This window comes from Acidimicrobiales bacterium (assembly GCA_035540975.1).
Taxonomy (GTDB): Bacteria; Actinomycetota; Acidimicrobiia; order Acidimicrobiales.
Genome location: DATLFN010000012.1, coordinates 1 through 55,794, shown reverse-complemented (window position 1 = coordinate 55,794; position 55,794 = coordinate 1). Strand labels below are relative to the sequence as shown.

Below are 55,794 nucleotides of genomic sequence, written 5' to 3'. Positions count from 1 at the left end.
GACGACACCGGCGCCCACCAGCACGCCCAACCACAGTCCGAGGGGCCGGCGCCGGTCGAGGACCACGTCATCGACGACGACCTTCTGGGCCAGGGGGATCAGGGCGGCGACGGTGAGGCCGACGAAGGCGGCGCCGAAGCACAGGACGACGTCGCGGCGGTGCGCCCGCAGGTAGGGCCACAGCCGGCGGGCCCAGCCGCCGGCCGGTGGGGTGGCGTCCTCGGGTGGTGCGGTGGTGTGCTCCAAGCGGCCCTCGCCTCCCTCGGAAGGCTACGGGAGCACCGCGTCGAGCCGGCCGCTCGGGTCGGCCAGCATCGGTCGGACCCGCACCATGGCGGCCCGCCTCGGCGGCTCGCTGAACCCGAAGGCGGCCGCCTTCCACCTCGGGCGCAGCGGGCCCAGGTCGCGGCCCGCCACCGTCGCCCGGGCCGCCGCCACGGGGCGGTACTCGTCGGCCCGGTACCACTCCCGCACGCCCGTCGGGCTGGTGCCGTAGGTCTGCACCCGGACCAGGGCGTGCGCCACCGGTGCCTCCACCCAACGGGTCACCGCCGGCGTGCGCAGCGGGGCGAACGGGATGCGCCACCCCCGGCCACCGGTGACGTGGAGCCGGACGTCACCGGCCGTGACGTCGAGCTCGGCGCCCGCCAGCGCCGCCACCAAGGGCACCACGTCGACCCGGTCGAAGGTGTAGACGGCCGACACGAACGCCCCCGCCCCGCCGCTCGGCACGAGCAGCCGCCGCTGGCCGTCGGGCGTCGCCCACATGACGTCGGCGAAGGGGCCGATGGGCGAGCGCTCCCAGCACCCCACCACGAACCGGTCGCCACTGGCGAAGCCGGCACTCGTGATGGTCCCTACGAGCCGATGTCGACGCGGTCGCGCCTGCGGTTCCTGGTGACGATCGACCACGCCGCCACGGCGAAGGCCACGGACACGAGCGCCAGCGCGAGGTGGACGACCTTGAAGGCGGCGCCGTGCTCGCCGTCCCGGAGGATGTTCCATATCCGGTTGCCCCACACGAACACCGTCCAGCCAGCGAAGGCCCGCAGCACGAGGGCGTCACGACTCGACATGCCGCCAAGATAGCGGCACCCCCGGGCGTGTCCCAGTCGCGGACCGGCCGCACCGGGCGCCGGTCTCGTCAGAGGACCTTGGAGAGGAAGGCCCGGGTGCGGGCCTGCCGCGGGTTGCCGATGACCTCGACGGGTGGGCCCTGCTCCACGATCACGCCCTCGTCGACGAAGACGACCCGGTCGGCGACCGTGCGGGCGAAGCCCATCTCGTGGGTGACCACCACCATGGTCATCCCGCCCTCGGCCAGGTCCCGCATCACGCCCAGCACCTCGCCGACCAGCTCGGGGTCCAGGGCCGACGTGACCTCGTCGAACAGCATGACGGTGGGCTCCATGGCGAGGGCCCGGGCGATCGCCACCCGCTGCTGCTGGCCGCCCGAGAGCCGGGACGGGTAGGCGTCGGCCCGGGCCGCCAGGCCGACCCGCTCGAGCATCGCCCTCCCCCGCTCGTCGGCCGCCCGCCGGTCCAGCTTCAGCACCGTCCGCAGGGCCAGGGTGACGTTGCCGAGCGCCGTCTTGTGCGGGAACAGGTTGAACTGCTGGAACACCATGCCCATCGACGTCCGCACCCGGTCGAGGTCGACCCGGGGGTCGGTGACCTCCACGCCGTCGACCACGATCCGCCCGGCGGTGGGCTCCTCCAGCCGGTTGATGCAACGCAGCAGCGTGGACTTCCCCGAGCCGGACGGACCGATGACGCACACGACCTCGCGGTTGGCGACCTCCAGGTCGATGCCCTTCAGCACCTCGGTGTCGCCGAAGCGCTTCACGAGGCCCTCGACGACGATGGTGGGATCGCTCATCGCGACGCCCGGGCGCGCCCTTCGAGCACGGCGACGGCCCGCAGCAGCGGGAGGGTGATGACGAGGTAGGCGAGGCCGCCGGCGACGAGGGGCGACGTGTCGCCCGTGCGGTTCACGGCGTCGCGGACGTACTTGAGGATCTCCTTGCCGCCCGCCTCGGTGCCGAGCACGGCCAGCAGCGAGGTGTCCTTGAACAGCAGGGCCAGCTCGTTGGTGAGGGGCGGGATCACCAGCCGGAAGGCCTGGGGCAGCACCACCCGCCGCATGGCCGTCCGGTACCTCATGCCGAGCGAGCGGGCCGCCTCCATCTGGCCCCTGGGGACGCCCTCGATGCCGGCCCGCACCGTCTCGGCGATGTAGGCGCCGGCCACGAGGGCGAGCGCCATGCACCCGGGCGTGTACTTCCGGAACGGGTACTCCAGCCCGGGGAAGGCGATCGGGACGCCGAAGCCGATGAACACGATGACCAGCAGGGCGGGGAGCCCGCGGAACACGTCGACGACGGTGGCCGCCGGCCACCGCAGCCACCGGGTGCGGCTGATGCGCATGAGGGCGAGCACCAGGCCGAGCGCCAGCCCGCCCGAGAACCCCAGCACGGTGAACACGAGCGTGTTCTTCATGGCCTCGGTGACGAGTCCCGGGAACAGGTCGGCGATGACGTCGAGGTCGAAGAACTCGTCGAGCAGGCGGTCCACGACCGCGACCGGGGCTCAGCGGGGGGAGGGGCCGGAGCCCGCTCCCCCCGGCCCCCGTCGGCAAGGTCCGTGGCCGCACTCGCCGCCGCAGGCGGCCTCTGCGGCTGCCGACACCGACAAAGGACAGCGCGGAGGCGGCGCGAGCTCCGCTCGCCCGCCGCAGCACGATCCGACTCGACCGAATGGAGTGACCGAAGCGAACGGATGAGGTCGAAGCACTAGACGGCCCCGGCGGTGTCGCCCAGGAACCGGCGCAGGATCGTCGGGTACGTGTCGTCCGCCTTCACCTGCTCCAGGGCGTCGTCGATCGCCGCCTTCAGCTCGGCGCTGCCCTTCTTCATGGCGAAGCCGTACTGCTCCTTCTCGGCCTCGGTGAACACCTTGGCCACGACCGTCTCGCCCGTCGTCTTGGCGTTGTACGAGTTGACCGGGAGGTCCTGGAGGGCGGCGTCGACCTGCCTGGCCCTCAGCGCCGTGAACAGCTCATCGGCGCCGGTGAACTCGCGGATCGTCGCCCCCTCGGCGTTGGCCCGGGCGTAGGCGGCGCCCGTCGTCTCCGACTGCACGCCGATGGTCCGGCCGGCGAGCTTGTCGAGGTCGCCGAGCGTCGCCTCCTCGCCCTTGCGCACCAGCAGGGACTGGTTGATCTCGTAGTAGCCCTCCGAGAAGTCGAGCGTCTCCAGGCGCTCGGGGGTGATGCTCACCGAGGAGGCGACGATGTCGCACTCCCCGGCGTTCAGCGCGGCGAAGATCGACTCGAAGTCCACGTCCTTGAACTCGGCCGTGAGGCCCAGCCGCCCGGCCACGGCCCGGACCAGCTCGATGTCGATGCCGTCGAACTTCCCGTCCTGCTCGAACTCGAAGGGGGCGTACGGGATGTCCGTGCAGGCGGTGAGCCTGCCCTCCGACACCAGGTCGAGGTTCTCGCCCGGCGTGGCGCCCCCGGCCGCCGTGGTCGACGTGGCGCTGGTCTCCACGTCGTCGTCGTCGCCGCAGGCGGCGCCCAGCAGCGCCAGGGCGGCGACCAGCACGAGCAGGCGGGAGCGGACGGGACGGATGGTCATGGCGTCTCCTCCAGGATCTCCGGCTGGGTGGGCGGAGCCGGCCGCTGGGGCCCCCATGGGAGATGGTCCATGAAGACCCAGGTCCGGCGGTGGATGGCGGTCGGCCCCCATGCCTTGAGGGCGGCCTTGTGGCGGGGGCACGGGTACCCCTTGTTGAGGTCGAAGTCGTACCCCGGGAAGTGGGGCGCCTCGCCCCGCATGAGGCGGTCTCGGGTGACCTTGGCCAGCAGGGCGGCGGCCGAGATGGACAGGCACGTGGCGTCGCCCTTCACGATACGCGTCGTGGCCGACGGGCCCAGGCCGACGAAGTCCCAGCGGCCGTCGACGAGCACGTGCGTCGGTCGGACGCCGAGGCCGGCGAGGGCCCGGCGGGCCGCCAGCCGCTGCGCCTCCGACATGCCGAGCCGGTCGCACTCCTCCTGGGAGGCGTGGCCGACGGCCCACGCCCGGCACCACGACGCCACCCGGTCGTACAGGTGCTCACGCTCCGGCTCGGTGAGCATCTTGGAGTCCCGCACCTTGTAGACCCGCCGGTCGGTGGGCGCCACGGCGGCGCCGACGCTGATGGGGCCCGCCCAGGCGCCCCGCCCGACCTCGTCCACGCCGACCACCACGTCGTGCCCGTCCGCCCACAGCGCCCGCTCGCGGGCCAGCGTCGGCGCCGCGGGACGAAGGGAGGGGCGCAGCTGATGGCCGGCGGTCGCCACGGCCGCGGACGCTAGCGGGCGGTCAACTCAGCGTCACGGACGCTTCGCCGTCGGCGACCTCGCCGATGGCGACGAAGCCGGCGTCGGCCAGGCGCCCGGCGGCGGCCGCCGGCACCGCCGCCAGCAGGCCGCCCGACGTCTGGGGGTCGTACGCCAGCGCCTCGAGGGCCGGACCGGCGGTGGACGTGACGATGCGCTCGAGGTGCGACCGGTTGCGGGCGTCGCCGCCCGTGCGGACGCCCGCCTCGGCCGCCTGGAGGGCGCCCTCGTAGAGCGGCAGGGCGGCGGAGTCGATGCGGACGACGGCGCCCGACCGCTCCGCCATCTCCCACGAGTGGCCGAGGAGGCCGAACCCGGTGACGTCGGTGACGGCGTGCGGAGGCTCGTCGAGGACCAGGAGCGCCTCGGCGGCCGCCCGGTTCAGCACCCGCATGCGGGCGATGGCCGCCGTCTTGTCCTCGGGCGAGCCCCCCGCCAGCACGATGCCGGTGCCGAGGGGCTTGGAGAGCACCAGCACGTCGCCCGGCCGGGCCCCCGCCTTCGTCCAGACCCGGTCGGGGTGCACCAGGCCCTGCACGGCCAGGCCGAAGATCGGCTCCTCGGAGCGGATGGTGTGGCCGCCGGCGACCACGCCGCCGGCCTGGCCGACCACCTCGCCGGCGGCGCCGAGGATGGCGGCCACCGCCTCCACCGGCATGCGCTCGGGGAAGGCCGAGATGTTGAGGGCCAGGACGACCCGGGCCCCCATGGCGAACACGTCGCTGCACGCGTTGGCGGCGGCTACGGCGCCGAAGTCGGCCGGGTCGTCGACCAGCGGCGGGAAGAAGTCGGTGGTCGACACCAGGGCCAGGTCCTCGGTCAGCCGGTACACGGCGGCGTCGTCGAACGGCGCCAGGCCGACGAGCAGGTCCGACGACGCGCAGGCGAGCTGGCGCACGAGGGCGTTCAGGGGCGCCGCGCCCCACTTCGCCGCGCATCCCCCGCACGACGTCCACTCGGTCAGCTTCAGCTCGGTCACGGTCATGGAGCCCAGCGTACGGCCGGGGTGGCGCTACGGGGCCGTCGGGCCGGCGACCTCGGCGTCGATCCACCGCAGGTAGCCGGCGCTGCCCGCCACGATCGGCGTGGCGGTCACCTCGGGCGTCTCGTAGCTGTGGCGCCGCCCGATCTCGGCCATCGCCTCGCCGACGGCGGCAGCCGTGGTCTTGGCCAGCAGCAGCCACTCGTCGGCCGACTCGACCCGCCCCGCCCAACGGTACCGGCTGCGGACCGGCCCGAGGACCTGCACGCAGGCGGCCAGCCGGCGGTCGAGGAGGGCGTCGGCGATGGCCGCCGCCTCGTCCTCGCTCCCTGCCGCCGTCAGGACCTGGTAGTGCCTCGCGTCGTCCATGGAGCCATCCTGCTACGGGGTGAAGTGGGCGGGGCGGCCCAGGAGCGTCGCCACGTGGGCGCCGTCGCGGAACACCGTGATGTCGCCGTCGACGGACACCTTGAGCACCACCCTCGCCGTCTCCGACAGGGTCTTGGCGGCGGCCGTACGGGCACCTTCGTGCTCGCTGTCCGTGCTGGTGACGATGGCACCGTAGGCCAGCAGGCGCCCGTGCCGGTCCAGCACCGTGGCGCCGTCGAGGAGGGCGAGGCGGGCGAGGGTGTGCTCATCGAGTTCCTCGGCGTCGATGAGGTGGTGGAGCCGCGCCTCGGGCCGGATCTCCCTCGCCGTCCGGATCACCTCGTGGCGCAGGTCGTAGCGGTCCTTGGGCGGGACGACCCCGTCGAGGACGGCGGCGTCGTCGACGATGGCGAGGATGGCCCCGCCCGGTTGGGCCGAGATCATGAAGGCGGCCCGCGTCACCATCTCGGCGACCGACCCGCCACCGATCATCCGGGAGATGAGCGACGCCAGCTCGAGCGGGAAGGCCGTCCAGTGCTCGCCCCGGCGGACGAGCAGGGGCTGCCCGTCCACGAACGTCCAGATGCTGCGGTCGGCCCGGACGAAGAACCCCAGGCCGCCCAGCGCGCTGGTGGCGGCGGCGACCAGCGAGCCGCTCTCCACCGAGTCGTCCTCGTGGACGTGGGAGGGGTCGACGTGGGGCGCCAGCCGCTCGAAGCGGTGGCGCTGGAGCTCGGTCCGGGCCCGGCCCTCGGGATCGACGACCAGGACCGAGCGCTGGCCGTCGAACAGCAGTGGCGCCCGCTTGGCGGCCCGGACGTCCCGGGGGTACGCGAACTCCAGCCTCGGCCGGTCCCGCAGGACGTCGGCCACGATGACACCATGGGTCAGGTCGTGGGACTCCACCCGTGTGCCACCCAGCTCGACGAGGAACTCGAGCGTCTCGGCGACCAACTCCGAGCGGGGCGGACGGCCGAGGCGCGACGCCAGGTAGTCGGTCAGCACCTCGGTGGCGAGGGTGTCGCGCAGCGCCCGGCGCTGGGCGGGGGCGACGGCGGCGTCCCCCGTCGCATGGTGGTGGCGGAAGCGGCCGGCGGCCCGGATGGCGGCGGAGGGCAGGGTGTCGAGCAGCTCGACGATCGAGGTGCGCCGCCCGGACGCGACCAGCCGCGCCACCCGCTCGTCGAGGCGCAGGGTGACGGTGGCGTGCCAGCCCGACGGGCCGGGGCCGGTGGCCGTCGCCATGCCCGGCTCCGGCGGCGGCTCGGCGGGAGGCCCGTCGCTCGGGGCGTAGGTCAGGTCGACCGTCGACCCCTCCAGGACGTCGGTGACGGCGGCGGCCATCGCCTCGCCCAGGGGGTCAGCCGGGGGCGTCCCCCCCGTGGACGTCCGCAGGCAGGCCATGGACGACAGTGTCGCGTCACCCGCCGCCGGCGCGATGCGGGCGACCTCACGTTCCGGGGCCGCCGGACGTTGGCCCCGGTGTGAGCGTGCGCCCGTTCGAGGCCGTCGTCGCCGACCACGGGCCGGTGGTGCTCCGGGTCGTGCGCGCCCTGCTCGGCCCCGCCGACGCCGACGACGCCTGGTCCGAGACGTTCCTCGCGGCCCTGGAGGCCTATCCCAGGCTGCGCCCGGGGAGCGACGTGCGGGCGTGGCTCGTGACCATCGCCCACCGCAAGGCGGTCGACCGCCTGCGGGCGTCGTCGCGCGCCCCCGTCGCCAGCGCGGACGTTGCCACCCTGGCCGGGGGCGTCGAGGACGGTTTCGACGAGGCGGTGGCGGAGCGGGACCCGGCGCTGTGGGCGGCGCTGGCGGCGCTGCCGTTCAAGCAGCGGGCGGCCGTCGCCTACCACCACGTGGCCGGCCTGCCCTACGCCGAGGTCGGCGCCCTCATCGGCAGCAGCGAGGTGGCGGCCCGCCGGTCGGCGTCCGACGGCGTGGCCGCCCTGCGCAGGACGTGGGCACGGGAGGAGGCGTCGTGACGACCGACGGGCAGCTGGTGGCCCACCTCACCGGTCCGGTACCGGGCTGGGCCGACGGCGACGACGGCGAGGTCGTCGGGCGGCTCCACGCCCGCCTCGTCGACTCGGCCGCCGGCGCCGGCCTCCTCGACGTGGCCTACCGCACGGTCGCCACGCCCATCGGGACGCTGCTGGTGGCCGCGACGCCGGAAGGGCTGGTGCGGGTCGCGTTCGACGTGGAGGGCCACGACGCCGTCCTGGAGGCGATCGCCTCGAGGGTCAGCCGACGGGTCCTCCACGCCCCGGCCCGCCTCGACGACGCCGCCCGCCAGCTCGACGAGTACTTCGCCGGGCGCCGCCGGCGCTTCGACCTCGCCGTCGACCTCCGCCTCGCCTCGCCGTTCCGCCGCGTCGTACTCGAGCACCTGCGCACCATCGGCTACGGGCGCACGGAGAGCTACGCGACCGTCGCCGCCGCCTCGGGCAGCCCGGCCGCCGTGCGCGCCGTGGGCACGGCGTGCGCCACCAACCCCGTCCCGGTCGTCGTCCCCTGCCACCGCGTCGTCCGCAGCGACGGAACCCTCGGCGGCTACCTGGGCGGCCTCGACGTGAAGCGGGCGCTCCTGGCGCTGGAAGCGGCGTAGGCGGACCGCCGGCACCGGTTCCGGCGGCAAGAAGGGGCGCTATGCGCCCTTTTCGCCGACGGGAGCGACGGGTGGGGCGGACGGGCGGACGGCCGGGAGCAGCGGGCGCCACACGGCGGGCGGTCGAGGTGCGGGAGCGGCCCGGGGGAGCGTGACGGCTCCGGCCCGCGCTCCTACCGGGTGGGGACGAAGCCGGTGTGCTCGGGCTTGGCCTCCCGCAGCATGAGCGTGGGGATGACGTCGACGGCCCGCTTGCCCTCGTGGAGCACGGCCACGACCTGCTCGGCGATCGGCATCTCCACGCCGACGGTCGCCGCCAGCTCGAGCACGACCCGCGAGGTGTTCACGCCCTCGGCCACCATGCGCGTCCCCGCCAGCACCTCGGCGGGCGCCCGGCCCCGGCCCAGCTGCTCGCCCACGTGGCGGTTGCGGCTGTGGCGGGAGATGCACGTCGCCACCAGGTCGCCCATGCCGGCCAGGCCCGAGAAGGTCAGCGGGTGCCCGCCCAGCGCCGTGCCCAGGCGGGTGATCTCGGCCAGGCCGCGGGTCATGAGCGCCGCCTTGGTGTTGTCGCCGAAGCCCATCCCGTCGCCCATGCCGGCGGCGATGGCCGTCACGTTCTTGACGGCGCCGGCGACCTCGCAGCCCACCACGTCGGGGTTGGTGTAGAGCCGGAAGGTGGGCGTGCTGAGGAGCGCCTGGATCTCGGCGGCCAGGCCCTCGTCGTCGAGGGCGACGACGCTGGCCGCCGGCTGGCCGGCCAGGATCTCGCCGGCCAGGTTGGGCCCGGTCAGCACGCCGGCCGGGCAGCCGGGCGCCACCTCGGCGATGACCTCGGTCATCCGCTTGAGCGACCCCTGCTCCAGGCCCTTGGTGAGGCTGACGACCGGCGTCCCGGCGCCCAGGAACGGCGCCGCCTGCTCGAGGATGGCGCGGAACCCGTGCGACGGGACGGCCATGACGGCGACCGACGCCCCGTCCAGCGCCTCCTCCAGGTCGGCGGTGGCGACGAGGGCCGGGGGGAGCGCTCCGTCGCGGAGGTAGTCGGGGTTGCGGTGCTCGGTGTTGACGGCGCACGCCAGCTCCGGGCGGCGCGCCCACAGCGTCGTCGGCGCGTGCGACGTCGCCATCGCCGCCATCGTCGTCCCCCACGACCCGGCCCCGAGCACGGCCACCTTCGTCGCCACCCGCTCACCATAGGTACCGCGGCACCACCCCTACACTTCGCCCGTGGCGCGCGAGGAGTTCCTGATCGCCCAGCTGTCGGACCTCCACTGCGGATCGCCCTTCTTCGACGCCGCCCTGCTGGAGGCGGCCGTGGGCGAGATCATCGCCGTCCAGCCGGATCTCGTCGTGGTCGGCGGCGACCTCACCACCGACGGCTACGCCCACGAGTTCCGCGCCGCCCAGCAGCACCTCCAGCCGCTGTTCGACGCCGGGCTGCGCGCCATCGTCATCCCCGGGAACCACGACTCCAAGAACGTCGGCTACCTGCACTTCCGCGACACCTTCGGCATAGGCGAGGGCGTCGGGAAGGGCGACAGCATGCTGCACATCGCCGGCGACGCCCCGCTGTCCATGCGGGTGGTCGCCATCGACTCGTCCAAACCCGACCTGGCCGAGGGCGAGGTCGGGCGGGAGCGCTACGACTGGATCCGCCAGCAGTTCGCCGGCGACGCCGAGGTCCGCTGCTTCGTGCTCCACCACCACCTGGTGCCCGTGCCGGGGACGGGGAGGGAGCGCAACGAGGTGTGGGACTCGGGCGACGTGCTCACCCTGCTCGACGACCTCGACGTGCACCTGGTGCTCTCGGGGCACAAGCACGTGCCCCACGTGTGGCTGCTCAACGACATCCTGATCGTCAACTCGGGGACGGTGTCGTCGTACCGCCTGCGCGGCTACACCCGGCCGTCGTACAACATGATCGAGGTGACCGAGGGCGCCATCCGGGTGACCCTGCGCTACCCCGGCATCGGCGAGCGCTTCGGCGCCGAGCTCGATCGCCACGCCATGCGCCTGAAGACCAGCCCGGAGCTGGCCGGCATGTTCTCCAAGACGGGCTGGGCGCCGTGAGCACGGCGGTGATGCGGATGTTCCAGACGGCGGTCGACCCGGCCGACCTCGCCGATGTGCGGCGCCTGTTCGCCGACGACATCCTCCCCGTGTTCCGCGACATGCCCGGCTGCGTGAGCATGGAGCTGGTCCTGAGCGTGGACCACAACCCGGGCGGGCTCCTCGAGTGCGCCGCCGTGTCCCGGTGGGAGACGGCCGACGCCATGGACGCGGCGATGGCCTCGCGCCCGGCCAAGGAGGCCCAGGTCCGGCTCTTCGAGCTGCTGCGCCAGGAACCGGTGGTGCGGGTGTTCGAGGTCCTGGCGTAGGAGCGGCCATCCCCGCCGTCGCCGTCCTCGTGCCGCTCAAGGCGTTCGCCCGGGCCAAGGTCAGGCTGGCGGGCGCCCTGCTCCCGGCGCCCCGGGCCGAGCTGGCCCGGTCGATGGCCGCCTCCGTCCTGCGGGCGGCCGGGGAGCTCCCCCGGGCCGTCGTGTGCGACGACGCCGAGGTGGCCGACTGGGCGGTGTCCGAGGGTGCCCGGGTCGTGTGGGCGCCGGGGCGGGGGCTGGACGGCGCGGTGGCCGACGGCGTGAAGGCACTGGCGGTGGACGGTGCCACCCGGGTCATCGTGGCCCACGCCGACCTGCCCCTCGCCGTAAACCTGGCGTGGGTGGCGCGCTTCCCCGGCGTCACCATCGTGCCCGACCGCCGCGACGACGGGACCAACGTGATCTGCGTCCCGACCGCCGGCGACTTCCCTTTCTCGTACGGGCCCTCCTCCTTCCGCCGTCACGCCCGGGCCGCCCTGGACCTCGGGCTCCCGCTGCGCGTCGTGCGCGAGCCGCGCCTGGGAGCCGACGTCGACGTGCCCGACGACCTGGCCCCGGCCGGGCTGTGCGCCACCCCGCGATGAGCGCCGAGGTCACCACCGACCTGGACGTTCCCGCCCGCGCCCTGGCCGTCGGCGCCCACCCCGACGACGTCGAGTTCGGCTGCGGCGGCACCCTCGCCAAGTGGGCCGCCGCCGGCTGCGAGATCCACCACCTCGTCTGCACCGACGGGTCGAAGGGCTCGTGGGACCCGGACGAGGACGTGGCGGAGCTGGTGGCCCGGCGCCAGGAGGAGCAGCGGGCCGCGTCGCGGGCGCTGGGCGGCGCCGGCGACGTCGTCTTCCTCGGTTGGACCGACGGCGAGCTGCGGTCGGGGCTCGAGCAGCAGGCGCAGGTCGCCGAGTGGATCCGGCGCATCCGGCCCGACGTCGTGCTGGGCCACGACCCGTGGCGCCGCTACCGGCTGCACCCCGACCACCGCAACGCCGGCTTCCTCGTGACCGACGGCATCGTGGCCGCCCGCGACCCCCACTTCTTCCCCGACCAGGGGATCGAGCCGCACCGCCCGTCGGCGCTGCTGTTGTGGGAGGCCGACGAGGTCGACCACGTGGAGGACGTCGCCGGCCACCAGGGCACCAAGCTGGCCGCCCTGCTCGAGCACCGCAGCCAGTTCCGGTCGACGATGCGCATCGACGACCCCGACGCCGAGGACGAGGTCGACGCGTTCCGCCGGCGCATGCTCGAACGCCTCGCCGAGCAGGGCGCCGTGGCCGCCGTCGCCCTCGGCGAGGCGTTCAAGCTGATGACGAAGCTCTAGCGCGGGCGGCACGCCGGGGCGCCGCCCGCAGGTCGGACCGCTACTTCTTCTTTACGACCCGCTTGAGCGCGGCCTTCACGCCGCTCGCCGCCTTCTTGGGGGACGCCTTCTCGGCGACCTTCTTGGCCGTCGACTTGGCGCCGCCCTTCGACGCCGCCTTGGCCGGCGCCGCCTTCTTGGCGGCGGACTTCTTGGCCGCGCCACCCGTCTTGCCCGTGGCGCTGGCCTTCTCGGCCGAGGGCGACACGCCCCGGCCCCGGGCCGGCGGCTTGTTGGGGATCGTCGTCTTAGCCAGCGCGGGCGAGCCCGCCTGCTTCTTCTGGGCGCCGCCCGCCTTCCCGGTGGGTGGGTTCGGCTTGCTCGTCGCTTCCTTGTTGGCCTTCGCCGCCTTCCGCGGACTGGCCTTCTTGGCCGTCGCGTCGCCGGTCGCCTTCTTGGGTGCCGTGGGGCTCATGTGAGTTCTTACCCGCCTTTCGCTATCGCTTGGTGGACTTCGCGGCCTTCTTGGCCGACGAGGCCTTCTTGGCCGACGAGGCCTTCTTGGCCGGCGCAGCCTTCTTCGATGCGCCCGCCTTCTTGGCCGGTGCCGCCTTGGCCGCCTTCGCCGCCTTCTTGGCAGGGGCCGCCTTGGCCCCCTTCTTGGCCGCCGACGCCTTCTTGGCGGCGGACTTCGGGTTCAGAGCCGCCTTGAACGCAGCGGCGGGAGCGAAGCGAACGCCCGTGGATGCCGGGATCTTGACCGGCTCACCGGTCCGCGGGTTGCGGCCGGTGCGAGCAGCGCGGGACGACGGGGTGAAGGTGCCGAAGCCGAACAGGCTGACCCGCTCGCCCGACTTGATGGAAGCGACCACCGAGTCGAGGGTGAGATCGACCGCTGCCTCGGCCTGGCTTCTCGAGAGGCCACCCGCGTCCTTCACCTTCTCGATCAGTTCGGCCTTGTTCACGCCATCCTCCTCGGATGTTGGGGAAGTACGACTGCCAATCAAAGAGGAAGCAGCCCGCGAGGTCAAGCATTTCCGACGAAATTGCTTGCGCCACAACGCTTTCTGGAAGCCCATGTCGGAAAATCATTGCGCGGCAACGGTTTTTTCCGCAGCTCGGCGGGCCAGGTTTGCCGCCCGATCCGGTGTGGCACACACACCTTCAGTGTCGAACCAACACGGCGGAGCACCTTCGATCGTCGCGAGACGCGGCGTGCCGACCGATGCGGCGGGTGTCGGCGCGCCCACCCGGGGGCGCTTCCGCCGGCTTCCCTGGGGCCGCATCGCGCTCGTAACTGCCGTGGTCCTGGTGGTCGTCGGGCTGGTCGCTCCGCTGCGACGAGGCGTCGCCGTGCTGTCGAGCAGGGCCATCCTGGTGGCCCTCTCACCGATCGCACCCGACATCGGGAACTTCGAGGACCTCTCCCAGGGCAGCACCGTCCTGGCCGCCGACGGCTCCGTGCTGGCCGAGCTGGACGGCGCCCAGCGCCGCGAGCCCGTGCGGCTGGACGCCCTGCCCGACCACGTCACCCGTGCCGTGCTGGCGGCCGAGGACGCCAACTTCTACGACCACGGGGGCATCGACCCGACGGCGGTGCTGCGGGCCGTCGTGCGCAACGCCCAGGGCGGGCTCCAGGGCGGGAGCACCATCACCCAGCAGCTGGCCAAGCTGAACTACACCGACTCCGAGCGGACGATCCTGCGCAAGCTCAACGAGGTGCAGTACGCCGTCCGCCTGGAGGAGCGGTACTCCAAGGACGAGCTGCTCGAGCGCTACCTCAACCAGGTGTACTTCGGCGACGGCGCCTACGGGCTGTCGGCGGCGTCACAGGCCTTCTTCGGCACGGCGCCCGAGCAGCTCACCCCCGCCCAGGCGGCCACGCTGGCCGGGAAGATCCGTGCGCCCGAGGCGCTGGACCCCCGGGCCCGGCCCGACCGCGTCGAGGCGCGCCGCGACCAGGTGCTGCGCAACATGCGCCGGCACGGGTGGCTCGACGAGGGCGGGCTCCAGGCGGCGCTGGCCGCGCCACTGGAGGTCGTCCCCGCCGCGGCGACGGGCGGCCAGGCGCCCCACTTCGTGGAGTTCGTCAAGCGTGAGGCGGCGGCCCTGCCCGAGCTGGGCGCCAGCCCCGAGGTCCGCAGCAAGCGCCTGTTCACGGGCGGCTTCACCATCAAGACCACGCTCGATCCCAAGGCCCAGGAGGCAGCGGTGGCGGCGGTGCAGGCCGCGCTCCCCGACCCCGCCGACCCCGAGGCGGCGGTGGCGTCGGTCGTCCCCGGCGACGGCGCCATCCGCATCCTGTCCGGCGGCCGCGACTTCGCCACCCTCAAGTTCGACCTGGCCAGCCAGGGGCGGCGCCAGCCCGGGTCGTCGTTCAAGCCCTACGTGTACCTGGCGGCGGTGGCCGACGGCGTCGACCCGCGCTCGACCTTCGACGCCTCCTCCCCGCAGGACTTCACCTACCGGGGCGAGCGCTACACCGTGCACAACTACGAGGGCGAGGGGCGCGGCCGCGCCAGCCTCGACGAGGCCATGACCAGGTCGATCAACACCGTCTTCGCCCGGCTGGTGCTCGACATCGAGCCCGGTGCCGTCGTACGCACGGCCGAGGCCCTCGGCATCCACGACGTCGCCGAGAACGTGGGCGCCCGTCCCGCCATCGCCCTGGGCGGGCTGCGCCGAGGCGTCACCCCGCTCGAGCAGGCGACCGCCTTCGCGGCATTCGCGGCGAAGGGCGTCCTGGCCGAGCCCTACGCCATCACCGAGATCCGCGACCGCGAGGGCAAGGTGCTGTTCCAGCGCGAGCCCGACACGAGGCAGGTGTTCGACGAGAAGGAGGTCGGTGTGCTCAACGCCGCCCTCCTCCGGGTCGTCACCGACGGTACGGGCCAGGGCGCCGCCATCGGCCGGCCGGTGGCGGGGAAGACGGGCACCACCCAGGAGTACGGCGACGCCTGGTTCGTGGGCTTCGTGCCGCAGCTGGCCACCGCCGTGTGGGTCGGCCATCCCGACGCCGTGGTCCCGATGACCGACGTGCACGGGCGCCGGGTGACCGGCGGGTCGTTCCCGGCGGCCATCTTCGCCGGCACCATGCGGGCGGCCGTGGAGCCGCTTCCCGCCGAGGACATCTTCACCGCCTCGCCGGGCGCCCTCGGGCTGGACCGCGACGACCGGCGCCCGGCCGCCCCCGCCCCGACCGTGGGGACGACACCGCCCACGACGGCGCCCGTCCCCACCACCGTCGCCACCCTGCCGCCCCTGGCCCCGACGCTCCCCTACCCCACCGTCGTCCGCAGCCCGACCACCACGGCGGCGGCGACCACGACCACCGCGCCCCGCCGGGGGACGACCACGACGACGGCCCCGGCGGTGACGACGACCACGACCGCGCCGGTCACCACCACGACCGCTGCGCCCACCACGACCTCGACCACGACGACGACCACCACCACCACGGCGCCGTCGCCGCCGTAGCTCAGCGCCCGGCGGCGCCCGTCCCGAGCAGCTCGGCCAGGTCGGTGACCTCGGACGGGGCGGGCTCCTGGAACGCCACCGGAGTCCCGAAGTCGTACAGCTCCAGGGTGGCGGTCGAGCGGCCCTCCCCCACGCCCTTGGCCGGTGCGTCGTCGGCCAGGTCGGCCAGGTCGACGGTGTAGCGCAGTCGGCGCAGGCGGCCGTCGGCGTCCACCCAGGCCTCGACGGGGAGGCGCTCGGTGCCGAGCTGGCGGACGACCTCGTCGAGGACGTCGCGCACCGGCTCGGGCGACGCCTCCTTGGCCGCCTCCAGGTCGACGGTGGCGCGGTAGTGGGTGGTCGGCGTGCCGCGCACGTCCTCGGCGCCGACCTCGGTGACCTCGCCGGTGACGCCGCGCAGGGCGTTGAGGACGGCGCTCGGGTGGTTGGCCTTGAGCTGGCGAAGCGCTTCGATGTTGTCGCCCTGCCCGTCCTTCAGGCCGTCGAGGTCGATGCGCACCCACGGCCGGTCGCCCAGGCCGGGCAGCCGCCGCCCCAGCTCGATGTAGACGACGTCACCGTCGAGCAGCACCCTCGTGCGGCCCTCGCCGGCCAGGCCGAGGGGCGCCAGGTCGACCTCCAGGCGGCCGCGTTCGGGGCCGAACTCGAGCTCGCCCTGACCGTCGAACGTGCCCCTGGTCTGCCCCTCCAGGCTGGCCACGAGGGCCACCTTCGAGGACCCCGCCTCGATGGTCCGGGCGGGCGCGGCGGCCAGGATGCCCTGCGGCGACCCCGGATCGGCCTCCTCGTCTCCTCCCCCCGAGCAGGCGCCCGCCAGCAGGGCGACGGCCACCACCAGCCCTCGCGTCCACGCACGCACGCCGGGAGGGTACCGGGGTTACGGTCGTCGCGTGGAGCGCGACACGGTGGCGATCTACGAAGCCCGCGGGCGCCAGTGGGCCGCCCGGCGGGCGCCGGTCCGCCACGACGGCGCCGTCGCCTTCGCCGCCCGGGTCGCCGAGGGGGCCGTGCGCCTCGACGCCGGCTCGGGCGCCGGCCGGTACACGGCGGCCCTCGGCGCGCCGGTCGTCGCCCTCGACGCCGCCCGCACCATGCTGGGGCTCCTGCGGGAGGCGGCCCCCGCGGCGTGGCCCGTCCAGGGCGACCTGGAGGCGCTGCCGCTGCGCACCGGTGGGATCGCAGGGGCGTGGGCGAACATGAGCTACCTGCACGTCCCCCGCGTCCGCCTGCCCATGGCGCTGGCCGACCTCCACCGGGCCATGGGCGTCGGCGCCCCCCTCGACGTGCAGGTTCTGGCGGGCGACTACGAGGGCACCGATCTGCCCTCCGACGACGTGGGTGGCCGCTTCTTCTCCTCTTGGGAGCCGGACGCCCTGGTCGACGTCCTGGTGGGCGCCGGGTTCGACGTCGAGCACGTGGAGGTCGAGGGCGACGCCGTGCGGGCCCGGGGCACCCGCACCCGCACGCTGGCCGACACCGTCGGCGACGGCATGACGCTGCTCGTGTGCGGGCTGAACCCGAGCGTGTACGCGGCGGACCGCGGCGTGGGGTACGCCCGACCGACGAACCGGTTCTGGCCGGCGGCCGTCGAGGCCGGGCTGGTCACCCGCCCCCGCGATGCCGTGCACGCCCTGCGAGCCTGCGGCGTCGGCCTGACCGACCTGGTCAAGCGGGCCACCCCGGCGGCCAGCGCCCTGACGGCGGCCGAGTACCGGGCGGGCGCGGCGCGGGTGGAGCGACTGGTGCGGTGGCTGCGGCCCGGGGCCGTGTGCTTCGTCGGTCTGGACGGGTGGCGGGCGGCGGTCGACCGGCGGGCCGTGGCCGGCGTCCAGCCGGCGCCCTTCGCCACCCGGCCCGCCTACGTGATGCCCTCCACCAGCGGGCTGAACGCCCACGCCTCGCGGGCCGACCTGGTCGCCCACCTGGGCGCGGCCCTGCGCCTCGGCCGGGAGGCGGCCGCGGGAGCGGCGGTCAGTCCACCCTCGCCGGGCGGGTCGTGAAGCCGAGGGTCCAGGCGTCGTCCTGCGTCCCGTCGACGCTGAAGCGCCACGTCCAGCGCGATCCCGGGGCGAGTGGGAGGGGTCCCATGTTGATGGCCAGCGGCAGGTCGATCGGTGTCCCGGCGGGGACGCCCTCCGGCCGGCCGACCTCGAAGTCGCCCCGGATCTCGATGATCTGGGCCCCCTCGGGGGTGTTGAACGACGCCGGCCGGCCGTCGGCGTCCAGGAGGAACAGCTCCCAGTGGTGGGGGGTGCCGGCCTCGTGCCAGTCGACCTCGAGCTTGATGGCGACAGCGGACGGCGCCGGATCGGGGCCGGTGACGCTCCAGCCACCCCCGAGGATGTAGAGCTTGCCGTCCGAGACCTGGGCGGCATCGCAGAGCAGCATCGTCACGCGCACCGGCCCAACCTAGTGTTGACGGCGCCCGGTCGATCTCCGGGAATTCCCGTATCGCCCCGGCGGTTGTCGACTCCGACACTCGGGGACCACGGAGACGGGGGGACGGCATGCCTCGCATCGCAGGACCGGACGAGACGTCGGCGCCTCCCGGCGTGGACCTGTGCCGCATCCTCCACCCGAGCTCCGGCCTGCCCGGCCGGGTCGTCCTGTCGCTCCTGGAGCCGGCGGACGCTCACGGCGGGGCCGGTGACACCCGTCTGGCCGACGTCGTGCCCATCGACGACGACCGGCGGTTCGGTTCGGGGCGGCCGGCGAGGCGGCGTCCTCGGCCCTGACGGGCCGGGACGCCGCTCGCGGGCGGCCGTCGATCAGCCTGCCGTCGCCCGGCGGCGGCGGGCGACGAGCACCACCAGCGCGCCCGCCGACACGAGCAGGAGCCCGACCCGCAGCACCGTCCCGAACCCGAACCCGGTCCGGGCCAGCTGGACACCGGCCACCTGTGGCGGGACGGTCGTGGTGGGGGCGGCCGTCGTCGTGGTCGCCACCGTCTGCCCGAGGACCTGCGACAGGACGCCGAGGCAGTCGTGGACGGGGAGCGCGACCTGGAGCGGCGGGTTGCCCGGGCTGGTGGCCGTCAGCGTGGTCGCCGGGTCGTCCTCGCTGCGCTTGACGAAGAACTCCGCCCGGCCGCCGGCGGGCGCCGTCTTCGTCTCGCTGCCGAGGGTGACCGGGACCCCCTCCTCGCCGCTGTTGGTGACGGCCACGAGCACGCCGGTCCCGTCCTCGACGCAGAGCTGGAGCGGCGCCAGCTGCGGCGCCTGGCACTCACGGGTCCCCGAGATGGTGCGCTCGAACCCCCCGGCGCCGGTGATCCTGAAGGAGTAGTCGGCGCCCTCGGGGACGGCCAGGAACACGTCGGTGCTCGACTTCGGGGCCACGGTGACCGGGTCACGGCCCGCGATGGTGAAGATGCCGGCCTCGGTCCCGTCGTTCGCGAGCCGGACGAGGATCCCCTGCACACCGTCCCGGGTGGCGCAGTCCTCGGCGAGGGCCGCCACCAGGCCCGCCTGGCTGCAGTCGACGGGCGTCGCCAGGTCGAACTCCGCCCCGGTGGCCGCCACCGCCCGCAGCGGCACGGTGGTGTTCTCGTCAGCCGGGCGGAGCGTGTAGTCGAAGATGGTCGTGGCGCCGGCGGCGACGGCGACGGGCTGGGCGTTGAGCTTCTCCTGGCCCCGGAAGACGTCGAACGTCGTCCCGCTGCCGCCGGTGTTGGTCAGCGTGATCCTGGCGACGCCGGCCGGGCAGGCCAGCGCGGCCGTGGCGCCGGGCGTGGGCCCGGTGGGCGGGGGCCGCAGGCTCAGGGCGATGCCGATCCAGTCGAACGACGCCGGCTTGTTCGGGCTGCCGTCGCCCACCGACAGGGCCTGGACCGTCATCTGGGTGACGCCGGGCGGAACGGTGATCGTCCGCCGGACGACGTCGAACTCCGGCCCGGCGTTGCTGGAGAAGATGTCGACGAAGCGCGTCGTGTCGCCGGCGATGGTGACGTCCAGGGCGTTCGGGCGGAAGCCGCCGTCGGCCACGCTGGCGGCGAACAGGTCGAGCGTCGCCTGGCGCGCCGTGGGGGATGCCGTGAAGTCGAACGTCTGCGCCACGGTCGTGTCGAGCGGTGGGTCGAACTCGAAGTAGGCGAGGTCCTGGCCGTCGCGGACGTCGATGATGGTCTCGGTGCCGTCGTCGTAGATGACGAGGACGCCGGCGCCGTTGTTGCGGAACGAGAACTCGAGGCCGGACACGTCGAGGGTGTTGGTGCCCGCCGAGACCAGGTCCAGCGAAGTGATGTCGGCCCGGTAGGTGGCGGCGAACTTGTCCTCGAAGAACAGCCGGGGCCCGCCGATCAGCGTGCCCTCGACCGTGGTGCCCTCCACCACGATCGTCGAGTCGGGCTCACCGGTGTTGTAGTGGCCCTCCCAGTAGAGGAGCACCTGCTTGACGGTGGCCCCGGCCGGGACGTTGACCGTCATGGCCGCCGGCTGGGTGTGCATCCCCGTACCACCGGTGGCGACGCCGCTGCCCTTGGCGAGAGTGACCGACGGCGGCCCCAGCGTCTCGGTGCCGTCGGCGCCGGCCGTGGGGGCCCATCCGAAGGTGCCGACCGTGGTGGCGACGAGCGCGGCCACCAGGGCGGCCCGTGCGTTCGCCGCCCGGGTGCGGCGAGTCGTACCACCGCCGGGCGGGTGGAGAGGTGCGGTCATGACGAAGAGTCCTTCCCGTGGCGACGTTCGGGCGTGACCGTAGTCCCGCGGGCCTGCGGGGGCGCGGACTGGCTCGCCCCCGACGCCGTGGCCCGATGGCCTCGCTCTGCCCGACGGCGGGTTGTCTCGGAGGGGTAGCGGCTCACCCGGGCGGTGACGCTAGTTCCCGCCGCCTCGGGGCGCAAAGACCCGTTCGACGGGCTCGTCCTCAGCCGAACAGGAGCTCGCGTGCCCCGGTGTCGAGGGACGGGTGGCGCAGCTTGCACAGCGCCCGAGACTCGATCTGGCGGATCCGCTCGCGGGTCAGGTGCATCCGCTCGCCGACCTCCTCCAGGGTGCGGGGCTCGCCCTGGTCGAGGCCGTACCGCAGCCGGAGGATCTCCCGCTCCCGCTCGTCGAGCACGGCGAGCAGCCGGGCCAGCTCGCCGGGGACCGAGTCGGCCATCACCTGGTCGAGGGGGGACGCCGCCGAGGCGTCCTCGATGACGTCGCCCAGCTCCCCCTCTCCTTCGTCGGAGAGGGGCGCCGAGATCGAGATCGGCTCGTTGGCGATGGACAGCACCTCGGCGACCCGCTCGGGCGCCAGCCCGACGTCGGCGCCCAGCTCGTCGAGCGTCGGACGGCGGCTGAGGTGCGCCTCCAGGCGGGCCTGGGCCCGGTGGACCCGGTTGACGAGGTCGCCGGCGTGGACGGGCAGCCGGATCGTACGGCCCGAGTTGGCGATACCCCGGGTGATGGCCTGGCGGATCCACCAGGTGGCGTACGTGGAGAACTTGAAGCCCTTCTTGTGGTCGAACTTCTCGACGGCGTGGAGCAGCCCGAGGTTGCCCTCCTGGACCAGGTCGAGGAGGGGCAGGCCCGAGGCCTGGTACCGCTTGGCGATCGACACCACCAGGCGCAGGTTGGCCTGGCAGAACTCCGTCGTGGCGCGCTCACCGGCGGCGACCAGCGCCCGGAGCTCGCGCCGCCGAGCGGCGGTCAGGCGCCCGGCGCCACCCTCGGCCGCGGCGGCGGCCAGCTCGGCCGCCGCCGCCTGGCCCTCCTCGACGGCGCGACCGAGGCGCTCCTCGTCGGCCTTGGTGAGCAGGGGGTAGCGCCCGATCTCGTTCAGGTAGAGGCGGACGAGATCCTCGTGGGACTCGGATTCGATGCGCTCGGCCAACGGACTCCTGGTTCGTCGAGGTGGGGATTAGCACAACGCCTGGGGAGCCGCCCTCGTTCCCTCGCCGCCCCGGTTTGTCCCGATACCGCCGTGGGTATCAGGGGGCCGGAAAACGCACCGCACGACGACCGTCGGTGGTGCCTGCCGGACCGCCTTCCCGGGCGCCAGAGCCGGCGAACGCGTCTCGGGCGCCGGAGCATCCCCCTTTCCCCACTCCGGCGCCCGGGTCGCGTGCACGAGCCGGGCGGCAGCCCGTCAGCCGGCGGTGCCGACCGGGCGGGGGCGGGGTGGCGACCGCCGCAGCGGCGACAGGGAACGCCCGGGGCGCAGCGCCGGGGTGGGCAGGCCGGCGCCGTCCGCCATGCCGTCGAGGAGCTGGCGAAGGGCCTCGTCGGCACCGACGAGAGGTGCCCACCCGAGCTCGGTCCGGGCCCGGGCGGTGTCCATGACCGGCACGGCGAAAGCCAGGTCGACCCATCCGGGGGGCGTGGGCTGGAGGTGGAGCCGCCACGAGGCCGAGGCGGCGGCCCGCAGGGCCCTTCGGGGCACCCGAACCGGGCGGGCGTCCAGGGCCTCGGCCAGGCGGCGGCCGTCCAGGACCGGCTCGGCGGCGATGTTGAACGGCCCGCGGGCGTCGCCCAGCGCCGCCCGCCGGTACGCGTCGGCCACGTCGGACGTGTGGACCGCCTGGAAGACCAGCCCGGGCGTGTCGGGCACGGCCGGGATCCGGTCGGGCCGCAGCAGCCACCGGGGCACGAAGGGGCCGGCGAACAGCCGCCGCACGCCCGACGCCGCCTCCCGCTTGAAGATCAAGGCCTTGCGCAGGCGCACGACCCGCACGTGCGGGTGCTGGTGCTCGAACAGGTCGAGGCGGCGCTCGACGGCCGCCTTGTGGCGGGCGTAGAAGCTCGACACCAGGCCCTCGGTGGGCCAGGTCTCGTCCACGGCCCGGTCCTTCGGCCCCGGCGAGTAGGCCCCGATGGACGAGGCGTAGACCAGCGACGGGACACCGGCGTCGCCCACGGCGTCGAACACCCGGGCCGACCCGACGACGTTGATCGCCCGCAGCACCTCGGGGCGGTGCGAAGGCTGGATCGCCCACGCCAGGTGGATCACCACGTCGGCCCCCCGGAACAGCCCGACCAGGTCGGACGAGACCACGTCGGCCTCCGCCCACGTCACCTTGGGCAGGTGCCAGGTGGGCCGGCGCCGGGCCAGGCCGAGGACGGATGCCACCCGGTCGTCGGCGCCGAGCGCTTCGAGCACGCTGGTCCCGACGTTGCCGGTGGCGCCGGTGACCACGACGCGCACGCCCCGGGGCGAGGGCCCGGCGGTGCCGGGGGTGGCCGGGGCGCCGGCGGGAGCGGCTTGGTGGGAGTCCGGCACGGTCGCCGAGTGTCTACCCCGCCGGCGGGCGGCGGCAACGTGCCGCTTGGCCCGGCGCCGAGGCGGGTAGCTGAAGGGGCATGTCGACCGAACGCCACGACCTGCGTCCCGCGCCCGACCTGGTGGAGGACGGGATCCCCGCCACCGTCGACGACCCGCCCCACCTGTCGACCGAGGCCGTCGAGGGTGAGCCGGCGCCGCTCGACTTCCCCCAGGGGGTGGACGAGTGGGGCACCACCAAGGCGGAGGAGCGCATGGGCGAGTCGGTCCGCCGGCGCGCTGCCCGGGAGGAGCCGGACGTCCTGGACGTGCTGGACGAGCTGGAGGCCGACGAGGAGGCCGGCACCGGCGTCGCCGGCGCCCTGAGCGCCGAGGAGGCCGCCCTCCACGTGGAGGACGAGCCCGAGGCGCTCGGCATGTCGTTCGCACCGGACCCCGGCTACGTGGACGACGACGACCGCTGAGCGACGAGCGACGAGCGACGAGCGACGAGCGCCTACCGGGCCCTGCTCCGCACGGCCCGGGCGAGGGACGGAGCCAGCTCGCCGCGGTCGCCCACGGCGATCGTCCCGAGGCCGAGCCAGGAGGCCATCGAGGCCAGGTCGGCGGCCAGGGGGCCGCACACCGTCGCCGGGTCCGCTCCCGCCTCGCCGTGGGCGGCGTGGACCAGCAGGGCGCCGCCCCGGCGGTCGGCCTTGAGGTCCACCCGGCCGACGAGGCGGTCGCCGAGGAGGAACGGCAGCACGTAGTAGCCCCATCGGCGCTCGGCGGCCGGCGTGTAGATCTCGAGGCGGAGGTGGAAGCCGAAGAGGCGCTCGGTGCGCCGGCGGTCCCACACCAGCGAGTCGAAGGGCGAGACCAGGGCGGCCGCCTCCACCCGCCGGGGGGCACGGGCCGCCGGGTCGGCGTACGCCGGGGCGTCCCAGCCCTCCACCCGGGCCGGCGCCAGCGAGCCCTCCTCGACCAGCTCGGCCAGGAGTGGCCTCACGGCGCCGACCCGCTGGCGGTGATAATCGGCGAGGTCGGCGGCGGTCGCCACGCCGAGGGACCGGGCCGCCTGCACGAGCAGCGCCTTGCGGGCCTCGGTCTCGGGGACGGTCGGCCGGGCCAGGACGTCGGCGGGCAGGACCCGCTCGGGAAGGTCGTAGACCCGCTCGAAGCTGGGCCGGCGGACGGCGGCCAGGCGCCCCGCCCGGTGGAGCCACTCGAGGGCCAGCTTGCCCTTGCCCCACCCCCACCACGGGCCGCTGCGCTCGCCGGGCTGGCGCAGCGCCGACGCGGTGAGGCCGCCCCGCTCGGCCACCTCGGCCAGGATGGACTCGACGAACGCCGGCTGCTCGGCGGCGAAGCGGGCCAGCCCCGCCCACGTGTGCCCGGCTGCCGCCCGGGCCATTCGCCAGCGCACCAGCGGGTGGGCCTCCACCGGGAGGAGCGACTGCTCGTGCGACCAGTACTCGAACAGGGCGCCCTGCTCGTAGGCAAGCCGTTCCAGCACGTCCCTCGGGTAGGGGCCGAGCCGGGAGAACAGCGGCAGGTAGTGGGACCGCACCAGCACGTTGACCGAGTCGATCTGGAGCAGCCCGACCCGCCCCAGGACCCGGCGCACGTGGCGGGCGTCGACCCGGCCCGCCGGCCTCCGGTCGGCGAACCCCTGGGCGGCCAGCGCCACCCGGCGCGCCTCCGGCGCCGAGAGCCGGATCACCGGGCGCCGGCGACGGTCAGCGGCGGCGGCCCGGGCGCAGCACGGCGGACCGCACCAGCCCGGCGGTGACCGCCCACAGCAGGGTCGCGGCGACCATCCCCGCCCCAGCCACCCCGGACTGCAGCGGCACCGCGGCGGAGGCGGACACCGGCACCGGCGCCAGGGCGATCGAGGGCGGCGATGCCAGGCCGGGCGGCGGTGCGAGCGTCGGCGCGACCGCGGCAGCAGGGGCCGAGGTGGGCGGAGCGGTCGACGGCGGGACCGTCACCGCCGCCGCGGCCGGCGCCGAGCGGGAGGCGGCCGTCCGGGCGGCGGCCGCCGCCGGGGTCGCCGCCGCCCGGGCTGGCGTCGCCGGCCGGGCCACCGTGGTGGGCGGCGGCGGAGGAGGCGGCGGCACGGCGGCGGGGGCGGGCGACGGAGTCGGGGGCGCCGCCGCGGCGGCGGTCTCCGGGAGCCGGAAGACCTGCGTCACCCACAGGGCACCGTCGGCGGTGGCGACGCCCACCCCGACCTCGGTGAACGCGGCACCGAGGATCTCGTCGCGGTGCGTGGACGACGCCATGAGGGCGGCGTGGATGTTGTCGACCGTCCCTCCCGTGCCCACGTTCTCGCCCACCTTGACCCAGTTGACGACCTGGCTCCCCAGCGCCGGGTTGTGGTACAGCCGCTTCTCGGCGGCCATGGTCGCCGAGTGGCGCCGGGCGACCGCCACCAGGTCGTCCGCCACCGACAGGGGGCTCCGGCCGGCGGCCGCCCGTTCGGCCCCGATGCGGGCCACGAACGCGGCCTCGACGTCGGGGACCTGGGCTCGGGCCGGCGACGCGGCGGCCACGAGGGCGCCGCACAGCGCGGCGACGATCGCCGACCACGCCGCCCGCCGCGCGCGCCGTCCCGTCGCGCGCCCCCCGTCCCCGCCGCCGCTCGGCATCGGGAAAGACGATTCGACGCCCCGTCCGGGTGCTCCTGCCCCACGTCCGGAATGGGACCAAAGACCCGGACGCCGCGGTCAGCTCTGCGCGCGGCGGGCGTCCATCACCCGGGCCAGCGCCCCCGGCAGCCACGGGGTGTAGGCGCTCGGGCCGGCGGCGATGTCGGCGGCGAGGGCGCCCGGTTCGACCCAGCGCACCGCGTCCACCTCGCCGGGGCGGGGGTCGGGCGCCGTCCCGGCGACGCCCACCAGGAGGTGGTCCAGCTCCCGCTCCACCAGCCCGCTCGCGTCGTCGCGGGCCTCGTACCCGAAGGTGGCCACCTCGACCAGCTCGCAGTCCATGCCGAGCTCGTCGACCAGCCGGCGGCGGCCGGCGGCGACCACCGGCTCGCCCGGCCGCGGGTGGCCGCAGCACGTGTTCGACCACCGCCCGGCGAAGTGGTACTTCGCCGGCGCCCGGCGCTGGAGCAGCAGGTCGCCGGCGGTCGAGAAGACGAAGACGGACACGGCCCGGTGCAGCTGCCCGGGATCGGTGTGGGCGGCCAGCTTCGGGGACCGGCCCACCTCGCGGCCTTCCTCGTCGACCAGCACGACCTCCTCCCCGGGCTCCTCGTCGCCCGTCCCGCTCACCGGGCCGGCCCGCGGGTCGGCCTCGGCGGCGACCGGCGCGGGCGGCACCCGCTCGCCGGGGCGGCCGTCCCCCCGCAGGTCCACCGCCGAGCCGGCGGCAGCGTCGGCCGCGGCGTTCCCGCCCTCGCCGGTGGCGGGCAGCATCGCCCGCTCGGCCACCGACACCAGCCCGTCGAGCAGGGCCAGGAGGTGTCGGCTGACCTCGGCGCACGACGACAGGCCGGCGTCGACGAGCCGGGCCAGGACGTCGGCGGCGGGCGGCGCCGACGCCGGGCGCTGGGCCACGGCCCGGCGCACCAACGCCTCCACGCGGGAGAGCAGGTCGACGGTGCCGGACACGTTCGCGTCCACGACGGCCCGGAACCGGTCGACCACGTCGCCGATGTCGGGCCCGGCCGTCACCGGACCGGGGCCGCGCCGGAAGAGGTCGTGGCCCGAGGCCGAGTTCCGTCCCCGGGCGGCGCCCCCGTCGGAGGACGGGTCGGCACCGTGCGACACGGTGGCGTCTCCGGAGGCTGTGGCCAAGTCGGCCCACCCTAACCCCGACGGATGGGCGGAGCGACGGCGCTGAGACGCACGGAACGGGCGGCGCCAGGTGTGAATCTCGTCGCCGTTCGCCGCCGCCGGGAAGCCGGGAGGAGGATGGACCGTCGAACACAGCACCCGGGGAGCGCCCCGGACCTCCCGGATGACATCGACTGGACCGGCGAGGCGGCCCTGCGCAGCTGCCTGGGGGCGACGACCCGGAGGCCGCTGGGTCGACCCGGGGCGTAGGCGACCGGGGTCACCGGGTAGGAACCCGTTCGCACGCCGAACGAAGGAGGCAACGTGGCCAAGGTCGCATTCGTGCTGGCGGACGACTTCGAGGACTCGGAGTTCCAGGTCCCCTACGACCGCATCCGAGAGGCCGGTCACCAGGTGACCGTCATCGGCCCCGAGGCGGGCCGCGAGGTCAGGGGCAAGAAGGGGAAGGCGGCGTTCACGATCGAGGCGACGGCCGACGAGGTGAACGCGTCCGACTTCGACGCTCTGGTCATCCCCGGCGGGTACTCGCCGGACAAGCTGCGGACGTCGCCGGGCATCGTCAAGTTCGTGCAGGGCATGTTCGACGGCGACAAGCCCGTCGCCGCCATCTGCCACGCCGGCAGCCTCCTCGTGGAGGCGGACGCCGTCCGGGGCCGGACGCTCACGTCGTGGCCGTCGATCCGGACCGACCTGGTGAACGCCGGCGCCACCTGGGTCGACCAGGAGGTCGTGGAGGACGGGAACGTCATCACCTCCCGCAAGCCCGACGACCTGGATGCCTTCGTGGGGGCCGTGCTCGCCCGGCTGTGACCGCTGGGCTCCGCGACGTCAGCGGTGGCTGTGCGGACCGGGCCGGGTGACGGTCACGCCACCGCGCCGGAGTGGGGCAGGGCCAGCCGCTCGTAGCGCCCGAGGAACCGGGTGAGCGCCCGTCTGGACCGGCGGACGGCGGCCGCCTGGGCCTGGAGCTGGTCGCCCCCGGCGGCGGTCAGCTCGTAGGTGCGGCGGGCGGGCCCGCTCCCCCCCGTGTCCCACCTGGACTCCACGAGGCCGCGCTCCTCCATCGAGCGCAGCGTCCGGTAGATCCGCCCGAGGTCGGGGACGTCGAGGTCGAGCTCGGCGAGCGACCGCTTCAGCTGGTAGCCGTAGGCGGGCCGCTCGGCGAGCGAGAGCAGCAGGCACGCCTCCAGGTGGTCAAGGTGGGGACCGGCTGCGACGGAGATCATGCGCCGGACCCTACGGACCGAGGGTTACACGCGGGTTCGGCGCGGGTGTCCGTCCGGTGAAACGTCGCTCACACCGTGAGCAGGTCGGCGAAGGCGGTGGGATCCACGGCCGACACGTCGCCCGCGTGCACGACCAGCCCGCCCTCCATGACGGCGTAGCGCTGGGCCAGGCGGAGGGCGAACTCCACGTACTGCTCCACCAGCAGGATCGTCATCCCGGCGGCGTGGAGGCGGGCGATGGCGTCCTCGATCTCGAGGATGATCGACGGCTGGATGCCTTCGGTCGGCTCGTCGAGGATCAGCAGCGCCGGCCGGCCGACCAACGCGCGGGCGATGGCGAGCTGCTGGGCCTGGCCGCCCGAGAGCAGGCCGGCCGGGCGGTCGAGCAGCGTGCGCAGGGCGGGGAAGACGTCCAGCGCCTCGTCGACCGCCGCCGGGTCCGCGCCGCGGTCCCGCTCCAGCACGACGACCAGGTTCTCCCTGGCGGTGAGATGGGGGAACACCTGGTGACCCTGGGGAACGTACCCGATGCCGGCCCGGGCCCGCTGGGGCGTGGAGAGGCGGGTCACGTCCCGGCCGTCGACCCTGACGTGCCCGGACCGCAGGGGCAGGAGGCCCATGACCCCGTTGAGGAGGGTGGTCTTCCCCACGCCGTTGCGGCCCATGAGGCACGTCACCCGACCGCGGGGGACTTCCAGGCTCACCCCGGACACCACCTCGGCCCGGCCGTAGGCGATGCGGACGTCCTGGAGCTCGAGGTTCACCGCTCGTCCGTCCCGCTCGCCAGCGTCACGGCCTCCAGGACGGGGTCGGCCACCGGCGATGCCAGGGCGCCCGACCGCTCGTCGCGCGACCTTCCGAGGTAGACCTCCCGCACGACGGGGTCCGCCTGCACCTCGTCGACGGTGCCCTCCGACACGACGCGGCCCTCGTGCATGACCGTCACCCGCCGGGCGAACCGGCGCAGGAACGCCATGTCGTGCTCGATGACCACCACGGTGTGGTCGCCGGCCAGCTCGCTCAGCAGGGCGCCGGTGTCGAGACGCTCCTGGGGGCTCATCCCCGCCACCGGCTCGTCGAGCAGCAGCAGCTTGGGCCCCTGCACCAGCAGCATGCCGATCTCGAGCCACTGCTTCTGGCCGTGGCTGAGGGCGGCGGCGGGCCGGTCGGCGGCGGCGACCAGGCCCACGCGCTCCAAGGTCGCGGCCACCCCCTCGGTGACCGAGCGTCGCCGGCGCAGCATCCCGAGCGCCGACCGGCGGAACGACTCGGCCAGGTCGAGGTTCTCGACGACGCTGAGGGTGTCGAAGACGGTGGGCGTCTGGAAGCTGCGCCCGATCCCGAGCCGCACCCGCCGGTGCTCGGGCATGCCGTTCAGCCGTCGGCCCTCGAACGAGACGTCGCCCGCCGACGGCCTGGTGAGCCCGGAGATGCAGTCCACCAGCGTGGTCTTGCCCGCACCGTTCGGGCCGATGAGGAACCGCAGCTCGCCCCGTTCGACGGCGAAGTCGATTCCGTCGAGCGCCCGGAACCCGTCGAACTCCACCGTGAGGCCGCGGACATCGAGCTCCGCGGTCACGCCTCCACCGCCGGCTCCAGCCCCAGCACCGGCCCTTCGCCCGCATGCCGTCGCCGGGACCCGGTCGCGACCGCCGCCAGCCAGCCCCAGGCCGACCTGGCGATGCCCGCCAGGCCGCCCGGTGCGAAGGCCAGGACCCCGACGAAGAGCAGGCCCTGGAGGTACTGCCAGTCGTCCGGGCGGGCCGTGCTCACCTCGACCCGCGTCCAGTTCACGACGAGGGCGCCGAGGACCGCTCCCCACAGCGTCCCCCGCCCGCCGACCGCCACCCAGCAGACCATGAGGATGGAGGGCACGGCGTCGAACTGCCCGGGCGACACGATGCCGAAGACGGGCGCGGCCACGGCGCCGGCCAGGCCGGCCATGCCGGCCGCCACCGCGAACCCGAAGGTCTTCACCAGGGCGGGGTCGTATCCGAGGAAGCGCACCCGGTCCTCGCTGTCGCGGGTGGCCTGGAGCAGCTTGCCGTAGCGGCTGCGGACCACCTTCATGGCGACGGCCAGCACCACGAGGAGCCCGCCGGCAGCGACCTGGAACAACCACGTGCTCGTGGACGGCGCGTACTTGTTGCGGCCGAACACGGTGGTGAACCCGGTGAGCCCGTTGAACCCCGCCGTCAGCTCCAGGTTGCCGACGAGGACGAGGGCGAAGATCACCGCCGTGGCCTGGGTGAGCAGGGCGAAGAACGGTCCGCGGATCCGCCGCTTGAAGACGAGGAGACCGAGCAGGGCCGCGATCAGCACCGGGACGAGGACGGCCACGGCCGCCGAGACCCAGAAGCTCCGGAACGGGCGCCACAGCGCGGGCAGCTCGGTGTAGTCGCTGTAGAGGCTCATGAACGACGGGAGGGAACCGTCCGGGACCTGCTCGAGCGACAGGTGCATGCCCATGGCGTACGCACCGAGGCCGAAGAACAGGCCCTGGCCGAGGACGAGCATCCCGCCGTAGCCCCACGCCACGTCGAGGCCGACGGCGACCATGGCGTAGCAGAGCCACTCCGCCCACGTCCTCACGTCGGTGGGGCCGCCCAGCATCCCCGGGAGGGCGAAGAGGACGCCGGCGAAGGCGAGGAAGGCGAGGCGGCCCGCCCACGGGCTCGAGGCCCGCGGCGCGAGCGCGGACAGGGGCGTGCGGCGGGGTGGAGCGGGTGCGGCTCCGGCCAGCTGGTCCTCGGCCGCCTCGACCACCTCGGCCGGGGCTTCGGCGATCTCGCTCATGTCGCCAGGCCCCTCGTCCGGAACGACACGATGCCGTTGGGCCGCAACTGGAGGAACAGGATCACGAACGCGAAGACGGCGGCGCGTCCGATGGTGGACGAGGTGGAACGCTCCACGAAGGCGTTCAGGGTCCCCAGCATGAGGGCGGCGAGCACGGCGCCCCGCAGCTTCCCGAAGCCGCCCACGATGACGACGAGGAAGGCGCTCAGGATGTAGGCCGTGCCCGTGCTGGTCCCGATCGGACCGATGAGCGACACCGCCACGCCCGCGATGCCGGCCAGCCCCGACCCGAGGAAGAACGTGGTGGCGTCGACCCGGGAGGTGCGCAGGCCGCTGACCGCGGCCAGGTCGCGGTTCTGCATGACCGCCCGCATCCGGCGCCCGGCGGCCAGGCGGGACATGAACACCCACACGGCGGCCATGGTCACGACGACGGTGAGGAGCACGAACAGGCGGGTGTGGGTGAGGGTGACGCCGAACACGTGCCACTGGCCGCGGAGCCACGTCGGCGTCACGACGTCCTTGTTGTTGGCGCCGAACAGGTCCCGGGCCGCCTGCTGGAGGACGAGGCTCATGCCGAACGTCACCAGCAGGGTGTCGAGTGGCCGCCCGTACATCCGGCGCAGCAGCAGCCGGTCCATCGCCACGCCCATCAGGCCGCCGGCCACGAAGGCCATCGGGAAGGCGATGAGCACGGCGGCGCCCTTCGCCCCCGCGAGCACCGACGTCTGCAGGACGTACGGCACGTAGGCGCCGGCCATGATCATCTCGCCGTGGGCCATGTTGATCACGCCCATCTGCCCGAACGTGAAGGTGAGGCCGAGCCCGACCACCAGGAGGATCGAGGCGAGCGTCATCCCGATGTAGAGGTTCCCGACGAAGGTCTCCATGGCGGCCTCTCGTGCAAGGGGCCGGGGGCGTCGCCCGGGTGGGCGGGCGACCCCCGGCGCTCCCTACTTGGCGGCGTCGCACTCCGCGCGGGCCTCGCCGGTGGCGAGACCGTCCGCCCAGGCGTAGGTGTCGAGGCACGGGTCCGGCTCGACCGGCTTCCCGGAGTTCCACACCTCGTCGATGAGGCCCTCGGCGTTGATCCTGCCGATGCGGGCCGTCTTGAAGACGTGGTGGTTGGTCGGGTGGACCGTGAGCTTGCCCTCCGGCGTGTCGAGCTCGATGCCGCCCGCCGCCGCGATGACCTTCGCCTTGTCGAAGGTCTGGGCCTTCTCGACGGCGGCCTTCCAGATGTACACCGAGTTGTACCCGGCCTCGATCGGGTCCGCCGTGTTCTTGTCGGCGCCGTACTCCTTCTTGAACGCCTCGACGAACCTGGCGTTCATCGGCTCGTCGGTCGTCTGGTAGTAGTTCCAAGCCACCAGGTGGCCGACCAGGTTGTCGACGCCGACGCCGCCGACCTCCTCCTCGGCGATCGACACCGAGATGGTCTGGATCTTCTCCGGCGTGTTCCCCTTGGCCTTGAGCTCCTTGAAGAACGACACGTTGCTGTCGCCGTTCAGGGTGTTGAACACGACCTGGGGCTTGGCGTCCAGCACCTTCTGCACGATGCCCTGGACGTTGGTGTCGCCCAGCTGGAGGTAGTCCTCACCGAGGATGTTCAGGCCGTTGGCGGCCGCGTACGCCTTGATCTCCTTGTTGGCGGTACGCGGGAACACGTAGTCCGAGCCGACGAGGTAGACGTTGATGAGGCCCTGCTCCTTCATGTAGTCGAGGGCGGGGATGATCTGCTGGTTCGTCGTGGCTCCGGTGTAGAAGATGTTGGGCGACACCTCGAGCCCCTCGTACTGGACCGGGTAGAACAGCAGGCCCTCGGCGCCCTCGACCACCGGCTTCATGGCCTTGCGGCTGGCCGACGTCCACCCGCCGAACACCACGGCGACGTCGTCGGTGGTGAGCAGCTTCTCCACCTTCTGGGCGAAGACCTCGGGCTTGGACTCGCCGTCCTCGACGATGGGCTCGATCTGCCTGCCGAGCACGCCGCCGGCGGCGTTGATCTCCTTGATGGCCAGCAGCGAGGCGTTCTTGACCGCCACCTCGCTGATCGACATCGTGCCGCTCAGCGAGTGCAGCACCCCGGCCTTCACGCTCTCTCCGGACGCCTCCCCGGTGCCGCCGCCGGTCGCCGTCTCGTCGTCGCCACTTCCGCCGCACGCCGCCAGCGCCAGCGTCCCGACGACCAGCGTGCACGCCAGCCTCCTCCACCCCGCCCGCGCCGCGATGCCTCGTCGTCCCAATGCGCTCCCCTGTCTTTCGGTGCTGTGTGCCGTCAGCCCTTTGGCGACGCGCCGAAACGTAGAGACGGCGCATTGCCCTCACATGACGCCGGTGTGGCGGGTCGGTGACCATTGCCTGACCCGTTCCTTCCGTCGGCAAAGCCGTCCCCTCCCGCGGGCACGACGGTCGCCAGATCGGCCACGAAGGCCGACCTCCACGGGGCGAGCCGGCGCTCCACCGACGCCGCGTCGGAGCCGGCGGCGCGCACGAGCGCGCCCTCACCGGCCAGGGCAAGCACGGTCCGACGCTGCACGGGTCCGGCCCGGGGCCGCAGCCCGAGCAGCGCGACCGACCCGAGGTGGCGGGTGCCGTCGAGGACGGCGGGGCCGTCCCAGGCGGGGGCGGACGGGCCGGCCCGGAGCCCGTCCCGCAGCAGGGGGGTGCCGGCGAGGTCGACGTCGAGCCGGACGGCGACGTCGCCGGGGCGTTCGCCCCACCGCCCGAGCACGAGCGTCTCCGACCACACGGCGGCCGCTCCGGCGGCGAGGCGGACACGGGCCCTCCCCCCGTGGCGACACCCGGCGCACGCCACCAGGGGCTCGGGCAACCAGGCCAGGGATGCGCCGGGGCCGAGGTCGGCGTGGACGTCGAACGTGGTGGAGCCGGCCCCGGGGCAGGGGTGGGCCAGGGTGGCGGCAGCCGTGCGCACGGTGAGGCGGGCGCCCGGCCCCAGGCGCAGGGACACCGCGAGCTCGTCGCCCTCGACCAGGCTGGCCGCCGCCCCCACCAGCAGCAGTTCGGGACCGTGGATCCCGGCCAGCACCTTGGCGGCCAGCGGTGGCGAGGCCGACAGCCCGACGACGCGGTCGCCGTCGACGGCTACGTCGAGACGGGCGAGCAAAGCCGCGACTCGAGGAAGGCCACGACCTCGGTCGCCGCCGGGTCGTCGACCAGGGAGAGGAAGACGGTCGGGCGGTCTCCCCGCTGGCGGGCCGCGTCCCGGGCCATCACCCCGAGGTCGGCCCCGACCAGCGGCGCCAGGTCGGTCTTGTTCACCACCAGCAGGTCCGAGCGGCTCACGCCGGGGCCGCCCTTGCGCGGGACCTTGTCACCCCCGGCCACGTCGATGACGAACAGCTGCACGTCGGCCAGGGCCGGGCTGAACGTGGCGGTCAGGTTGTCGCCGCCCGACTCGATCAGAACGAGGTCAAGGCGCGGATGGTCGGACGCCAGGCGCTCGACGGCGTCCAGGTTGGCGGACACGTCGTCGCGGATGGCGGTGTGCGGGCAGCAGCCCGTCTCCACGGCGGTGATGCGATCGGGCGGGAGGACGCCGGCTTGCAGGAGGAACTCGGCGTCCTCGCGCGTGTAGATGTCGTTGGTGACGACGGCGACCTGGCGCCGCCCTGACATCGCACGGCACAGGGCGGCGACCAGCGCCGTCTTGCCCGAACCCACCGGACCGCCGACGCCGACGCGCAGCGGCCGGCGCGAGTTTGGCGCACCGCCGGCCCGCGGAGGGGGGCCGCCGCCCGCAGCCACATCGTCGTCGTGGTCGTGGTCACGATGCAAAGAGGCGCACCTCCCAGGCCGCGTGCTCCTCGGCCCGCTGCTCGAGGACGGGCGCCGACCACGCCGGGCCGGCGGCGGCGGCGCCACCGACCGACACTGCGGAGGCCTCGGCCGCCACGGCGTCGGCCAGGGGCGCCAGGCGGGCGGCCACCGCTGCGGCATCCGCCATGTCGACCGGGAGGAGGCGCACGGCGGCGGACACCGCGCCGGCGACCAGTCCGTGCACGGCGAGGGCGGCGGCGTCGGGCGGAGACAGGCCCGCCTCCCGGGCGACCAGCCCGAGGACGACCGGGTGCTGCTCGACGCGCACGGCGGCCAGGGCGGGCCACGACGCCGCTGCGGCGCGCCGCAGCCCGCGCCCGAGCACGCGACCGGCGGCCCGGAGAGCGGGCGACGGGCAGCGGGCCTCGCACTCGGCCTCCAGCACCTCGGGGTCGCCGCCGGCGCACGTCGACGCCGCCAGCCAGGCGTCGGTCAGACCGGTGGTGGCCAGGCGGCCCGCCAGGAACCGCTCGACACCGTCGAGATCCGTCACCCGGCCAGAAGCCACGGCGGCCTCCAGGCCGCCCGAGTGCGCCGAGCCGCCGCCCGGGAAGCGGCCGTCGCCGAGCAGGAGGAGGGTGGCGGTCGTCACGGCTCAGAACAGGGCGTAGCGCTGCGCCAGCGGCAGCACCTCAGCGGGGTGGGGCTCGACCACCTCGCCGTCGACGCGGACGGTGAAGGTCGACGGGTCGACCTCGATGTGCGGAATGGCGGTGTTCTCGGGCAGGTCGGCCTTGCCACGACGGCGTGTGTCGCCGACCGGCAGCAGGCGGCGGGTGACCCGGAGGCGGTCGGGAAGGCCGTCGTCGAGGGCGGCGGGCGCCACCCACGACACCGACAGCGCCCCCGCCACCGTCGCTCCGAACATGGGCCGGGCCATGACCGGTTGGGGCGTGGGGATGGACGCGTTGGCGTCGCCCATGGCCGCCCACGCGATCATGCCGCCCTTCACGACCGCATGGGGGCGCACGCCGAACCAGGCGGGGTCCCAGAGCACGAGGTCGGCCAGCTTGCCCGGCTCCACCGAGCCGACCTCGCCGTCCAGGCCGTGGGCCACCGCCGGGCACATCGTGTACTTGGCCACGTAGCGCCGGGCCCGCAGGTTGTCGGCGCCCGCCACCGGCTCACCGGCGAGCGGGCCGCGCCGGGCCTTCATGACGTGGGCCGTCTGCCAGGTACGCATGACCACCTCGCCGACGCGGCCCATGGCCTGGGAGTCGGAGCCGATCATGGAGATGGCGCCCAGGTCGTGGAGCACGTCCTCGGCGGCGATGGTGGACGGTCGGATGCGGCTCTCGGCGAAGGCGATGTCCTCGGCGACCCTGGGGTTGAGGTGGTGGCAGACCATGAGCATGTCGAGGTGCTCGTCGATGGTGTTGACCGTGTGCGGCCGGGTGGGGTTGGTCGACGACGGCAGCACGTTGGGGTGCGACGCCACCGTGATGATGTCGGGCGCGTGACCGCCTCCCGCACCCTCGGTGTGGTAGGCGTGGATGCCCCGACCGCCGATGGCGGCGAGGGTGTCGCCCACGAACCCCGCCTCGTTGAGGGTGTCGGTGTGGATGGCGACCTGCACGCCGAGACGGTCGGCTGCCGTCAGGCACGCATCGATGGCGGCCGGCGTCGTTCCCCAGTCCTCGTGCAGCTTGAAGCCGGCCGCCCCCGCCCGGGCCTGCGAGGTGAGCGCATCCTGCGACACGGTGTTGCCCTTGCCCAGCAGGGCCACGTTGACCGGATAGGCGTCGAGGGCCTCGAGCATGCGCGCCAGGTACCACGCACCGGGCGTGACGGTGGTCGCCTTGGTCCCCTCGGCCGGGCCCGTGCCCCCGCCGACCACCGTGGTCGTGCCGGCGGCCAGCGCCACCTCGACCACCTGCGGGCAGATGAGGTGGACGTGGCAGTCGACGGTCCCGGCGGTGAGGATGCGGCCCTCCCCCGCCAGCACCTCGGTCTCGGGCCCGACCACCAGCTCGGGCGTCACCCCGTCCATCACGTCGGGGTTCCCGGCCTTGCCGAGGGCGACGATGCGGCCGTCCTTGACCCCCACGTCGGCCTTGACGACGCCCCAGTGGTCGAGGACGACCACGCTGGTGATCACCAGGTCGACGGCGGACGCCAGCGCCTGGCCCATCGACTCCCGCACGACCTTGCCGCCGCCGAACACCGTCTCGTCGCCGGGGCCGGCCGGCGTGCAGCGGTCCTCGGTGGGGCTGATCCACACGTCGGTGTCGGCCAGGCGCACCCGGTCGCCCACGGTGGGGCCGTACAGCTCGGCGTAGCGCTGCCGCGAGATGCGCACGCTCAGCCGTCCCCGCCGGCGCCGGTCCCACCGGCACGGAGCTGGAGCCCGGGAACGGTGGCCGTCCCTCCCAGGGCGACGAGGGCGACGTCGCGCGACACGCCCGGCTCGAACCGCACGCCCGTGCCGGCGGGGACGTCCAGCCGGAAGCCGAACGCCGCCTCGCGGTCGAACGCCAGGGCGGCGTTCACGTCGGCGAAGTGGAAGTGCGACCCCACCTGCACGGGCCGGTCGCCGGTGTTCTCGACGACCAGCGCCCGCCGCTCCCGGCCGGGGTTGACCTCGACCTCCCCACCGGCAGCCGCCAGCTCGCCCGGGACCATCAGGAGATGGGCCGGTGGATGGTCACCAGCTTGGTGCCGTCGGGGAACGTGGCCTCGACCTGCACCTCGTGGAGCATCTCGCCCACGCCCTCCATCACGTCGTCGGGGCCGAGCACGTGGCGGCCCTCCGCCATGAGGTCCGCCACGGACCGACCATCGCGGGCGCCCTCCAGGACGAACGAGGAGAGAACGGCCGTCGCCTCCGGGACGTTGAGCTTCAGCCCGCGACCCCGCCGCTCGCGGGCGACCATGGCCGCCACCGACACGAGCAGCTTGTCGACGTCGGTCGGCGTGAGCCTCACCGGCGCGTGCCTCCTTCCGCGGAGCGGCACCCGGATGGGGCCGCAGACGAACGGAAGCTAACGACGTGCTGTTTCCATCGTGTTTCCCCGACCACAACCGGGTGTTACGGCGGTCGGAGCACACCACCGGTGCCGACGTCAGTCCCGCAGCACCCAGAACAGGCGGGCCGGCTCCATGGTGAGGTTCCGCCACCCGCCGATCGCCGCGTCGGTCGCGACCAGGGCGTCGCCCGCCCGCATCACCGGCGTGTCGTCCGCCACCCGCACCTGCACGAGCCCGCCGGCCACCAGGACCATCTCGGCCCCGCGGTGCCTGACGTGGGGCGTGCCCGACTCCCCGGCGGCGAGCGTCACCAGGTACGCACGCAGGCCGGTGCCCGGGTCGTCCAGCAGGGCGGCGTGCGGTCCGCCGCTCCTCGTCCGGTCCCGCCGCGCCAGCATGTACCCGGGGCCGCCGACGCCGCCCAGCAGCTCGTCGATCGTGACCCCGAGCCGCTCGGAGAGCGTGAGCAGGGTGTCGAGCGACAGGCCGCGGCGGCCCGCCTCGGCCTGCGAGATGGCGCTGGCCGTCACGCCGGCCAGCCGGGCGAGATCGGCCTGGCTCAGGCTGCGCTGCCTGCGCACCAGCTCCAGCCCCCGGCCCAGCCGCCCGACGGCCCGCTCGTGGTCGAGGTGTACGCCTTCGTCGTCCACCGACAGGCCGAGCTGGAGGCCCTGGACGGTGGAGGGACGGCCCTCCGCCTTCACGATGCGCAGCCACCCCCGGCCCACCTCGAGCACGCACTGCGTGACCTTCTGGACCTGGTCGACGAAGGGGGCGCCCAGATCACGCCTCGGCGCGCGCCAGTAGGCGATCGCCCCGGCGTCGAACATCCGGGGGCACACCCGGCTGAAGAACGCCAGCCCCCGCTGCGGCCCCCAGCGGCGGGCCAGGGCGTCCAGCCCGTCGATGACGACGCACGCCGGTACCGGGGCTGCGCACACCTCCATCAGCGCCTGCTCCAGCACGTCCGCCGCCGCATGCGACTGCCGCGGCCGGGCGTCGAGGACGAGGACGCCGGGACCGACCCGCCCGGCCACGAGGTCGGGGCGGGTCGACGTCGTCACGTACGCCCTGGGAAGGCCCGCCCTCCCGGCCGATGCCAGGAAGGAGTCCTCCAGGCGGGTGGCGACGACCGGGTCGTCGGCCACCCACACGACGTTGTCGCCGGGGATGACGCCGCCCAGCACGGTGTCGAGGTCGGCGACACCGCTGCTTACACGACCGTCGGGTAGCGACATCGACCGCCTTCCTGCCCATTAGCGCCGCTTACTGAAGCTTTACCAGACGTAACAGGGTGTGTGCAGACTGCACCCACCGATCGCCGGCACCCAGCGGCCGACACCGCGTCCAGGAGACGACAGCCGATGTGCTTCAAGAACCTACCGATCGAGTTCGACCAGGACGGGAAGGCCACGCTGCGCGAGGGGGCGGGGGACCCCTACGCGGTGTCGCCGGCCAGGCCCAAGGGCTACGTGCGCCGCCAGGAGGGCCCCGGTGCCCAGCTGGCCGCCCCGCCCCGCCTGCGGGACTGGAACATCGACCCCATGACCCGCGTGGCCGGCGCCCTCGCCGTCCACTGCGTGCTCGACCTGGAGAACCGCGTCGCCGTCGAGGCCCACTCCCGGGCCATGCTGTTCCGCGGCTACGAGCTGATCCTCCAGGGCCGCGACCCCCGGGACGCCATCGACATCAGCTCCCGGGCCTGCGGCGTGTGCGGCGGCGTGCACGCCACCGTCTCCTCGCAGTGCCTCGACATGGCCTTCGGCGCCGCCCCGCCGCCCCTCGGCACCGAGGTCCGCAACCTGGGCGAGGTCGGCGAGATGTTCTACGACCGCCCGCTGCACCTCGGCCTGCTGGCCGGCCCCGACTACTCGACGGCGCTGGTGTCGGTCACCAACCCCGAGCTGGTCACCCGGGCCGAGCGCACCCTGTCGCCCCACGGCGACGTGCACGGGTACCGCACCATCAAGGACATCATGGACGCCCTCAACCCGCTCACGGGCCAGATCTACCTGGAGGCCCTGGAGTGGACGCGGGTGGGCCGCATCATGTGCATGCTGATGTACGGCAAGTACCCGCACCCGTCGACCCTCGCCCCCGGCGGCGTGACCACCACGATCTCCACGTCGTCGTTCAACGAGTACTACACCCAGCTGGGCAAGATCTTCGACTTCGCCAAGGTCATCTGCCGCATCTGGGACGACCTGATCGACTTCTTCCTGGAGGCCAACCCGGCGTACGAGCAGGTCGGCCAGCGCGAGTGCAACCTCGCCCAGACCGGCATCTGGGACAACTCGGAGTACTACGACGCGACGTTCCAGAACATCGACACCTGGGGCAACCAGCGGTGGTCGAAGCCGTGCGTGATCATCGAGGGCAAGCAGGTCACCACCAACATCACCCAGATCAACATGGGCTTCGAGGAGTTCATCGACCACTCGTTCTACGAGGACTGGACCCGCTCGGGCGGCCCGCGCTTCCGCACCGACCCCCTGGGCAACCCCATCTCCCCGTACCACCCGTGGAACAAGACCACCATCCCCAAGCCCACGGCCACCGACTTCCGCGGCAAGTACACCTGGGACACCGCCCCCCGCTGGGACCGGCGCACCATCGAGACGGGCGCCTACGGCCAGCTGTGGTCGACGGCTCTCGCCAACAACACCGTGGACAACCCCTTCTTCGAGTCGACCGGCGACGGCCTGCGCATCGTGATGCCCCGCCACGGCCTCCCGGAGGAGGAGCTGTTCTGGAAGGTGCCCCGGGTCATCAACGCCGTCGAGCGCAACCGGGCCCGGGCCTACTCCATGGCCTTCACCGCCGCCATCGGCATGAACTGCATGCTGAAGGCCCTCGAGTACTGGCGGCGGGGCGAGACCAAGGTCCACACGCCGTACAAGGTGCCCAAGGATGAGCGCATCGCCATGGGGTTCTGGGAGGCCGGCCGCGGCTGGCTGGCCCACCACATGCACATGGACAAGGGCAAGATCGTCAACTACCAGATCACTACCCCGTCGACGCTCAACGCCTCGCCCCGCGACCCGTTCGGCGGCCTCGGCCCCTACGAGCAGGCCATCATCGACACCCCGCTCCTCGAGAGCGTGCCCGACGAGCAGGTCAAGGGCCTCGACGTCCTGCGGGCCATCCGCAGCTTCGACCCCTGCATGCCGTGCACCACGCACATGGACACCGGCCGGGGGATCATCACCCGTGAGGTGAACTCCTGCGGGTGCACGCTCGAGTAGCCGAACGCCCTGCCGAGAACAGCGGCAGACGAACGACCGGCCGCCTCGGCGGCCACCCGATGGAGCCCTCGCCTCGGCGCTTCGGTGCCGGGCGGCGGCTACCCACCACGTCCTGCTCCCCGGGACGTGCGCCAGGGAGGGCGGAGGCCGAATCCGCCCTTCCTGTGGTCTTCGGCCAGCTCCCCGTCCTTGCCGACGGGGAGCTCGCCGCGTCCGGGGGACGCCTACAGGCAGCCCTCGGAGTACTCCACCTCGGGCAGGCGGCCGGCGCGCAGCGCCGTCACCTTGCGCCCGTCGGTCTCGATGACCAGGCGGAAGCCCTCGTCGGCCGGCGCCGTCGGGATGAGGGTGAGGTAACGCCCGCCCACGAGGTAGTCGTGGTCGCCCACCGCCAGGCGCCCTCCGTACCGGCGCTGGGCCTCGTCCTCCGACTGCCCGATGGCCACCCCTTCCGGCGTCTGCGTCGACCCGGCGGTCACGTCGGTGCGGGCGACGACGCCTCGCGCCACGAGGAATCCGACGCCGTCGAACCCCGACTCGGGCCCGTAGGTCGCGCACTCCTCGTCGGGTGGCTCGATCACCGGGGCCAGCCTGGTGCCCAGGGCGGCGCCCGCCTCCTGGACCGTCATGCCCACCCGCACGGGCCCGAACCCGCGCAGCTCCAGCCGGTACCCGGCCGTCGCTGGCGATGACGACGACGGAGGCGGTGCGACGGTGGTGGTGGTGGTGGTCGCCGCGGTCGGAGGCGAGGCGGCGGGGTCGCCCTCGCCGCCCGACGAGCAGGCGGCGAGCACGGCGGCCACGGCCACCCCGGCGGCGGTGGCCCCGGGTCGGCGGCGGGTCATGCCCCATGCTGCCCCGGCGGGAGGCGCCGGGGCCACGGGGACGCACACCGGCCCTATCGCAGAACGGCCGGCGGTCGTACCCTGGCCTCAGAGCACGAAGGAAGGGGTGAGGCAATGCGCCGTTACCTCGTGGTCTCGAACCAGACGCTGTCCAGCGAGGCGTTGGCCGACAAGGTCCGGTCGTGCCTGGCCGCCGGTCCCTGCCGGTTCCACGTGGTGGTCCCCGCGACGCACACGCACGACCACCTCACGTGGACCGAGGGGCGCGACCGGGCCCTCGCCGCCCGGCGGTTGGAGTCCGCCCTCGAGCGGCTCCGCGAGCTGGGCGCCGACGTGGACGGCGAGGTGGGCGACGCCCGTCCCCTCGACGCCATCGCCGACGCCCTCCGCGACCAGCCGCCGTTCGACGAGATCCTCCTGGTGACGCTGCCCCCGGGGGCGTCGCGCTGGCTGCACCAGGACCTCCCCCACCGCGCCGAACGGCGCTTCGCCATCCCCATCACCCACCTGGTGGCCGAACCGGTCAGCGCCTGAGCGCCCGCCGTTCCTACGAGGCGGCCAGCGGGGCGACGGTCGCGCCCGCCGGGGCGTCGTCGGCGGGCCCCTCGCCGGGCCGCGGCTGGTCGAACTGCGTGCGGTGGAGCTCGGCGTACCGGCCGCCGGCCACCAGCAGCTCGGCGTGCGTCCCGCGCTCGACCACCCGACCGTCCTCCACCACCAGGATGAGGTCCGCCTCGCGGATGGTGGAAAGGCGATGGGCGATGACGACGGCGGTGCGCCCCTCCAGGGCGTCGCCCAGGGCGGCCTGGACGGCCGCCTCGGACGTCGAGTCGAGGTGGGCCGTCGCCTCGTCGAGGATGACCACGCGCGGGCGGGCGAGCAGGAGGCGGGCGATCGTCAGCCTCTGCCGCTCACCGCCGGAGAGGCGGTAGCCCCGCTCGCCCACGAGCGTGTCGAGCCCGTCGGGGAGGGACCTTACGAGGTCGGCCAGCCGGGCCCGCCGCAGGGCGTCCCACAGCGCGTCCTCGGTGGCGTCCGGGCGGGCGAAACGGAGGTTCTCGCGGATGGTGTCGTGGAACAGGTGGCCGTCCTGGGTGACGACGCCCAGGGTCTCGCGGATCGACCGGAACGTCAGGTCCCGCACGTCGACGCCGGACAGGCGGACGGCGCCCGCGTCGACGTCGTACAACCGGGCGGCCAGGGCGGCGATGGTGGACTTGCCGCTCCCCGACGACCCGACGAGGGCCACCAGCTGCCCGGGCTCGACGCGGAACGACACGCCGTGGAGCACCTCGGCGCCGGTGGAGGTGTCGAGGGCCGCCACCTCCTCCAGCGACGCCAACGAGACCTTGTCGGCCGACGGGTAGGCGAAGCGCACGCCCTCGAACTCGACGGACACGGGACCGTCGGGGACGCCCACGGCGTCGGCCTTCTCGGTGATCAGGGGCGGCAGGTCGAGCACCTCGAAGACCCGCTCGAAGCTGACCAGGGCCGACATGGCGTCCACCCGGGCGCTGGCCAGCGCCGTGAGCGGCCCGTAGAGGCGGGTGAGCAGGAGGGCCAGGGTGACGACGGTGCCGGGCTCGAGGTCGCCCCGCAGCGCCATCCACCCGCCCAGGCCGTAGACGAGGGCGAGGGCGAGGGCCGACACCATCGACAGCGCGGTGAGGAAGATCCACTGGCCCATGGCGGTGCGCACGCCGATCTCGGCCACCCGCCCGGCCCGCTCGCCGAACTGCGCCTCCTCGTGGTCCGGCCGGCCGAACAGCTTGACCAGCGTCGCCCCCGGCGCCGAGAAGCGCTCGGTCATCTGCGTCGTCATCGCCGCGTTGTGGTCGGCCGCCTCGCGCTCCATCCGCGCCAGCCGGCCGCCCATGCGGCGGGCGGGCACCACGAAGACCGGGAACAGGAGCATGGCCAGGGCCGTGATCTGCCACGACAGGCGCAGCATCACCCCGAGGGTGAGCAGCAGCCCGATGACGTTGGTCACGACGCCCGACAGCGTCCAGGTGAACGCCCGCTGGGCGCCGATCACGTCGTTGTTCAGGCGGCTCACGAGCGCACCGGTGCGAGTCCGGGTGAAGAACGCCACCGGCATGCGCTGCACGTGGGCGAACACGGCGCGGCGCAGGTCGAGGATGAGCCCCTCGCCTATGCGGGACGACTGCCAGCGCTCGGCGATCCCCACGGCGGCGTCCAGCACCGCCAGCAGGGCGATGACCAGGGCCAGACCGACCACGGTGTCCGCCCCGCGGCCCTCGATGATCTTGTCGACCACCCGCCCGGCCAGCACCGGGCTCGCGACGGTGAGGACGGCCGCCACCACGCTGAGGGCGAGGAAGGCGGCCAGCTTGCGCCGGTGGGGCTTGGCGAACGCCCAGATCCGGCGCAGGGTCGCCCTGGTGACGGTCCGCCGCGGCTGGGCGCCCTGCATCGCGCTCTCCAGCGCCATCCACTGGCTGAACCCCATGTCCATCGCGACGTCCTCCCGGGCGTTCACGGATTCCCGCCCGGACGCAGTCTGCTGGTTAAAGTTGACTTGAAGTCAAGCGGATTTCCTGCGACGGGAGCGAGCGTGGACGACCTGACCATCGGGGCCCTGAGCGAGCGGACGGGCGTCGCCCCTTCGGCGCTGCGCTTCTACGAGGCCGAGAGGCTGATCTCCTCGAGCCGTACCGCCGGTGGCCAGCGCCGGTACCGGCGCGACACAATCCGCCGCGTGTCGTTCGTCCGGATCGCCCAGCAGGTCGGTTTGTCGCTCCCAGAGATCCGGGACGCGCTGTCGTCGCTCCCCGAGGGGCGTACGCCCGACCGGCGGGACTGGGAGAGGCTGTCGGCGTCGTGGCGGCCCCGCCTGGACGAGCGCATCGCCACCCTCGAGCGCCTCCGGGACCGCCTCGACGGCTGCATCGGGTGCGGCTGCCTGTCGCTGTCGCTGTGCAAGCTGGCAAACCCGGGCGACGTGGCCGGCGAGGCGGGTCCCGGCCCGCGCTACCTCCTCGGCGGCTGAGGACCGTCGCCCGGGCCGGTCCCGGCGCGGAGCCCGCACCCGTCGCCCAGCGGGCAGACCCGTGGCGCGGCCTGCCCGAGCACGTCGAGGCCGAACCGGCGCATCTCCTCGGAGCGCTGGCCCGGGTCGCCGGTGTCCCGCAGCACCTCGGCCATGGCGAGCATCGAGCCGCCCGTCTCCAGCATGTGGTCGGTGGTGGCCAGCATCGCCGCCTTGACCTCGCTCCACGGCACCGTGCCGTCGCCCGCCTCCGACCGGTACGAGATGCCGGCGGCGTCGATGCCGGTGACGTCGACCGTCACGACCCGCCCGTCGTTGTACGTGATCCCGGCGGTGAAGCTGATGGCGTCCACGCCTCCATGGTGGCGCGGCCGGTACGGCGTCGCCCGGTGCCGAGCACCCGCCGGGAGTCGGCCCGTCAGCGCGCCGGCGGCACGCCGACGACGACGAGCGCGATGTCGTCCCGGGGGACGCCCTCCTGGAACACCACGACCTCGTCGACGACGGCCCGTGCCACCTCGTCGGCGCGATCCTCCAGGACCCGTGCCGGCGCCGCGTCGCCGATGGCGGTCGCCCGGAGCGGGTAGCGGGCGAGGGCCGTCACAGCGGCCGCCTCGGCTCCCTTCCCGCCGACGTCACCCAGCACCACCACCCACGCACCACCGCGTGTCCCGAAGACGTCGTAGAAGTCCCCGCCGACCTCGTCGCCGGCGCCGGCGGGGCGGTAGGCGGCGGCCACGGGGCGGTCGGGCCGCCCCATGATCACCGGCGCCATGGCCCGCGACCACCCGAGGTAGTTGCTGTCGAGGGAGTCCAGCAGCTCGTCGATGTCGGCGCGGCCGAACCCGCCGACGTGCCCGTCGTCGTCCACGTACCGGGGCGACGGGCCGACCAGCACCAGCTTGGCGAAGCGGCTGGGCTCCCGGACGGCGGCCAGCACGCCGATCATGGCGCTCACCGAGTGGCCGACGAACACCACGTCCTGGAGCCCCAGCTCGGCGCAGATCTCCAACACGTCTCCGGCGTATCCGTCGAGGGTGGCGTACCGGTCGGCATCGAACGCGGCGAGGTCCGAGCCGCCGGCGCCGACGTGGTCGAAGAGGACGACCCGGTGGTCCGGCTCGAACGCCGGCGCCACGTACCGCCACATGTGGAGGTCGCACCCGAACCCATGGGCGAACACCATGGGAGACCGCCCGCGACGCCGGAGACGCGGACGTGGTTCCTCGTCAGCGCACCCATGAGGGCGGCGAATCTACCGGGCGAGGGCTCCCGGGCACGACCCGAGGTGCCAGGCTGCGCCCATGGGCATCCCCGGGACGATCGTGTGCGTCGACTGCGGCGGGACCTGCCACCGGTCGCCGCTCGGCGCACCCGAGACCGGGTGGCGGGTCGGCGACGTCGTCACCTACCGCTGCCGCGAGTGCGCCGACGTCTGGTACGTGGAGCTCGACGCCGAGGACGTGGAAGCGGACGACGGCGTCGCTCGGACGCCGCCGCCCTCCGACCCGGGCCCGTAGCGGCGACGGCGACCCCCCGGATCGTCGCGGGTGCCACACTCTCCGCGTGCACGTGCGGGTGCGGATGCTCGGCGGGTTCGAGGTGGACGTCGACGGCGTGGCCGTTCCCGCCGACGCGTGGAGGTCCCGGCGGTCGCGCCAGCTCGTCGCTCTCCTGGCGCTGGCGCCCGGTCACCGGCTGACGCCCGAACAGGCCATGGACAGCCTGTGGCCCGACCTCGACCCCCGGGCGGCGCGCGCCAACCTCCACAAGGCGGCGTCGCTGGCGCGACGGGCGACCGGGTCCAGGGACTTCGTCGTCCTCCGGGGCGGAGCCGTCGTGCTGTGCCCGGGCGCCGCCGTCGACGTCGACGCCGAGCGGTTCTCGGCCTCGGCCGAGGCGGCCCTGCGGTCCGGCGACGCCGCCGCCTGCGCCGAGGCGGCCGCCGGCTACAGCGGCGACCTGCTCCCCGAGGATCGCTACGAGGAGTGGACGCTGGTCGAGCGGGACCGGCTGCGGAGGCTCCACGTCGACCTCCTCCGGACCGCCGGGCGGTGGGCCGACGTGGTGGACACCGAGCCGACCGACGAGGCGGCCCACCGGGCGCTGATGCGCGAGCACCTGGCGGCCGGTCGGGTCCACGCCGCCATCCGCCAGTACCAGCGCGTGCGGACCGCACTCGCTCGCGAGCTGGGCCTCGCCCCGTCGGCCGAGACGACGGGGCTCTACCGGGAGATCCTCGGCACGGCCGCCACGGGCGCCGTCCGTCCCGGTCTGGTGGGACGGGAGATCGAGCTCGTGCGCGCCGGCGCCGCCCTGCGCCGGGCGCGCGAGGGCCGGCCGGCGGCGGTCCTGGTCGAGGGCCCGGCCGGCATCGGCAAGACCCGGCTCTGCGAGGAGCTGGCCGACCAGGCCGCCGCCGACGGGTGGTTGGTGCTCCGAGCAGCCGCCCGGGAGTCGACCCGGTCGCTGCCCTACGCCCCGCTCACCGAGGCGGTGGGCGGCCTGCTGCTCCAACGGCCGGACCTGGGCCGGGCCCTCGGTGACGCCGAGCGCTCCCTGCTCGCCCGCCTCGACGGCACGGCCGCAGCCGCGCCGTCGGTCCCCGTCCATCGCCAGGCGGTGCTCCATCTGGTCACGCATCTGCTGGCCGCCGCCGACGCGACGAACGGCGTCCTCGTCGTCGACGACCTGCACCACGCCGACGACGCCACCGTCGAGCTGCTCCACCTCCTCGCCGGCGCGCCGTTCCCGCGGGGCCTGCTCGTCGTCGCCGGCCTGCGGCCCGGCCCTCCGCCGCCGGTGCGCGACCTGCGCGATGCGCTGGTCGGCGGCGGCGTGGCCGTCGGCATCCACCTGGGGCCCCTGCGACGGCCGGAGATCGACGACATCGTCACCGGCGTCCGCGACGGCGTTCCCTCACGGGACGAGCTCGACCTGGTGTGGGATCTGAGCGGTGGGAACCCCTTCCTCGCCCTCGAGGTGGCCACCAGCACCGACGCCGTGGCCGCCGCTCCGGCGGGCGGGGTCGGCGCCGCCATCGCCGCCCGCATGCGACGGCTGCCCACCCACACCGAGCGGGCCCTGCGACGCGTCGCCCTGGTGGCCGAGGAGCTCACGGCCGACGAGTTCGCCGCCCTGGCCGGCGTGGGGCCGGACCGGGCGCTCGACGACCTGGTGGCGGCCACCGACGCCGGCGTCGTCGCCCGCCGCGGGTCGTCGTACCGCTTCCGGCACGACCTCGTCCGCGAGGAGCTGTGCCGAGACGTCCCGCCCGCCCAGGTGACAGAGGCCCAGCTGGCCGCCGCCGAGCGGCTGGCCGGCCTGGGTGCCCCCGCCGCCCGGGTGGCCCACCACCTCCTCGCCGCCGGTCGGGGCACCGACGCCCTGCCCTGGCTGCGGCGGGCCGTCGTGGACGCCTTCGCCGTCGGGGCCCAGGCGGACGCCGTCACCCTCGCCGACCGCGGCCTGGCCGTGGCACCTCGCGACCCGGAGCTGTTGGCTTGGCGGGCCGACGCGCTCGCCACCGTCGGCGACCCCGGCGCCCCCGCCGCCTACGCCGTGGCGATGGCCGTGGCCGAGCCGCCGGCCCGCCGGTCGCTCGCCATCCGGCGGGCCAAGACGCTCGTCGTCGCCGGCGACATCCCCGCCGCCCTGGAGACGCTGGCCGGCGTGGACGACGTCGACCCGGCCGACCGCGTCCAGCTTCTGGTCGCCCGAGGCCTGGCCTGGTGGTGCGCCGGCCGGCTCGACGACGCCGACGAGGCGGGGCGGGAGGCGCGGGCGCTGGCGGTCGAGACAGGCGACCTCCGCGACTTCGTCGACGCCACCATGCTGACCGCCATGGTCGCCCACGAGCGGGGCACCTGGCCGCAGCGGGCGTCGCTCGACCTGCTCGACTCGACCCTTCGCCCCGACCTGGCCACGGTCGTCATCGACGCCCATCTCTGCGTGGCCGAGTCGTACCTCTACGGCGGCGCGCCGTACGAGGACGTCATCGCCTTCGCCACCGACCTGGCCCGGCGAGCTGGCGAGGCCGGGGCGGCGAGGGCCGAGGCGTTCGCGGCCACGCTCCTCGGGGAGGCCCACCTCCTGCGGGGCGACGTGGCGGTGGCGACCGGGCACCTGCGCACCGCCGTGGCCCGGCACCGGACGGTGGGGGTCCTGTGCGGCGAGGCGCTCACTCTCCAGCGGCTGGCCGAGGCCCTGCTGGCGGCCGGCGACGAGGACGGCGCCCGGGCGGCGCTCGACGAGGCCTTCGTGGCGGCCCGGGGGTCGCCGGTGGGGACCCGCCACCTCCTCGATCGGATCCACGGCACGGCGATCCGGGCCGCACGCGACGCCAGCGCCGCCGTCGACGCCGTGGAGGAGGCGGACCGGGACCTCCGCGGGCCGCTGGAGACGTGCCCGCCGTGCTCGGTCAACCTCAGCGTCCCGGCGGCCATCGCCTGCGCGGCGGCCGGGGAGGTGGAGCGCGCCGCCGGTTACCTGGCGCGCAGCGAGCGCGTGGTCGCCGCCTTCTACCCCCGCGGCGGCTGGAGAGCAGCCCTCGACGAGGCCAGGGCCGCCGTGGCTCGCTCGAGCGGCGATGCGGCTGGTGCGGCGCGGCTGCTCCAGCAGGCGGCCGAGGGCTTCGACCGGTGGGGCCAGCGCCTCGACGCCGGCCGTTGCCGGCTGGCTTCCTCCGAGCTGTCGGCCGGGAAGGTTTGAGGAAGGGCCGGTTCGTACGGTCGTCCTCGACGCCGGCGCCACCTGGGCCCGGCGGGACGAGGAGGATCCGCCATGCCGAAGTTCCTTATCGAGCGCAGCATCCCGGGCGCCGGGCAGTTCAGCGACGACGAGGTCCGGGCCATCGCCCAGAAGTCCAACGAGGTCCTGGCCGGCTTGGCCCCGCGGGTCCAGTGGCTGCACAGCTACGTGACCGACGACGGGATCCACTGCGTCTACGTCGCCGACGACGAGGGCGCCGTCCTCGAGCACGCTCGCGGCGGCGGCTTCCCGGCCGACAAGGTCCGCCGCGTCCGCCGGGTCATCGACCCCACCACCGCCGAGGTGGCGTGATGCGCCGACGGGTCGGTGCCGGCGTGGCCGCCGGCATCGTCGCCGGCCTGGTCGCCGTCGGGGCAGGGGCGACGCCGTCGGGGGCGGCGCCGACGTGCGCAACCACCCTCGGGATCGCCGTCCACGGCCAGCACATCGTGGGCGACTACGTCACCGGGGGCCACCTCTCCTCCTGGCCGCCGGCGGGCCAGGTGGGCTCGGCGGCCGGAGGATCGGGTGCCGCCGTGCCCGGCGGGCCGGGGCCGGGGTTCCACTTCCCGAACGGGTTCGCGCCCGGGGCGTCGTTCTGCCTCGACCAGTCGCGGTCGCCCGGCATGCACCCGGGCGGCGGCTGACGTCCGGGCGGCCGCGGCGGCCGCGGCGGCTGCCGTCAGTCAGTCCTCGAAGAGCTCGCTCAGGAACGAGGACCGCTTCTTCTTCTTGTAGGGGACGGCCGAGCGGTCGTCGCGTCGCGGCTCGTGACGGTCGTCGTCGCGGTCCCGCCGCGGCTCGGGCGGCGGCGACCAGGACTCCGACCGCTCGATGATCTTGTCGAGCTCCCCGCGGTCGAGCCACACACCCCGACAGTTCGGGCAGTAGTCGATCTCGACACCCTGGCGCTCGCTCATCTCCAGCGTGGCGCCGTCGACGGGACAGTTCACGGTTGCCTCCTCGCAGGTCGGGGCCCGGCCGGTGGCGACGCACCGTGCGCCGGCCGTGAGGGCGGCGGCGGGTCCGCCGCACGGGCGCGGCCGGTCGCCCAACCTACCGGGTGGTGGGCGGCTGTCCGGATCACCGCCGGTCGTCCGTCAGTGAAGCGACGTCGCCAGGACGCGGGAGGCGACCATCGACGACGAGATGACCCCGAGCATGACGAGGCGGGTCCGGCGCGGGAGCGTCCGCCAGGCGACGAGGGTGCCCACCAGGTCGCCGGCGTCGGCCAGCCCGCCCGCCTCCATCCAGCCCCGGGCCGGGGCCTCATGGCGCAGCGCCAGCACCGGGCCGAGCCCGAGCGCCACGTCCCGCGCCCCGAGCGACCGGGCGAGGAGCTGGACGGAGGAACGGCGAGACTCGGCGTCGCCCAGCCACGGCAGCGACGGGAGACGGGGCGCGACCAGCGCCGTCACGCCGAGGGCGATGCGCCCGTAGGAGAGCAGCCGGGCGTAGCGACGGGCGTCCTCGGGCCCCATCGGGCCGACACTAGCGACCCGCGAACGGCGGCGAGACCCGGCGCCCGGGGCGGTTTGTCCCGTTCGCGGCCGGGGTACGTGGCGCGCACGGGACGACGGTCCCGACGCCTGTTGATGGACGCCGTTCTCAGCCTTCCTCCGGACCTGGACAGCGCATGGCGCGCCCGGCGCTTCGTCCAGGGCGCCCTGAACGACGGCGGCGTCACCGGGGACACGGCCTGGATGGTGACGCTCGTCGCCCACGAGCTGGTCACCAACGCCGTCCAGCATGCCCGGACGGACCTCCTCGTCCAGCTCGGCATCGGCGCCGACACCGTGCGCGTCGAGGTCCACGACGACAACCCCCGCTGCCCCGTGCCGACGACGCCACCGCGCTTCGCCACGTCCGGTCGCGGCCTGGCGCTGGTGACCTCGGTGGCCGAGGCGTGGGGGGTCGACGCCGACGACGGCGGCAAGGTGGTGTGGGCGACCCTGCGCCGTCGGGACCTCCGGGCCGGCGCTAGGTCGTCGCGGTCACGCCTGGGCGGCCGTTGGCAGCCCCCGGGCGTCGTCGACCCCTCGGCCGACGGCCTGTTCGTCTCGGCCTGACCCGGCGTCGGTACCGGCGCCTCTTTCTGAACCGATCGGTCGGACTCATCACCCGCGAGTTCGAGGCGCCGCCCGCCGGGAGCTACTGCGTCTCGCCGAGCTGCTGGCGTCCTGACATCGGCGGTGGCCACCCCGCCGCCGCGCCGATCCGGGCTCCGTGGCGGGGTGGCATCCTGTGCGGACGGACGACGAACATCCCTCCGCCACCGACGCCCGGTACCTGATGGCCGAGCGCACGATCGTGAAATGCCCGGGGACGGACGGCTCGGCGGGCGTGGCGTACCTGCGTTCGATGCTGTTCCGCCCCGTGTTCCCCGGCCTGCGGGCCGTCCGCAACCGGCTGTGACACCCGCCCCTCCTCCGGCGCTCGACGACCTGCGGGCCACGCCGAACGCCCTGGCGCCCCACTACTCCCGCTTCCGGGTGGGCAAGCGGCTCCTCCTCACCGGCCATTCGCACCAGGCGTGGCCCGACGTGGCCGAGGCCGGGCTGCTGAGGTGCTTCGCCGACGCCGCCGAGGCGGCGGACGGCAAGTGGGAGCGGGCCGAGGCGATGGCCGAGCGTGTGCGCGAGGGGTACCGCGCGGTGCTGGGCGACCCCGGCGGCGAGATCGCCCTCGGCCCCAACACCCACGACCTCGTCGTCAAGCTCCTGTCGTCCCTCGACCTGCGCCGGCGGCCGCGGGTGGTGACCACCGACGCCGAGTTCCACTCGCTCCGCCGCCAGCTGGCGCGGCTGGCCGAGGAGGGGCTCGAAGTGGTCCGGGTGCCGGCCGAGCCCGTCGGCACGCTCTCCGAGCGGCTGGCGGTGGAGGCCGACGGCCGCACCGCCCTGGTCGCCGTGTCGGCCGTGCTGTTCTCGTCGGCCCGGATCGTGCCCCACCTCGCGGGGCTGGCCGGGCGGTGCGAACAGGTCGGTGCCGAGCTGCTGGTCGACGCCTACCACGCCCTCGGCGCCGTGCCGTTCCCCGTCCACGACCTCGGCCTGGCCGGCGCGTGGGTCACGGGCGGCGGCTACAAGTACCTCCAGCTGGGCGAGGGGAACGCCTTCCTGCGCATCCCGCCGGCCGGCGCCGACATGCGGCCGGCGATCACCGGATGGTTCGCCGAGATCGACGACCGGTACGACGGCGCCCGTCCCGAGATCGTCGGCTACGGGCCGCCCGCCACCCGCTTCGCCGGCGCCACCTACGACCCGGCCAGCCACTACCGGGCGGCGGCCGTGTTCGAGTTCTTCGCGGCCCGGGGCCTCACGCCGGCGTTCCTGCGCCGCGTCTCGTTGCACCAGACGGGCGTGGTGCGCACGGCCTTCGACGGCCTGGGCCTGCCCGACGGCGTGATCACCCGGGACCGGGAGGCGCCGCCCGGCTCCCTCGGCGGCTTCGTGGCCCTGCGGTCACCCCACGCCGGCGAGCTCCGGCGGGGGTTGGGGGCGGGCGGCGTCTCGTGCGACAGCCGGGGCGACGTCGTGCGCCTCGGCCCCGCCCCCTACCTGTCCGACGCCCAGCTGGAGGAGGCGGTGGCGATCCTCGGTGACGTTGTCGCCCGCCTCCGGCGGGCGAGCTGAGCGCCGCCGCCGCCGGGCACTGCGCCTCGGCCGTCCCTCGCCGGGGGCCCCCGGCCGGCCCGGGTGGGGACTCGATCGGAAATGGTCCGGTGTAGCGGCCCGGACTACGTACCATCGTGCGCCTCTGCCCCGGACCGATGACTTCCGCCATGCCGAGTCGTCGTAGCGGCGCGCCGACAAGGAGGGCCGCATGACCGAGGATCGTCCTTCGACCGGGCTCCAGCCCGGCAACGCGTTGCGCACCTCTCGCTTCGCCCGGCTCGGGGCCCGCTGCCACGACCGGCGCCGGGTCGTCCTCGCCGCGTGGATCGCCGTCCTGGTGTTCGGCGGCGCGCTGTCGGGCGCCGTCGGGAACGCCTTCCGGGACGACTTCAACCTGCCCGACGTCGAGTCGAAGGACGGGTTCGACATCCTCGACGAGTCCTTCGGCGGCCAGGGCACGGGCCAGTCGGGCACCATCGTGTTCCGGGCCGAGCAGGGGGTGGAGGACCCGGCCGTCCGCTCCGCCATGGAGGCCGTGTTCGACCGGGTGGCGGCGATCGAGGAAGTCGAACGCGTCCAGAGCCCGTATGCCGAGGGGGGCGAGCGGCAGATCGCGTCCGAGGGCCCGCACGCCGGGAAGATCGCCTTCGCCACCATCGAGTTCCCCGAGGACGTGGAGTTCCAACGGGCGTCCGAGATCGGCGAGGAGATCCGGGAGGGCGCGCCGGACATCGAGGGCCTCCTGGTCGAGACCGGCGGGTTCATCTTCGCCGGGTTCAACGAGCCGTCGTCCGAGGTCCTGGGCGTGGCCTTCGCCATGGTGATCCTGATCCTCGCCTTCGGCTCGGTGCTGGCCATGGGGCTCCCCGTGGGGGTCGCCCTCTTCGGCATCGGCCTCGGGTCGATGCTGATCTCGCTGGCCAGCCACCTCGTCTCGATCCCCGACTTCGCCACCTTCCTCGGGGTCATGATCGGGCTCGGGGTCGGGATCGACTACGCCCTGCTCATCGCCACGCGGTACCGCGAGCAGCTCCACCTGGGGCACCCGGTGCCGGAGTCGGTCGCCATCGCCCTCGACACCGCCGGGCGGTCGGTGCTCTTCGCCGGGACGACCGTGGTCATCTCCCTCCTCGGCCTGCTGATCATGGGCGTGAGCTTCGTGACCGGCCTGGCCGTCGGCGCCGCGTCGGTGGTGTTCGTGACCATCTGCGCCTCCCTGACGCTTCTCCCGGCCCTGCTCGGCTTCGCCGGCGAGCGCATCGAGCTGACCCGCTGGCGGGGGGCTCGTCGCCGCCGGCCTGGTGGCGGTCGCCCTGGCCGGCGTCGGTCTCAAGTTCACCCCGCTGACGATCGCTTTCCCGCTGGCGGTGGTGGTCTTCGTCGCCGGCTTCTTCTTCGCCCCGCTGAGGAAGGAGATCCACCACCGGCGCAAGCCCGTGCGGGAGACCACCGCCTACAAGTGGAGCCGGTTCATCCAGCGCCGCCCGTGGAGCGCCGCCGTCGCCGGCGCGGTGGCCCTCCTCGTGCTCGCCCTCCCCGTGCTGGGCCTGCGGCTCGGCTTCTCCGACGAGAGCAACTACGCCGAGGACACCACCACCAGGAAGGCCTACGACCTGCTGGTGCAGGGCTTCGGGCCCGGCTTCAACGGGCCACTCCTGCTCGTGGCCCGGGTGCCCGACGGTGTGGACCTGGCGGACCTGGACGCCATCGACGAGGCGGCCGCCGCCGATCCCGGCGTGGTGTTCGTCTCCCCGGCCCAGCCCGACGACTCCGAGAACCCCACGGCCGTGTTGTGGAACCTGATCCCCACGACCGGACCGCAGGACGAGGCGACGACCGACCTGGTCAAGCGGCTGCGCGACGAGGTGCTGCTCCCGGCCGAGAGAGCGGCGGGGGTCGACGTCCAGGTCACCGGTACCCAGGCGGTCAACGTCGACTTCTCCCAGTACCTGTCCGACCGGATGCCGTACCTGTTCGCCGCCGTGCTGGGCCTGTCGTTCCTCCTCCTCATGCTGGTGTTCCGGTCGCTGCTGGTCCCACTCAAGGCGGTGATCATGAACGTGCTGTCGGTCAGCGCCGCCTACGGGATCGTCGTGGCGCTGTTCCAGTGGGGCTGGCTGAGCGACGTCACCGGCGTGGAGCCGGCGCCCATCGAGCCGTGGGCGCCGATGATGCTGTTCGCCATCGTCTTCGGCCTGTCCATGGACTACGAGGTGTTCCTGCTCTCACGGGTCCGCGAGGAGTGGCGCCGCACCGGCGACAGCCGGGAGTCGGTGGCGGACGGGCTGGCGGCGACGGCGAAGGTCATCACCGCGGCGGCGGCGATCATGGTCTTCGTCTTCGGCAGCTTCATCCTCGAGCAGGACCGGGTCACCAAGCTCATGGGGACCGGCCTGGCCGCCGCCATCCTCCTCGACGCCACCATCGTCCGCATGCTCCTCGTCCCCGCCACCATGGAGCTCCTGGGGGATCGGAACTGGTGGCTGCCGCGGGGGCTGGAGCGCCTCCTGCCGAAGCTGGACGTCGAGGGCCACGCCGAGCACGGGTTCGCCGAAGCCGAGGCCAAGGAGCAGTGCCTGGTCGGCTGATCGGCGGGCTCGCCGGCCCACCGCCTGAGTCGCCCCGCGCACCGACGGCGACCCCTGGGGGCCGCCGTCGGTGCGTGGAGGTGGAGGTGGAGGTGAGCTGCGGGGTGCTACTTGCCGCCCAGCAGGGCGCTGACCGAGCCCGTGGCCGAGCCCACCAGGTTGGCCGAGGCCGGCGCGGTCGACGCCGAGCCGCTGGCCGAGCCGGTGGCCGACACGCCGGTGCTCGTCGAGGGGACGGCCGGGCCGGCCGTCGTCTCGCCGCCGCCGCTCACCGAAGCGGTGATGGTGGCGGGCAGGTTGGTGCGCACCTGGGTCAGCGCCGACAGCACGGCGTCGCCCTGGGTCGCCACCACGCCGCGGGCGGTGGTGATCTGGGTGTCGACGGCCTTGACGATGTCGCCGCCGGCCTTGACCGACGCGTTGGCCGT

General features: G+C 74.3%; 62 protein-coding genes and 2 pseudogenes (1 of these 64 only partly in view). 23 read left to right on the top strand and 41 right to left on the bottom strand.

The genetic code is table 11. The features are described from left to right. From VM242_02010 to VM242_01965, 10 genes are all read right to left on the bottom strand, one after another. Positions 1–246 carry the start of an ABC transporter ATP-binding protein gene (locus VM242_02010; protein HVM03921.1) on the bottom strand. 3,600 nt of this gene lie to the left of the window's left edge, so only the first 246 of its 3,846 coding nucleotides appear in the window; its start codon is at positions 244–246; its stop codon lies beyond the left edge, outside the window. A 24-nt stretch (positions 247–270) separates the two neighbouring features. Beyond that, positions 271–813, bottom strand: a complete 543-nt coding sequence (locus VM242_02005) for a hypothetical protein (protein HVM03920.1) — start codon at positions 811–813, stop codon at positions 271–273. A 44-nt stretch (positions 814–857) separates the two neighbouring features. Next, a complete protein-coding gene (locus tag VM242_02000) occupies positions 858–1,076 on the bottom strand; it encodes a hypothetical protein (protein ID HVM03919.1) in 219 nt (72 codons plus the stop codon). A gap of 68 nt (positions 1,077–1,144) precedes the next feature. After that, complete coding sequence (locus VM242_01995) at positions 1,145–1,879, bottom strand: amino acid ABC transporter ATP-binding protein (protein ID HVM03918.1); 735 nt, start codon at positions 1,877–1,879, stop codon at positions 1,145–1,147. Next, positions 1,876–2,574, bottom strand: a complete 699-nt coding sequence (locus VM242_01990; GenBank protein HVM03917.1) for an amino acid ABC transporter permease — start codon at positions 2,572–2,574, stop codon at positions 1,876–1,878. The genes VM242_01995 and VM242_01990 overlap by 4 nt, the downstream gene beginning before the upstream one ends. 218 nt (positions 2,575–2,792) lie before the next feature. Continuing rightward, on the bottom strand, positions 2,793–3,638 hold the full coding sequence (locus VM242_01985) for a transporter substrate-binding domain-containing protein (protein ID HVM03916.1): 846 nt from the start codon (positions 3,636–3,638) through the stop codon (positions 2,793–2,795). Further along, on the bottom strand, positions 3,635–4,345 hold the full coding sequence (locus VM242_01980; GenBank protein ID HVM03915.1) for a ribonuclease HII: 711 nt from the start codon (positions 4,343–4,345) through the stop codon (positions 3,635–3,637). The genes VM242_01985 and VM242_01980 overlap by 4 nt, the downstream gene beginning before the upstream one ends. A 22-nt stretch (positions 4,346–4,367) precedes the next feature. Continuing rightward, positions 4,368–5,369 carry a selenide, water dikinase SelD gene (gene selD, locus VM242_01975; GenBank protein HVM03914.1) on the bottom strand — a complete coding sequence of 334 codons (1,002 nt, stop codon included), beginning with the start codon at positions 5,367–5,369 and terminating at the stop codon, positions 4,368–4,370. A 27-nt stretch (positions 5,370–5,396) separates the two neighbouring features. Then, on the bottom strand, positions 5,397–5,735 hold the full coding sequence (gene cutA, locus VM242_01970; protein HVM03913.1) for a divalent-cation tolerance protein CutA: 339 nt from the start codon (positions 5,733–5,735) through the stop codon (positions 5,397–5,399). 12 nt (positions 5,736–5,747) lie between these two features. Beyond that, positions 5,748–7,139 carry a hypothetical protein gene (locus tag VM242_01965; GenBank protein HVM03912.1) on the bottom strand — a complete coding sequence of 464 codons (1,392 nt, stop codon included), beginning with the start codon at positions 7,137–7,139 and terminating at the stop codon, positions 5,748–5,750. An 80-nt stretch (positions 7,140–7,219) separates the two neighbouring features. On the opposite strand from VM242_01965, the gene VM242_01960 reads away from it, so the two are divergent. Both VM242_01960 and VM242_01955 read left to right on the top strand, forming a co-directional pair. After that, complete coding sequence (locus VM242_01960; protein HVM03911.1) at positions 7,220–7,717, top strand: RNA polymerase sigma factor; 498 nt, start codon at positions 7,220–7,222, stop codon at positions 7,715–7,717. Further along, on the top strand, positions 7,714–8,340 hold the full coding sequence (locus tag VM242_01955) for a methylated-DNA--[protein]-cysteine S-methyltransferase (protein HVM03910.1): 627 nt from the start codon (positions 7,714–7,716) through the stop codon (positions 8,338–8,340). Before VM242_01960 ends, VM242_01955 begins: the two co-directional genes overlap by 4 nt. 173 nt (positions 8,341–8,513) lie before the next feature. Here VM242_01955 and VM242_01950 read toward each other — a convergent pair whose 3' ends face one another. After that, positions 8,514–9,527 (bottom strand): NAD(P)H-dependent glycerol-3-phosphate dehydrogenase, encoded by a 1,014-nt coding sequence (locus VM242_01950; protein HVM03909.1) that lies wholly within the window; start codon positions 9,525–9,527, stop codon positions 8,514–8,516. 43 nt (positions 9,528–9,570) lie between these two features. Here VM242_01950 and VM242_01945 point away from each other — a divergent pair, with 43 nt between their 5' ends. From VM242_01945 to VM242_01930, 4 genes are read left to right on the top strand one after another with little or no spacing between them, the layout of a single operon-like run. Continuing rightward, positions 9,571–10,413: a metallophosphoesterase gene (locus VM242_01945; protein ID HVM03908.1), complete on the top strand. Its 843-nt coding sequence runs from the start codon at positions 9,571–9,573 to the stop codon at positions 10,411–10,413. Next, entirely contained in the window at positions 10,410–10,721 is a 312-nt protein-coding gene (locus VM242_01940; protein HVM03907.1) for an antibiotic biosynthesis monooxygenase, read from the top strand. Before VM242_01945 ends, VM242_01940 begins: the two co-directional genes overlap by 4 nt. Before the next feature lie 29 nt (positions 10,722–10,750). After that, positions 10,751–11,305 (top strand): 2-phospho-L-lactate guanylyltransferase, encoded by a 555-nt coding sequence (cofC, locus tag VM242_01935; GenBank protein HVM03906.1) that lies wholly within the window; start codon positions 10,751–10,753, stop codon positions 11,303–11,305. Next, entirely contained in the window at positions 11,302–12,039 is a 738-nt protein-coding gene (locus VM242_01930; GenBank protein HVM03905.1) for a PIG-L deacetylase family protein, read from the top strand. Before cofC ends, VM242_01930 begins: the two co-directional genes overlap by 4 nt. A gap of 40 nt (positions 12,040–12,079) precedes the next feature. Here the strand turns inward: VM242_01930 and VM242_01925 are convergent, their stop codons facing one another. Together VM242_01925 and VM242_01920 are read right to left on the bottom strand one after the other, a co-directional pair. Continuing rightward, the gene (locus VM242_01925) at positions 12,080–12,493 is read right to left on the bottom strand and encodes a hypothetical protein (GenBank protein HVM03904.1); all 414 of its coding nucleotides are present in this window, start codon (positions 12,491–12,493) and stop codon (positions 12,080–12,082) included. A 214-nt stretch (positions 12,494–12,707) separates the two neighbouring features. Then, positions 12,708–12,983: pseudogene (locus VM242_01920) on the bottom strand (HU family DNA-binding protein). 250 nt (positions 12,984–13,233) lie between these two features. Between VM242_01920 and VM242_01915 the strand changes: the two are divergent. Then, positions 13,234–15,495: a transglycosylase domain-containing protein gene (locus VM242_01915; GenBank protein ID HVM03903.1), complete on the top strand. Its 2,262-nt coding sequence runs from the start codon at positions 13,234–13,236 to the stop codon at positions 15,493–15,495. Between the two features lies 1 nt (position 15,496). Here VM242_01915 and VM242_01910 read toward each other — a convergent pair whose 3' ends face one another. Next, the gene (locus tag VM242_01910; GenBank protein HVM03902.1) at positions 15,497–16,354 is read right to left on the bottom strand and encodes a hypothetical protein; all 858 of its coding nucleotides are present in this window, start codon (positions 16,352–16,354) and stop codon (positions 15,497–15,499) included. A 31-nt stretch (positions 16,355–16,385) separates the two neighbouring features. On the opposite strand from VM242_01910, the gene VM242_01905 reads away from it, so the two are divergent. Further along, positions 16,386–17,495 (top strand): uracil-DNA glycosylase family protein, encoded by a 1,110-nt coding sequence (locus tag VM242_01905; GenBank protein HVM03901.1) that lies wholly within the window; start codon positions 16,386–16,388, stop codon positions 17,493–17,495. On the opposite strand, the gene VM242_01900 is transcribed toward VM242_01905, so the two are convergent. Further along, positions 17,467–17,895: a hypothetical protein gene (locus VM242_01900; GenBank protein HVM03900.1), complete on the bottom strand. Its 429-nt coding sequence runs from the start codon at positions 17,893–17,895 to the stop codon at positions 17,467–17,469. The genes VM242_01905 and VM242_01900 overlap by 29 nt on opposite strands. A 107-nt stretch (positions 17,896–18,002) precedes the next feature. Here VM242_01900 and VM242_01895 point away from each other — a divergent pair, with 107 nt between their 5' ends. Next, positions 18,003–18,230 (top strand): hypothetical protein, encoded by a 228-nt coding sequence (locus VM242_01895; protein ID HVM03899.1) that lies wholly within the window; start codon positions 18,003–18,005, stop codon positions 18,228–18,230. 33 nt (positions 18,231–18,263) lie between these two features. Here the strand turns inward: VM242_01895 and VM242_01890 are convergent, their stop codons facing one another. From VM242_01890 to VM242_01880, 3 genes are all read right to left on the bottom strand, one after another. Then, complete coding sequence (locus tag VM242_01890) at positions 18,264–20,150, bottom strand: hypothetical protein (protein HVM03898.1); 1,887 nt, start codon at positions 20,148–20,150, stop codon at positions 18,264–18,266. Positions 20,151–20,358: 208 nt separating this feature from the next. Next, positions 20,359–21,312 (bottom strand): sigma-70 family RNA polymerase sigma factor, encoded by a 954-nt coding sequence (locus VM242_01885; GenBank protein HVM03897.1) that lies wholly within the window; start codon positions 21,310–21,312, stop codon positions 20,359–20,361. Between the two features lie 255 nt (positions 21,313–21,567). Further along, on the bottom strand, positions 21,568–22,698 hold the full coding sequence (locus VM242_01880) for an NAD-dependent epimerase/dehydratase family protein (protein ID HVM03896.1): 1,131 nt from the start codon (positions 22,696–22,698) through the stop codon (positions 21,568–21,570). An 80-nt stretch (positions 22,699–22,778) separates the two neighbouring features. On the opposite strand from VM242_01880, the gene VM242_01875 reads away from it, so the two are divergent. Beyond that, positions 22,779–23,162: a hypothetical protein gene (locus tag VM242_01875; protein HVM03895.1), complete on the top strand. Its 384-nt coding sequence runs from the start codon at positions 22,779–22,781 to the stop codon at positions 23,160–23,162. Between the two features lie 32 nt (positions 23,163–23,194). Here the strand turns inward: VM242_01875 and VM242_01870 are convergent, their stop codons facing one another. The 3 genes from VM242_01870 to idi form a co-directional block, all read right to left on the bottom strand. Further along, entirely contained in the window at positions 23,195–24,400 is a 1,206-nt protein-coding gene (locus tag VM242_01870) for a crosslink repair DNA glycosylase YcaQ family protein (protein ID HVM03894.1), read from the bottom strand. 16 nt (positions 24,401–24,416) lie between these two features. Next, the gene (locus tag VM242_01865; GenBank protein HVM03893.1) at positions 24,417–25,328 is read right to left on the bottom strand and encodes a CAP domain-containing protein; all 912 of its coding nucleotides are present in this window, start codon (positions 25,326–25,328) and stop codon (positions 24,417–24,419) included. A gap of 78 nt (positions 25,329–25,406) precedes the next feature. Further along, a complete protein-coding gene (gene idi, locus VM242_01860) occupies positions 25,407–26,483 on the bottom strand; it encodes an isopentenyl-diphosphate Delta-isomerase (protein ID HVM03892.1) in 1,077 nt (358 codons plus the stop codon). Between the two features lie 303 nt (positions 26,484–26,786). On the opposite strand from idi, the gene VM242_01855 reads away from it, so the two are divergent. Beyond that, the gene (locus VM242_01855) at positions 26,787–27,293 is read left to right on the top strand and encodes a type 1 glutamine amidotransferase domain-containing protein (GenBank protein ID HVM03891.1); all 507 of its coding nucleotides are present in this window, start codon (positions 26,787–26,789) and stop codon (positions 27,291–27,293) included. A 53-nt stretch (positions 27,294–27,346) separates the two neighbouring features. Here the strand turns inward: VM242_01855 and VM242_01850 are convergent, their stop codons facing one another. From VM242_01850 to VM242_01790, 13 genes are all read right to left on the bottom strand, one after another. Beyond that, positions 27,347–27,709, bottom strand: coding sequence for a PadR family transcriptional regulator (locus VM242_01850; GenBank protein HVM03890.1), 363 nt, complete (start codon positions 27,707–27,709; stop codon positions 27,347–27,349). Between the two features lie 68 nt (positions 27,710–27,777). Beyond that, positions 27,778–28,473: an urea ABC transporter ATP-binding subunit UrtE gene (gene urtE / locus VM242_01845; protein ID HVM03889.1), complete on the bottom strand. Its 696-nt coding sequence runs from the start codon at positions 28,471–28,473 to the stop codon at positions 27,778–27,780. Then, the gene (urtD, locus tag VM242_01840; protein ID HVM03888.1) at positions 28,470–29,288 is read right to left on the bottom strand and encodes an urea ABC transporter ATP-binding protein UrtD; all 819 of its coding nucleotides are present in this window, start codon (positions 29,286–29,288) and stop codon (positions 28,470–28,472) included. The genes urtE and urtD overlap by 4 nt, the downstream gene beginning before the upstream one ends. Continuing rightward, positions 29,285–30,505 (bottom strand): urea ABC transporter permease subunit UrtC, encoded by a 1,221-nt coding sequence (gene urtC, locus VM242_01835; protein ID HVM03887.1) that lies wholly within the window; start codon positions 30,503–30,505, stop codon positions 29,285–29,287. Before urtC ends, urtD begins: the two co-directional genes overlap by 4 nt. Beyond that, positions 30,502–31,395: an urea ABC transporter permease subunit UrtB gene (gene urtB, locus VM242_01830; GenBank protein ID HVM03886.1), complete on the bottom strand. Its 894-nt coding sequence runs from the start codon at positions 31,393–31,395 to the stop codon at positions 30,502–30,504. The genes urtC and urtB overlap by 4 nt, the downstream gene beginning before the upstream one ends. Before the next feature lie 63 nt (positions 31,396–31,458). Further along, positions 31,459–32,751 (bottom strand): urea ABC transporter substrate-binding protein, encoded by a 1,293-nt coding sequence (urtA, locus tag VM242_01825; GenBank protein HVM03885.1) that lies wholly within the window; start codon positions 32,749–32,751, stop codon positions 31,459–31,461. A gap of 32 nt (positions 32,752–32,783) precedes the next feature. Beyond that, the gene (locus VM242_01820; protein HVM03884.1) at positions 32,784–33,632 is read right to left on the bottom strand and encodes an urease accessory protein UreD; all 849 of its coding nucleotides are present in this window, start codon (positions 33,630–33,632) and stop codon (positions 32,784–32,786) included. Beyond that, positions 33,611–34,273 carry an urease accessory protein UreG gene (gene ureG, locus VM242_01815; protein ID HVM03883.1) on the bottom strand — a complete coding sequence of 221 codons (663 nt, stop codon included), beginning with the start codon at positions 34,271–34,273 and terminating at the stop codon, positions 33,611–33,613. Before ureG ends, VM242_01820 begins: the two co-directional genes overlap by 22 nt. Before the next feature lie 19 nt (positions 34,274–34,292). Beyond that, complete coding sequence (locus VM242_01810) at positions 34,293–34,937, bottom strand: urease accessory UreF family protein (GenBank protein HVM03882.1); 645 nt, start codon at positions 34,935–34,937, stop codon at positions 34,293–34,295. Positions 34,938–34,940: 3 nt separating this feature from the next. Then, positions 34,941–36,644, bottom strand: a complete 1,704-nt coding sequence (locus VM242_01805) for an urease subunit alpha (protein ID HVM03881.1) — start codon at positions 36,642–36,644, stop codon at positions 34,941–34,943. 2 nt (positions 36,645–36,646) lie between these two features. After that, positions 36,647–36,967 carry an urease subunit beta gene (locus tag VM242_01800; protein HVM03880.1) on the bottom strand — a complete coding sequence of 107 codons (321 nt, stop codon included), beginning with the start codon at positions 36,965–36,967 and terminating at the stop codon, positions 36,647–36,649. Further along, on the bottom strand, positions 36,967–37,269 hold the full coding sequence (locus VM242_01795; GenBank protein ID HVM03879.1) for an urease subunit gamma: 303 nt from the start codon (positions 37,267–37,269) through the stop codon (positions 36,967–36,969). The genes VM242_01800 and VM242_01795 overlap by 1 nt, the downstream gene beginning before the upstream one ends. 138 nt (positions 37,270–37,407) lie before the next feature. Then, positions 37,408–38,550, bottom strand: coding sequence for a helix-turn-helix domain-containing protein (locus VM242_01790; GenBank protein ID HVM03878.1), 1,143 nt, complete (start codon positions 38,548–38,550; stop codon positions 37,408–37,410). A gap of 126 nt (positions 38,551–38,676) precedes the next feature. On the opposite strand from VM242_01790, the gene VM242_01785 reads away from it, so the two are divergent. After that, the gene (locus tag VM242_01785) at positions 38,677–40,557 is read left to right on the top strand and encodes a nickel-dependent hydrogenase large subunit (protein ID HVM03877.1); all 1,881 of its coding nucleotides are present in this window, start codon (positions 38,677–38,679) and stop codon (positions 40,555–40,557) included. A gap of 224 nt (positions 40,558–40,781) precedes the next feature. On the opposite strand, the gene VM242_01780 is transcribed toward VM242_01785, so the two are convergent. After that, positions 40,782–41,402: a hypothetical protein gene (locus VM242_01780; protein ID HVM03876.1), complete on the bottom strand. Its 621-nt coding sequence runs from the start codon at positions 41,400–41,402 to the stop codon at positions 40,782–40,784. 114 nt (positions 41,403–41,516) lie between these two features. On the opposite strand from VM242_01780, the gene VM242_01775 reads away from it, so the two are divergent. Further along, positions 41,517–41,936, top strand: a complete 420-nt coding sequence (locus VM242_01775; protein ID HVM03875.1) for a hypothetical protein — start codon at positions 41,517–41,519, stop codon at positions 41,934–41,936. A 13-nt stretch (positions 41,937–41,949) separates the two neighbouring features. Here the strand turns inward: VM242_01775 and VM242_01770 are convergent, their stop codons facing one another. Then, positions 41,950–43,878: an ABC transporter ATP-binding protein gene (locus VM242_01770; GenBank protein HVM03874.1), complete on the bottom strand. Its 1,929-nt coding sequence runs from the start codon at positions 43,876–43,878 to the stop codon at positions 41,950–41,952. 99 nt (positions 43,879–43,977) lie between these two features. Here VM242_01770 and soxR point away from each other — a divergent pair, with 99 nt between their 5' ends. Continuing rightward, on the top strand, positions 43,978–44,412 hold the full coding sequence (gene soxR, locus VM242_01765) for a redox-sensitive transcriptional activator SoxR (GenBank protein ID HVM03873.1): 435 nt from the start codon (positions 43,978–43,980) through the stop codon (positions 44,410–44,412). Here soxR and VM242_01760 read toward each other — a convergent pair. Both VM242_01760 and VM242_01755 read right to left on the bottom strand, forming a co-directional pair. Continuing rightward, a complete protein-coding gene (locus VM242_01760) occupies positions 44,394–44,765 on the bottom strand; it encodes a hypothetical protein (protein ID HVM03872.1) in 372 nt (123 codons plus the stop codon). The genes soxR and VM242_01760 overlap by 19 nt on opposite strands. Before the next feature lie 65 nt (positions 44,766–44,830). Further along, positions 44,831–45,598, bottom strand: a complete 768-nt coding sequence (locus VM242_01755) for an alpha/beta fold hydrolase (protein HVM03871.1) — start codon at positions 45,596–45,598, stop codon at positions 44,831–44,833. Positions 45,599–45,716: 118 nt separating this feature from the next. On the opposite strand from VM242_01755, the gene VM242_01750 reads away from it, so the two are divergent. From VM242_01750 to VM242_01735, 4 genes are all read left to right on the top strand, one after another. Next, positions 45,717–45,932 (top strand): hypothetical protein, encoded by a 216-nt coding sequence (locus VM242_01750; protein ID HVM03870.1) that lies wholly within the window; start codon positions 45,717–45,719, stop codon positions 45,930–45,932. Between the two features lie 46 nt (positions 45,933–45,978). Beyond that, positions 45,979–49,122, top strand: a complete 3,144-nt coding sequence (locus VM242_01745; GenBank protein HVM03869.1) for an AAA family ATPase — start codon at positions 45,979–45,981, stop codon at positions 49,120–49,122. 72 nt (positions 49,123–49,194) lie between these two features. After that, positions 49,195–49,473, top strand: coding sequence for a DUF4242 domain-containing protein (locus VM242_01740; protein HVM03868.1), 279 nt, complete (start codon positions 49,195–49,197; stop codon positions 49,471–49,473). Next, complete coding sequence (locus tag VM242_01735; protein ID HVM03867.1) at positions 49,473–49,808, top strand: hypothetical protein; 336 nt, start codon at positions 49,473–49,475, stop codon at positions 49,806–49,808. The genes VM242_01740 and VM242_01735 overlap by 1 nt, the downstream gene beginning before the upstream one ends. 39 nt (positions 49,809–49,847) lie before the next feature. On the opposite strand, the gene VM242_01730 is transcribed toward VM242_01735, so the two are convergent. Together VM242_01730 and VM242_01725 are read right to left on the bottom strand one after the other, a co-directional pair. Beyond that, positions 49,848–50,114: a zf-TFIIB domain-containing protein gene (locus VM242_01730; protein HVM03866.1), complete on the bottom strand. Its 267-nt coding sequence runs from the start codon at positions 50,112–50,114 to the stop codon at positions 49,848–49,850. A 147-nt stretch (positions 50,115–50,261) separates the two neighbouring features. Beyond that, a complete protein-coding gene (locus VM242_01725) occupies positions 50,262–50,642 on the bottom strand; it encodes a hypothetical protein (GenBank protein HVM03865.1) in 381 nt (126 codons plus the stop codon). 114 nt (positions 50,643–50,756) lie between these two features. Between VM242_01725 and VM242_01720 the strand changes: the two genes are divergently transcribed. From VM242_01720 to VM242_01700, 5 genes and pseudogenes are all read left to right on the top strand, one after another. Next, a complete protein-coding gene (locus VM242_01720; protein HVM03864.1) occupies positions 50,757–51,230 on the top strand; it encodes an ATP-binding protein in 474 nt (157 codons plus the stop codon). A gap of 175 nt (positions 51,231–51,405) precedes the next feature. Next, entirely contained in the window at positions 51,406–51,576 is a 171-nt protein-coding gene (locus VM242_01715; GenBank protein ID HVM03863.1) for a hypothetical protein, read from the top strand. Then, a complete protein-coding gene (locus VM242_01710; protein HVM03862.1) occupies positions 51,573–52,796 on the top strand; it encodes a hypothetical protein in 1,224 nt (407 codons plus the stop codon). Before VM242_01715 ends, VM242_01710 begins: the two co-directional genes overlap by 4 nt. A 190-nt stretch (positions 52,797–52,986) precedes the next feature. Then, positions 52,987–54,009: pseudogene (locus VM242_01705) on the top strand (MMPL family transporter). A gap of 70 nt (positions 54,010–54,079) precedes the next feature. After that, on the top strand, positions 54,080–55,366 hold the full coding sequence (locus tag VM242_01700) for an MMPL family transporter (protein ID HVM03861.1): 1,287 nt from the start codon (positions 54,080–54,082) through the stop codon (positions 55,364–55,366). A 107-nt stretch (positions 55,367–55,473) separates the two neighbouring features. On the opposite strand, the gene VM242_01695 is transcribed toward VM242_01700, so the two are convergent. Continuing rightward, on the bottom strand, positions 55,474–55,794 hold a 321-nt coding region (locus VM242_01695; GenBank protein ID HVM03860.1), incomplete at its 5' end, for a hypothetical protein.

What these genes read in the sequence shown, in the direction of transcription:
- VM242_02000 (HVM03919.1), bottom strand. Translation starts at nt 1,076, where the DNA reads ATGTCGAGTCGTGACGCCCTCGTGCTGCGGGCCTTCGCTGGCTGGACG.
- VM242_01995 (HVM03918.1), bottom strand. Translation starts at nt 1,879, where the DNA reads ATGAGCGATCCCACCATCGTCGTCGAGGGCCTCGTGAAGCGCTTCGGC.
- VM242_01985 (HVM03916.1), bottom strand. Translation starts at nt 3,638, where the DNA reads ATGACCATCCGTCCCGTCCGCTCCCGCCTGCTCGTGCTGGTCGCCGCC.
- selD (HVM03914.1), bottom strand. Translation starts at nt 5,369, where the DNA reads ATGACCGTGACCGAGCTGAAGCTGACCGAGTGGACGTCGTGCGGGGGA.
- cutA (HVM03913.1), bottom strand. Translation starts at nt 5,735, where the DNA reads ATGGACGACGCGAGGCACTACCAGGTCCTGACGGCGGCAGGGAGCGAG.
- VM242_01965 (HVM03912.1), bottom strand. Translation starts at nt 7,139, where the DNA reads ATGGCCTGCCTGCGGACGTCCACGGGGGGGACGCCCCCGGCTGACCCC.
- VM242_01930 (HVM03905.1), top strand. Translation starts at nt 11,302, where the DNA reads ATGAGCGCCGAGGTCACCACCGACCTGGACGTTCCCGCCCGCGCCCTG.
- VM242_01925 (HVM03904.1), bottom strand. Translation starts at nt 12,493, where the DNA reads ATGAGCCCCACGGCACCCAAGAAGGCGACCGGCGACGCGACGGCCAAG.
- VM242_01895 (HVM03899.1), top strand. Translation starts at nt 18,003, where the DNA reads ATGCCTCGCATCGCAGGACCGGACGAGACGTCGGCGCCTCCCGGCGTG.
- VM242_01890 (HVM03898.1), bottom strand. Translation starts at nt 20,150, where the DNA reads ATGACCGCACCTCTCCACCCGCCCGGCGGTGGTACGACTCGCCGCACC.
- VM242_01875 (HVM03895.1), top strand. Translation starts at nt 22,779, where the DNA reads ATGTCGACCGAACGCCACGACCTGCGTCCCGCGCCCGACCTGGTGGAG.
- VM242_01865 (HVM03893.1), bottom strand. Translation starts at nt 25,328, where the DNA reads ATGCCGAGCGGCGGCGGGGACGGGGGGCGCGCGACGGGACGGCGCGCG.
- VM242_01850 (HVM03890.1), bottom strand. Translation starts at nt 27,709, where the DNA reads ATGATCTCCGTCGCAGCCGGTCCCCACCTTGACCACCTGGAGGCGTGC.
- urtC (HVM03887.1), bottom strand. Translation starts at nt 30,505, where the DNA reads ATGAGCGAGATCGCCGAAGCCCCGGCCGAGGTGGTCGAGGCGGCCGAG.
- urtB (HVM03886.1), bottom strand. Translation starts at nt 31,395, where the DNA reads ATGGAGACCTTCGTCGGGAACCTCTACATCGGGATGACGCTCGCCTCG.
- VM242_01800 (HVM03880.1), bottom strand. Translation starts at nt 36,967, where the DNA reads ATGGTCCCGGGCGAGCTGGCGGCTGCCGGTGGGGAGGTCGAGGTCAAC.
- VM242_01790 (HVM03878.1), bottom strand. Translation starts at nt 38,550, where the DNA reads ATGTCGCTACCCGACGGTCGTGTAAGCAGCGGTGTCGCCGACCTCGAC.
- VM242_01785 (HVM03877.1), top strand. Translation starts at nt 38,677, where the DNA reads ATGTGCTTCAAGAACCTACCGATCGAGTTCGACCAGGACGGGAAGGCC.
- VM242_01780 (HVM03876.1), bottom strand. Translation starts at nt 41,402, where the DNA reads ATGACCCGCCGCCGACCCGGGGCCACCGCCGCCGGGGTGGCCGTGGCC.
- VM242_01775 (HVM03875.1), top strand. Translation starts at nt 41,517, where the DNA reads ATGCGCCGTTACCTCGTGGTCTCGAACCAGACGCTGTCCAGCGAGGCG.
- VM242_01770 (HVM03874.1), bottom strand. Translation starts at nt 43,878, where the DNA reads ATGGACATGGGGTTCAGCCAGTGGATGGCGCTGGAGAGCGCGATGCAG.
- VM242_01755 (HVM03871.1), bottom strand. Translation starts at nt 45,598, where the DNA reads ATGGTGTTCGCCCATGGGTTCGGGTGCGACCTCCACATGTGGCGGTAC.
- VM242_01750 (HVM03870.1), top strand. Translation starts at nt 45,717, where the DNA reads ATGGGCATCCCCGGGACGATCGTGTGCGTCGACTGCGGCGGGACCTGC.
- VM242_01740 (HVM03868.1), top strand. Translation starts at nt 49,195, where the DNA reads ATGCCGAAGTTCCTTATCGAGCGCAGCATCCCGGGCGCCGGGCAGTTC.
- VM242_01735 (HVM03867.1), top strand. Translation starts at nt 49,473, where the DNA reads ATGCGCCGACGGGTCGGTGCCGGCGTGGCCGCCGGCATCGTCGCCGGC.
- VM242_01725 (HVM03865.1), bottom strand. Translation starts at nt 50,642, where the DNA reads ATGGGGCCCGAGGACGCCCGTCGCTACGCCCGGCTGCTCTCCTACGGG.
- VM242_01720 (HVM03864.1), top strand. Translation starts at nt 50,757, where the DNA reads ATGGACGCCGTTCTCAGCCTTCCTCCGGACCTGGACAGCGCATGGCGC.